This window comes from Microbulbifer sp. MI-G (assembly GCF_030440425.1).
GTDB lineage: Bacteria > Pseudomonadota > Gammaproteobacteria > Pseudomonadales > Cellvibrionaceae > Microbulbifer > Microbulbifer spongiae.
In genome coordinates, this window is sequence record NZ_CP098023.1 from 1,699,150 (window position 1) to 1,756,820 (window position 57,671).

Consider the following 57,671-nt stretch of genomic DNA (forward strand, 5'->3'; position numbering starts at 1 on the left):
GCCATTGTAGCGGATTGCCGCTGGCGGGGCATACCGTGCCGGTCCCGGCTGCACTGGGGCGGGCTTATTGCCTGCCTATCTTCACTCGGGTTGGGGATTGTGGTATAAAGCGCGCCGCTCCCGACTACTTCGAGCTTTCGGGGCGAAAAATGCCGAACACGCATCGGCACATGTATCTGGGTGCCTCGAGAGGGGTTGATGCATGGGATGTGTGGAAGTCTAACCCGTACAGTTAAAGGTTTATTATGCCGCAAGTAAGCATGCGCGACATGTTGCAGGCCGGTGTCCATTTTGGCCACCAGACCCGCTATTGGAACCCGAAGATGGGTCAATTCATCTTTGGCGCCCGTAATAAGATTCACATCATCAACCTTGAGCACACTGTGCCGGCTTTTAATGAAGCCCTGCAGGTGATCAAGGGGATGGCTGCCCAGAAAAAAAAGATACTGTTCGTAGGCACCAAGCGCGCCGCACAGAAGTCTGTTAAAGAGCAGGCTGAGCGCTGTGGCCAGCCTTACGTCAGTAATCGCTGGCTGGGTGGAATGCTCACCAACTACAAAACGATCCGCGCTTCTATCAAGCGTTTTCGCGATCTGGAAACCCAATCCCGGGATGGTACCTTTGAAAAGCTGACCAAGAAGGAAGCTCTGATGCGCACCCGCACCATGGAGAAGCTGGAGCGCTCTATTGGGGGTATCAAGGATATGGGCGGTCTGCCTGACGCGGTCTTTGTTATTGATGTTGAGCACGAGCGCATTGCTATCCAGGAGGCGAACAAGCTGGGCATTCCGGTCATCGGTGTTGTCGATACCAACAGCGATCCCTCTGGCGTCGATTATGTGATTCCCGGCAACGACGACGCGATCCGCGCTATTAAGCTTTACACCACAGCGGTGGCGGACGCAGTACTTGCCGGTGCGACCGAGGCCGGCAGTGCTGTGACCAAAAAAGACGAATACGTTGAAGCTAGTGATGATGAAGCGGCTGCAGAGTAATTTGCTGGATGCCATGGTGTAGCACAGTAGCGTTACACTGCGAACTTAAAAAAGGGGCCCGGGTAACGGCCCCTTTTTTCTAATTTTTAGTAATAGAACCCCGAGGATTTAATCATGGCGATTACCGCGTCTATGGTAAAAGAATTGCGCGAGCGCACCGGTCTCCCAATGATGGAGTGTAAAAAGGCGCTCACTGCAGCGGATGGCGATATCGAGAAAGCGATTGAGGATCTGCGCAAAGCCTCCGGTCTGAAGGCGGCGAAGAAGGCTGGTCGCACTGCTGCAGATGGCGTTGTTGCTGGAAAAGTTGCCGAAGACGGCAGCTTCGGCGTATTGGTTGAAGTGAACTCGGAAACCGACTTCGTCGCCCGCGACGAAAATTTTCAATTGTTTGTTGCAAAGGTGGTCGAAAAGGCATTCTCTGAACGCCAGCGGGATGTTGCTGCGCTGATGGAAGGCGAGCTGGAGAGCGCTCGCGAGGCTCTGGTACAGAAAATTGGTGAGAATATTGGTGTGCGCCGTATCCAGCTAGTGGAAGCCCCGGTTGTCGGTGCTTATGTGCACTCTAACAGTCGTATCGCCGCGCTGGTGGCCCTCAGCGGCAGCAATACCGAATTGGCGAAAGACGTTGCCATGCACGTGACTGCGGTCAACCCGCAGGTGAACAAGCCGGAGGATATGCCTGAGGATGTTCTTGAGAAAGAGAAGGACATCATCAAGGCTCAGCCCGACATGGATGGCAAGCCGGCGGAAATCGTTGAGAAGATGATGGGTGGTCGAATCAAGAAGTTCCTCAAAGAGAACAGCCTGGTTGAACAGCCGTTTGTTAAAAACCCGGATGTGAGTATCGGCAAACTGGTGAAAGAGGCCGGTGCCGATGTGGTTTCCTTTGTGCGTTTTGAAGTGGGTGAAGGGATCGAGAAAGAGGAAGTGGACTTCGCAGCCGAAGTTGCCGCGCAGGTTAAGTCCACTTCCTGATCGTGAAGTGAGGGCGCTATTGATGCCCGTGCACTGCTGGGGTGTCTCAACTGCGCTTACTGAGAATGCAGTGGGACATGCCCCTGTGTAAATAGCAGATAGCATTAGGATGTTCGGCGCCAGTGCTTGGCCACTAAACAGGTATCTAGGAGAGGACCGACGCATGCCCGGAATTAAGGATCGCAAATACAAGAGAATTCTCTTAAAACTCAGCGGTGAAGAACTGATGGGTGATCAGGGCTTTGGTATCAGTCCCAAAGTGCTGGATAAAATGGCCCTGGAGATTGGTCAACTGGTGGGCATTGGGGTACAGGTTGGCTTGGTAGTCGGGGGTGGCAACCTGTTCCGAGGCGCTGCGCTGAACGCCGCTGGCCTCGATCGCGTTACCGGCGACCATATGGGAATGCTGGCAACGGTAATGAATGCTCTGGCTCTGCGCGATGCTCTGGAGAGATCCGATATCTCCTCGCGGGTCATGTCATCCATTCAAATGAGCGGTATTGTTGACCATTACGACCGTCGCGCTGCAATTCGCTATCTGGAACGGGGCGAAGTGCTGATTTTTGCTGCTGGCACTGGCAATCCCTTTTTTACCACAGACTCCGCAGCGTGTTTGCGTGGGATCGAGATTGAAGCGGAACTGGTGCTTAAGGCCACCAAGGTAGATGGTGTCTACTCAGCCGACCCAGTGCTCGACCCCGCAGCGGCTCGTTATGACCAGCTGACCTACGACGAAGTGTTGAATAAAAAGCTGGGTGTGATGGACTTGACTGCAATTTGTCTCTGCCGTGAGCACAACATGCCCGTGCGGGTTTTTCGCATGGATAAAGCTGGTGCGCTACTCAATATCGTGGTGGGCGGTGAGGAAGGCACGCTAATTGAAGAGGAGGTGAAATCGTGATTGAAGATATCAAACAGGATGCCCGGGCTCGAATGAGCAAAGCGCTCGATGCACTGGCCGGCACTTTCAATAAGATCCGTACCGGTCGCGCGCACCCGAGTATTCTCGATGGCATTCATGTCTCTTATTACGGTGCTGATACACCGCTGTCCCAGGTGGCCAATATCACCGTAGAAGATGCGCGCACTCTGTCGGTAACGCCCTGGGAAAAAAGCCTGGTGCCGGATATCGAAAAAGCGATTATGAAGTCTGATCTTGGATTGAATCCCAGCACTGCCGGCGTGGTTATTCGTATCCCCATGCCTGCGCTGACTGAGGAAACCCGCAAGAATTTTATTCGCCAGGCCAAGGGCGAAGCGGAAACCGCACGTGTTTCCATTCGCAATATCCGTCGCGATGCGCTGACCGTAGTGAAGTCTTTGGTCAAGGATAAGGAAATTTCAGAAGATGACGAGCGTCGTGCTGGCGATGAGATCCAGAAAATTACCGATCAGTTTGTTGCGGGTGTCGATCAGGCACTTGTGGCTAAAGAAAAAGATCTGATGGAAATTTAATGGCCTTAGGTGGTACCGAGGTGACTGATCCCGGCCCCAGGCATATCGCCATCATTATGGATGGCAACGGACGCTGGGCCGCGCGTCGGGGACTCTCTCCTTCGGCAGGCCACAAGGCAGGGGCTGAGCGTATCCGCGATTTGTTGTCTGCGTGCAGAAATCGTGGTGTAAAAGTATTGACGCTATTCGCTTTTTCCAGTGAGAACTGGCAGCGTCCACCTAAAGAGGTGGCGCTGTTGATGCGCCTGTTTCACTCTTATTTGCGCAAAGAGGCCCGGCGTATGTGCGACGAAGGTGTGCGCCTGAGGGTGATTGGGCGGCGTGACCGCTTTTCTCTGCGTCTTCAGCGCGCCATTGCCGAGGCGGAGGAGATTACCTGCGGTGGAGAGCAGGGTGACCTGGTGATTGCGGCAGATTACGGTGGGCGCTGGGATATTGCCCAGGCTGCGCGCAGGCTTGCCGAAGAGGTGGCAGATGGCAAGCGCACAGTAGAGTCTATTGATGAGGAGGCAATGGAAGGTCAAATGCAACTCGCCGATTTGCCGCCGGTAGATCTGTTAATAAGATCCAGTGGGGAGCAGCGCATCAGCAATTTTATTTTGTGGCAAGCCGCTTACAGCGAATTCTTTTTTACCGATATATTGTGGCCTGATTTTGGCGAGGCCGCCCTGGATGAGGCAATCGCGTTGTTTAAGCAGCGTGACCGGCGCTTTGGTGGGCGAGCCGGGGCCGATGACAGTGCTGTGCCAGTCTGATTGATACCGGCTGGATGCGGAGTCATTTTTTGCCGGCGCAAAGTTTTTGGGGATACTATAGAGAGTGTTCTTGATCGGCGCGATATATGCAGGCAGAGTACGGGTGCAGATATAAGGGGTTTGCGGTGCTAAAACAAAGAATAATTACTGCTTTGGCCTTACTGGCACTGTTTTCCGGGGTTTTATTTCTGTTGCCGATGCAATGGTATTCGCTGGTGTTTGTCGCCGTGATTTTGCTGGGTGGCTGGGAATGGGCCAACCTTTCCAATCTCAACCGCGCACTGCGCCTAGTTTTTCTCTCCTCGCTGGGTGGCGCCCTGATAGCCACTGCCCAGTATGTGTTTTCAATGGATTTCAGTTCTCCGGATATCGACCGCGGACGCCAAATACTGGCGGTTGCCTGTGGTTGGTGGGCACTGGCTTTTCTATGGGTACAGAGTTATCCGGCCAGTGCCGTGCTATGGGGTAACCGTTGGATTCGCGGACTGGTTGGTCTGGTTGTGTTGGTGCCCAGTTGGCTGTCTTTGGTGATCCTGCGTGGACTCGATCACGGCGCTTGGCTGGTACTCTACGTTGTGGCCATTGTGGTATCCGCGGATGTGGGCGCCTATTTTGTCGGTCGCAAGTTCGGCAGACGCAAACTGGCCAGAGAGGTGAGTCCCGGCAAGTCGTGGGAGGGTTTTTTTGGGGGATTGGGTGCCTGCCTGATCCTCGCCCTTGCAACCTCATTCCTGTTTCAACTGCCCTTGAAGAACACGCTTCTTTTTACCTTCGGAGTGTTGGTAACGGCACTCGCCTCGGTCATTGGCGATTTGCTGGAGAGTATGTTTAAGCGTCACCGTGGCATTAAAGACAGCAGCCGAATATTGCCTGGCCACGGTGGGGTTATGGACAGGATCGACAGCCTTTGTGCGGCTTTGCCGGTGTTTACCATGGCCGCGCTGGCCAGTGAACTGCACAAATATCTCTAGCTGGCGCCGATAAATTTGTAACACGTGTCTCTCCGTGCTCCTGCCAATGGGGCTGAGCCGGAAGTCCTTTTGGCCCGGAGGTACAATGAGAACTCATGCGAAATAGATCTCCGCAAACCGTAACTGTGCTTGGCTCTACAGGTTCAGTTGGGGTCAGTACGCTCGATGTACTCGCACGCCACCCGCAGCAGTACTCCATTTATGCCTTGACAGCCCGCGACCGAGTTGCCGAGCTGGCCCAGCAGTGCAGGCGTTTTAGCCCCCGCTTCGCCGTGGTTGCCGGCGCGCGACGCGCACAGGAGTTGCAGTCTCTGCTGGCCGGTGAGGGCAACACCGAGGTTTTATCAGGCGTGGAAGGGCTGTGCAAGGTGGCATCGGACGCTGAAGTGGACACCGTGATGGCGGCGATCATTGGTGCGGCCGGATTGCGTCCAACGCTTGCTGCGGTGGAGTCTGGCAAAAAAGTGTTGCTTGCAAACAAGGAGGCACTGGTGATGGCCGGACCGGTGTTCCTGCGCGCGCTGCGGGCCAATGGTGCACAATTGCTGCCTATTGATAGCGAGCACAACGCGATCTTTCAGTGTCTGCCATATCCCTGTGAGAGCCTGGAAAACTCGGGTGTTGAAAAGATACTGCTCACCGGCTCCGGTGGTCCTTTTCGAACCCGTGCCAGGGAGGATCTGCACCGGGTCACACCGGATGAGGCCTGTGCGCACCCGAACTGGTCCATGGGGCGGAAGATCTCTGTGGACTCCGCCACCATGATGAATAAGGGGCTGGAGTTCATTGAGGCCTGTTTTCTGTTCGGTGCGCGCCCTGAACAGATTGAGGTAGTGGTGCATCCACAGAGTATTGTGCACTCAATGGTGCAGTACCGGGATGGGTCGTTACTGGCCCAGATGGGCAATCCGGATATGCGTACCCCAATTGCTCATGCGCTGGCTTTTCCGCAGCGCATGGATGCGGGCGTTCCGGCCCTCGATCTGATCGCCCAGGGACGGCTCGACTTTAAGGCGCCGGACTTTCACCGCTTTCCATGTCTGCGTTTGGCCAGAGAGGCAATTGATGCGGCGGGCAGTGCACCCACGGTCTTGAATGCGGCTAATGAAGTGGCAGTTGAGGCCTTTTTACAGGGGCGGCTGGCGTTTACCAGCATTGCAACTGCTATAGAGAAAGTCATGAATCGTGCTCCGGTGGTTGAACTGACCGGGCTCGAAACAGTCGAAGCAACTGATCTCAATGCGCGAGAATTGGCCCGGCAGGTAATAGGGGCTCTCTAGCCATAGGATAGGGCGTATAATGGCGGGGTTTGCGCATGATAAAGAAACTGTAATTGCATATGGACCTGATTCAGACGGTAATCTGGGCCCTGGTGGCTCTCGGTGTGCTGGTATCTTTCCACGAGTTTGGGCACTTCCTTGTAGCACGGCTTTTTGGGGTTAAAGTGCTGCGCTTTTCGGTGGGTTTTGGCCGCCGCCTTATCTCACGCTATGACCGACACGGCACGGAATTTACACTCTCGGCCATCCCCCTTGGCGGTTACGTCAAGATGCTGGATGAGCGGGAGGGGCCTGTTGCCCCCAATCAGGTAGAACAAGCCTTCAACCGCAAGAGTGTTTGGGCGCGCATTGCCATTGCTGCTGCCGGGCCGGTAGCGAATTTTCTCCTGGCGATTGTTTTATTTTGGGTGGTGTTTATGGGCGGGGCAGCCGGCCCTGTGCCTATAGTGCAGGCTGTGAAACCCGGCAGTATTGCTGAGGCTGCCGGGCTTGAGCCCGGCCAGGAAATTATCGCTGTAGATGGTGAGGCAACTCCAACCCGCCAGGCGCTGAACTGGCGTTTGGCCAACCGCCTCGGAGATAGTGGTGTCATAGAATTCTCCGTGCGCTACCCTGATTCAAACCTTGAATACCATGCAGCGGCAGACATCGATCGCTGGCTATCGGGCCAGGAGGTGCCTGACCCACTGGTCGGGGTGGGGCTCGAACTCTGGACGCCGCCGGCCAGTATGACACTTTATCGCGTTGTTGAGGGCAGTGCTGCCAGTACCGCTGGTCTTCGTGCCGGTGATAAGATTGTTGGTACCGATAGCCAGGCATTTTCGGACTGGGAAGACTGGAGTCGGTATGTGCGTGCCCATGCCGGCATCCCCATCCAGGTTGAGGTGGAGCGACAGGGTGAGAGGCTGACTCTGCCGGTGACCCCCGCAGAGGTTGCCCTCGACAGTGGTGAACTTGTTGGTCAGATCGGGGTGCTACCATTTTCAGAACCCTGGCCGGAGGATCGGATTCGGGTTTTTCACTACGGTATTGGTGGGGCTTTCTACAAGGGATTGCAGGAAACCTGGGATAAAACCCTGTTTACCTTGCATAGTTTGAAGAAGTTGATATTTGGTCAGATTTCAACCAAAAACTTGAGTGGCCCCATTACCATTGCTAAAGTGGCGGGTACTTCCGCAGAGGCGGGTTGGCAGTCCTTTCTGTCTCTGCTGGCGCTGCTCAGTATCACGCTCGGTGTACTCAACCTGCTCCCTATTCCGGTACTCGATGGCGGCCATCTCCTCTACTATGGTATTGAGGCGATCAAGGGCTCACCTGTGTCAGAACGGGTTCAGGTGATTGGAATGCAAGTGGGTATGGTATTGGTCCTCTGCATCATGGGATTGGCGCTGTACAATGACATTTTGCGCTTGTGACCTGTTGGATAGTTGCCGTCCAAACAGTGTGAAGGGAAATGGTGCCGGGAAGTGGGTGCTCACAGGGTACTTGCATCCCTGGTGCGCGAATAAAAAGACTCGGAATTAGTAGATGAAAGATTTCCTCAAAGCGGCCTCCCTCGGCCTGGTATTGCCGTTGAGTGCGATAGCGCAGTCGTTCGTGGTCAACGATATCCGCGTGGAAGGGTTGCAGCGCGTTTCGGCCGGTACGGTATTCTCTGCGCTCCCGGTTAGAGTGGGTGATGAAATTGAGGCTCTGGATATTCAGGGTGCGACCCGAGCGCTTTTCCGCACTGGCTACTTTGAAGATATTCAGATCGGCCGTGAAAATGGCGTCCTGGTTGTCACACTGAGAGAGCGCCCGGCGATATCCAAGATTGAGATTACCGGCAACAAGGCTATCTCAACGGAAGACCTGCTAAAGGGCATGCAGGAAAATGGCCTTGCCGAAGGCCAGATCTTTAAGCGTGCGACCCTGGAAGGGCTGGCCCAGGAGCTTCAGCGCCAGTATGTGGCGCAGGGGCGTTACGGTGCCAGTGTAAAAACCGAAGTGAAAGAGTTGCCGCGAAATCAGGTAGAACTCAAGATTATTGTGGATGAGGGCTCGGTCGCTGCCATCAAGCATATTAATATTGTCGGCAATCGCGCCTTTTCCGATGAGGAACTGGCGGAAATTTTTGAACTACAGACTACGGGCTGGTTGTCCTGGCTGCGCAGTGACGACAAATATTCCCGAGAGAAACTGACTGGCGATTTGGAACGTCTGGAGTCTTATTACCTAGACCGCGGTTATCTCGATTTCCAGATTGACTCCACCCAGGTCTCCCTGAGCCCGGACAAACGCAGTGTTTTTATTACTGTGAATGTGATCGAGGGCGATGTTTATACCGTGAGTGAGGTGGATCTGGCTGGTGACCCGGTTGTTCCGGAGGAGGAAATCCAGCGGTTACTGCTTGTGCGCGAGGGCCAGACTTTCTCCCAGGTGCTGATGACCACCACTTCCGATTATATTACCAAGCGCCTGGGCAATGAAGGGTATACCTTTGCGGAGGTCAACGGCATCCCCGAGCCGAATAGAGAAGAAAAGACGGTGAAGGTCACCTTCTTTATTAATCCCGGCAAGCGCGCCTATGTACGACGTATCAATTTTCGCGGCAATACCCGCACCTCAGATGAAGTATTGCGCCGCGAAATGCGCCAGATGGAATCCGCTTCGGCCTCGTCTGCACGTATTGAACAGTCAAAAGTCCGCCTCGAACGGCTCGGCTTCTTTAAGGAGGTTGAGGTTGAAACTACCGAAGTTCCGGGAACCTCAGACCAGATTGATGTGGAGTATACGGTCGAGGAGCAACCCTCTGGTTCTATTGGCGGAACCCTCGGCTATGCCGAGACCAGCGGCCTTGTACTGGGGGCCAATATTCAGGAAAACAACTGGATGGGCACGGGTAAATCGGTTGGCATTGGTTTGAATGCTTCAACATACCAGACCGCTGTTAACTTTTCCTATCTGGACCCTTACTTTACGCCAGATGGCGTCAGTCGTGGCTTCAATATTTATTATCGAAAAAATGACTATTCTGAGGTCAACCTGTCTGAATTTAATACCGAAACTTATGGTGGTGGTGTGAGTTTTGGTTATCCGGTCTCTGAAATCTCCCGTGTGGGTTTGAATATTGGGCTCAGTCACCTCGAGCTCTCTACAAGTTCGACTTCGGTGCAGGAAATTGCTTCGAGCCCGACTCCACTGATTGGGATAGACGGGGTTATTACCAGGGTAGATTCTCAGGAAGTGGTTGCAGCTTCCCAAGAGGAGGATCCTGTAGATTTGGACTTGGCAATGCCACTCACTGAGGGCTTGTTTCCTTCCGATGGTTTTATTGATCGTTACGGGGATTCGTTTGATAACCTGAGTCTGACCGCCTCCTATGCGCGCTCCACGTTGAACCGCGGGATTCTGGCCACGCGCGGGGCCTCTCAAAATTTTTCCGTGGAATTCACCGTACCCGGCAGTGATCTTGAATATTATAAGTTTATCTATACCGGCCAGTATTTCCGCCCACTGACCAGAAGCCTGACTTTGCGCCTGCGTACCCGTTTGGGTTACGGGGATGGTTATGGGAACCTCGACGAGTTGCCGTTTTTTGAAAACTTTTATGCCGGGGGCTTCGGATCGGTACGCGGGTTTGAGCGCAATACTCTTGGGCCCCGGTCTACGCCTGCGGAACGGCTGACTTTGTTACCTTGTGCGACCGTAGATGGAGAAATTACTCAAACTTGCTATGCGGTAGATTCTGATGGTCGCTTAGATACTTTTCCGGTTGATGATGCAGACCCCTTCGGCGGCAATATCTTAATTGAAGGCAGTGCAGAGGTGATATTCCCATTGCCGTTTATCAAGGATCAACGGTCTCTGCAGTCGGCCTTCTTTATCGATGCAGGCAATGTATTCGATACCAGCTGTGGCGATACCCAGATTAACTGTTACGATGTAGATTTTGGTAAAATGAATATTTCCGCGGGTTTGGGTCTGACCTGGATTACCGGTTTTGGCCCGCTTACCTTCAGTTTGGCCAAGCCATTGAAGAAAAACGAGGATGATGAGGAGGAGGTCTTCCAGTTTACCCTGGGTAACAGCTTCTAACCTTACAGTCTCACAGGAAAGGGTATGTATGGTGCAAATCGAGCACCGTAAAAATAACATTGATTGGAGAAACAAAAGTGCTTAAAAGTGTGAAAACTATCGCAGTTCTGCTAGTTGGTATGACTCTGTCCGGCGCTGCACTGGCGCAGACCAAAATTGCGATATTAAATCTGCAGGCTGCCATCATGAGCACGGATGTGGCCAAGTCAAAAGTGAATTCTTTAAAAACCAGCTCCGAATACTCCAAGCTGCAAAGTAGCGCGGAGTCGATTCGTTCCGAGGTGCAGAAAATGCAAGAGGATGCCCAGAAAAACAGTGTGACCTGGTCCGATGAGCAGAAGACCGAGTACCAGCGCAAGGTGAATTTCAAACGCTCCGATTTCGAGACCGCGGTTAAAAAGTTGCGCGCGATGGAGGCCCAGGTAGGTCAGGAAATACAAACTTCCCTGGGACCCAAGGCCAAGGCCGCACTGGAAGCGATTATCAAAGAGCAGAAGCTGGATCTGGTATTGGATGCCAATACAGCGTTTTTTGCCAGCCCCCAGGTCGACCTCACGCTGGCAGTTGTAAAGCGCATGAATGCAGAAAAGTAATCCCTAGCTTCTATGAGTGACAATTTGTCTCTGGCCCATCTTGCACGGGTACTGGGCGCTGAGCTGCGTCTGGCGCCCGGTGTGGACTCCCGATACGAAATTTCCGGTCTCAGTACTTTGCAGGATGCCGGAGCCAGCCACCTGGCTTTCCTGGCCAGTGCCGCCTACCGCCGCTTCCTAAAAAATACTGCTGCCGGTGCGGTGTTGGTCACTGAGGAGTTTGCCGACGATTGCCCGGTTTCCGTGCTCTGTGTCGAAAATCCCTATCTCGCTTTTGCCCGTGCGACAGCCCTGTTTAACTCAGCACCACAAGCGGAGGTCGGTATTCATCCCTCGGCAGCGGTTCACCCCGATGCTGAAATTGCCTCCAGTGCCAGTGTGGCCGCCGGCGCTGTAGTGGAAAGATATGCCAAAATTGGCCCCAATGTCTCTCTGGGGGCCAATTGCTTTGTGGGGGAGGGGGCTATTATAGGTGCGGGCAGTTGTTTGCACGCCGGTGCTGTTGTGCACCACCGTTGCAGCCTGGGCAGAGATTGTATTATCCACAGTCAGGCGGTAATTGGGGCCGATGGTTTCGGCTTTGCACATCACCAGCAGGAGTGGATCAAGATTTATCAACTCGGCGGGGTAAATATTGGCGATGATGTCGAAATAGGAGCCAATACCTGTGTTGATCGCGGGGCCCTGGGCGATACCATTATTGGCAGCGGGGTTAAGATCGACAATCTGGTTCAAATCGCGCACAATGTGAAGATTGGTGACTACACAGCCATTGCTGCTTGTTCAGGGATTGCCGGCAGTGCAGTCATTGGGAAGCATTGTGCCCTGGCTGGGTGCTCGCGTATCGCAGGGCATGTGACGATTGCCGATGGCTGTACTGTGACCGCCGATACTTTTGTGACCAAGTCCATTGACAGTCCGGGCAGTTATTCCGGTGCCCTGCCTTTTTCCGATAGCCCTACCTGGCGCCGCAATGCGGTGCGTTTTGGGCGGCTGGACAAAATGGCGAAGAGGCTGAAGGACTTGGAAAAACAGCTGGAAGCGTTGTCCCGCCATATTGATGGGGAGGGATGAAGCGGCTGGTAGTGAATGGATCAAACTTGGCTTTGTTGTTTTCGGGGCGTTTATCGCCCCGAAGTGGTTTCTGGGGGCATTTGGAATGATGGATGTATGTGAAATTCGCGAGTACCTGCCACACCGCTATCCTTTTTTGCTGGTGGACCGCGTTGTGGAGTTCGAAACGGGAAAGTCTATCAAGGGCTATAAGAACATTTCAGTGAATGAAGAGGTTTTCAACGGGCATTTTCCGCAGATGCCCATCTTCCCTGGGGTTATGATTATTGAAGCTATGGCACAGGTCTCCGGGATTCTTGGGTTCAAAAGCTCTGGTAAGAAGCCTGAAGACGGCTACCTGTACCTCTTTGGCGGTGTCGATAAGGTGCGCTTTAAACGCCAAGTGATTCCCGGAGACCGATTGGATCTCGAATCTGTATCGGTCTCTGTACGTCGCAATATCTGGAAATTTTCCTGTCAGGCCAGTGTCGGCAGTGAACTGGCAGCTTCTGCGGAGATCCTGTGTGCTGTGAAGAAAGTGTAGCCATTTTGCACCGCCGGCATGAGAATGGCCAATCTTTCGGCTTCTCTGTTGCGGCGTTAAGTTTATGGTACCCGCAGTGTCCACTATCTGAGGAGTAGGTTCCAGAATGCAGACAACTATCCACCCCACAGCGATTGTTGACCCAACGGCAATCATTGGTTCTGGGGTGAGTATCGGCGCCTACTCTATTGTCGGACCTGGAGTGGAAATAGGGGATGGTTGTGATATTGCCTCGCATGTGGTTCTGAGTGGGCCGAGCAGTCTGGGAAAGAACAACCGTATTTACCAGTTTGCCACGGTAGGTCAGGATACTCCGGATAAGAAGTACCAGGGGGAGGAGACCACGCTGGTTGTTGGAGATAATAACGTGATCCGGGAAGGGGTAACCATTCACCGTGGCACAGTGCAAGATCGCGGAGAGACTACCATCGGCAATGATAATCTGATCATGGCTTACGCCCATGTCGGCCATGACAGTGTAATTTGCAACAATACCATTCTGGTTAACAATGTGGCCCTTGCCGGCCACGTGGTTGTGCGGGATTGGGCCATCCTCAGTGGGTATAGCTTAGTGCATCAATACTGTACCATCGGTGAGCATGCTTTTCTTGGTATGGGAGCTGCTGTTGGCAAAGATGTACCGGCATATGTGATGGTTGCCGGAAACCCGGCTGAAGCAAAAACCTTTAACGTAGAGGGATTGCGTCGTCGCGGATTCTCCCGCGAGGAAACCGCGCTGATCGGCAAGGCCTATAAAACTGTGTATAGGCGCGGGCTGACGCAACAGGAAGCTCTACAGGCACTGGTGGAGCTGCGCGAACAATCTGCTGTCATTCAGCCCTGGATTGATTCATTGCAATTCTCCACCCGCGGTATTGTCCGTTAGTCTCACGGGATTTAGGCAGAAACCGTCAGCCTCGCTTTCCCGGATGGGTCTTTGAGTGAATGACGCCTGGCTTCATGGGGCCAGCTTTCATGCAGAGGGATTTTAAGGCGTGTCAGAAGAGCATAAGCCGTTTCGCATTGGTGTGGTGGTCGGTGAGGCCTCTGGGGATATTCTGGGTGCGGGTCTAATGGCTGCACTGCAAAAGCGCCTGCCTGGGGTGGTATTCGAAGGTATCGCTGGCCCGTGTATGCTGGCTCTGGGTGCAAAATCCCTGTTTGCCATGGAGCGCCTGTCGGTGATGGGGCTGGTAGAGCCTTTGAGGCGTCTGCCTGAGCTGTTAAGAATCCGCCGTGCTCTTTGTCAGTATTTTATCAAGAATCCACCAGATCTCTTTATTGGCATCGACGCGCCGGATTTCAATTTGTCTCTGGAAGAATCCCTCAAAGTTGAGGGGATCAAAACTGTACATTATGTGAGTCCCTCAGTGTGGGCCTGGCGGCGGGGAAGGGTTAAAAAGATTGCCCGCGCAGTGAACCATATGCTGACATTGCTGCCCTTTGAGGCCAAATTTTACCGGGAAAACCAAATACCGGTAACCTTTGTCGGGCACCCTCTTGCCGATGAAATTCCATTGCAGGTCCATGGCTCAGCAAAGCGCCGGGAACTGGGTTTTGCGGATAGCGATAGAGTCATCGCCCTGCTTCCAGGCAGTCGTGCTGGAGAAGTGCGCTTACTTGGACCACTGTTCTTGCAGGCTGCCCGCTGGTGCCACCAGCGCAATCCGGATATCAGGTTTGTCCTGCCCGCCGCCAACAGACTGCGTTTTTCAGAGATCAATCAGCAGTTACAGCGTTTTAATGGGCTGCCGGTAACTGTATTGGAAGGCCACGCTCAAACGGCGCTTACCGTTGCAGACTGTGTATTGATCGCCTCGGGCACTGCCACTCTGGAAACGATGCTGTTGAAGAAACCGATGGTGGTGGCTTACAAGTTGGGCAGAGTTTCCTACGCTATTATATCCCGAATGTTACATACTCCCTGGGTGTCGCTGCCCAATCTGCTGGCGCAGAGGGAGTTGGTGCCGGAAATATTGCAAAGCGATGCCACTCCGGAAAACCTCGGGGCTGCCTTGATGCGTTACTTTGAGGATCCGCTGCTGGGGGATCAACTGCAGCGGGAATTTGATGAACTTCACCAACAGTTGCGTTGCAATGCCTCCGAACGTGCAGCGGATGCTGTCTGCAACCTGTTGAAGCAAAGTGGATAGAAATGGATGTGTCCCCAAAAAGTGCTCCCCCCTTACATTTGTACTTATCAGGGCGTGTTGCTTGCCGGTGTCGATGAGGTGGGTCGCGGCCCCCTGGCTGGGGATGTCGTTGCGGCGGCGGTCATTCTCGATCCGGCCTACCCTATTGAAGGTCTTGCCGACTCAAAAAAACTGAGCGAAAAAAAGCGTAAACTACTCTTTGATCAGATTTGTACACGTGCGCTGGATTACTCTATCGCCCGTGCCACGGTGCAGGAGATTGACCGGATCAATATTCTACAAGCCAGTTTACTGGCCATGCGCCGCGCTGTGGAACAGCTATCTGTGCAACCGGAGTATGTCTTGGTGGACGGCAATAAAAAGCCGGACTGGACTTATCCGTGTGATACGGTGGTGAAAGGAGATGACCGGGTTGCAGCCATTGCAGCGGCTTCTATTCTGGCAAAAGTGACGCGAGACCGGGAGCTGGTGGAGCTTGATAAACAATATCCGGGATATGGATTGGCCCGGCACAAAGGGTATCCGACCAAAATGCATCTACAGGCTTTGCAGCAGCTAGGCCCCAGTCCTGTGCACAGGGCGAGCTTTGCCCCGGTAAAACAATTGCTGATGGATTTGGTTTAGTTTTCGGCAGCAGGGATTCGCTCTAGCTGCTGATTTTCTTTACGCGTGCGCGAGTGATCATTGTATTGGAAACTTCCTCAATCTCCACCAGGTAGTTCTGGATAAAGAAACTGATATTGCCGTCGGGGATGCTTTCCAGATATTCCATGGCCAGGCCGTTAAAGGTTTTGGGGCCATCGGTTGGCAGGTGCCAACCCAGAGTACGATTGATATCGCGCATGGATGTGCCGCCCGCTATCCTATACCAGCCGTCTTCAGTGGCGATTATCTCTTGGTCATCGCTGGGCACCGGACTTGCGGTAAAATCACCGACGATTTCCTCCAGCAGGTCCTCCAGGGTAACAATCCCCATGACTTCGCCGTATTCGTCCACTACCAGTCCCATACGGCGTTTGGTTTTCTGGAAATTCATCAACAGTGTGGGCAGTGGTGTTGCCTCGGGTACAAAGTAGGGGTCATCGGTGAAAGATTTTAGGCGTGCTACGGAAAAATTCTGCGGGCCGTCACGCAGGATCTGCGCGGCGCGGCGCAGGTGTAGGATGCCAACCACTTGGTTGATATCGCCTGTAAAGACCGGCAGGCGGGTATAGCTGCTCTCGGCCAGTTGCTGGAGTATCTGCTCGGCAGTATGTTCCAAATCCACACCCATGACTTCGTTGCGGGGAATCATGATGTCTTCCACAGTGGCCTGGTCCAGGTCCAGTACGTTGAGCAGCATTCCCTTGTGTTTGCTGGGAAGCAAAGCGCCGGACTCAAAAACCACAGTTCTGAGTTCCTCCGGGGCCAGGTGTTCTGATTCTCCTCCCACAGTGGTCTCGACACCCACCAAACGCGCCAGCCCATTTGAAATGCTGCTGACTAACAACACCAGTGGAGTGAGTAGCCAAAGCAGCGGTTGCAAAATCAGTGACGCAGGAAAGGCGACTTTCTCCGGGTATAAGGCGGCAATGGTTTTTGGGGTTACTTCGGCAAAAATCAGGATCACGATAGTGAGTGCCGCGGTGGCATAAAATACTCCAGCATCGCCGTAGAGTTTGGTAAACACTGCGCCGGCGATGACAGAGGCAAGGATATTGACCAGGTTATTACCGATCAAAATTACCCCGATCAGCTTATCGGGTCGCACGAGCAGCTCCATGGCGCGTTTAGCGCCGCGGTGCCCGCTTTTGGCCTGGTGCCGAAGGCGATAGCGGTTCAGCGCCATCATGCTGGTTTCGGAGCTGGAAAAAAAAGCTGATATGACGACCAGCAGGGCTAGCAGGCTGAACAGCAGGCCCGGGTGGATCTCGTTCAAGGGAGAACTCTTTTTGATTCGAAGCGGAAATATTGGAGCAGAATGCCGACCTCTGCAAGTATTCCAGTCCTTTTTCTTGCCTCCCGCTACCCGCGCTGGAGAATCACCTCCAAAACCAGCTTGCTGCCAAAGTAGGCCAGCATCAGGGCGGCGAAGGCACTCAGAGTCCAGCGTACAGCGGTATTGCCGCGCCAGCCCCGCTGCCAGTGTCCCCAGAGCAGAATACTATAGAGTATCCAGGCGACAATGGAGAGGACAGTTTTGTGCATGGGTCCCTGTTCGAACAGGTTGCCTACAAAGACAAAGCCCGTCACCAGAGAGGCGGTCAAGAGTAACTGGCCAAAAGTAATCAGGCCGAAGAGCAGTGACTCCATGCTCTGCAAAGGGGGTAGTAGGCGGGCAGCTCCCACCGGCCGGTGTTTGTGCAGCTGTTGGTTCATATAGTAGAGAGAGATTGCCTGCAGTGTCGCCAGGGTTAGCAGGGAGTAAGCGGAAATGGAGAGCAGTGCATGGACGGCGATACCCGCGGATAGCTGACCGTGAAGCGTGGCTGTGCCCCAGGTATGTGAGGCGGCGAACTCCGTGATTGCCCCTATCGGGGCAAAAATCAAAATTAGCAAGGTCAGGGGGCGCCTCGCAGCAAGCACTAACAGCAGCAGGTTAACCACCCAGGTAACCAGTGACAGCATCGCCAGCAGGTCGAAGCGGTAGCCCAGGGGGGAAAACAGGGTATGCACCAGGGAGATCCCATGGGCAGTCAGCGCTGCGGCAAGTAGTGTCAGAAGCAGCCTGTTGTCTGGTTGACGCTTGCGGGCAAGGGCTGTCGCCGCAACAGCGGTAGTGGCAAGGTAGAGGGCGATGGCTGTCCAGTGGGCGTAAGCCGCCATTGATTTGATCCGTATCATTAGTGCAACTGACAGGGAGTGTGTCACAGCCCGCTTGAACAGGAAAGGTCTGGTGTTATTTCGGCTGCGCAGGTACCTAGGCTATACTGCCGCGCCTCAGCCAGGGTGTTGTGAATGGTTCCGCGGCCCTGCGCACCGGGGTTCAGTCCGCAGCCGGAGAAATCGAGGCGAATTTATGTTCGATAACCTGAGTGACCGCTTATCAGCGGCTCTAAAGAAAGTCACCGGCAAGGCCCGCCTGACCGATGACAATATCCGCGATACCCTGCGAGAAGTGCGAAAAGCACTACTCGAAGCAGATGTCGCCCTGCCAGTCGTCAAGGCCTTTGTGCAGCAGGTGCGCACCGCAGCGGTGGGACAGAAAGTGAGCAAGGCCCTGAACCCGGGTCAACAGTTCGTCAAGATTGTTCAGGATGAGTTGGTAAAGGTCATGGGTGCGGCTGCAGAACCTCTCAACCTGGCTGTCCAGCCCCCAGCAATTATTCTTATGGCCGGCCTGCAAGGGGCCGGTAAGACCACCAGTGTTGCCAAGCTGGCCAGGTTCCTGCAGGAGCGCGAGAAGAAGAAAGTGATGGTGGTCAGCGCCGATGTTTATCGCCCGGCGGCCATCAAACAATTGGAAACCCTCGCGAGTGAGGTGGGAGCTCAGTACCATCCGTCTACCCCGGAGCAAAAACCTCTGAATATTGCCAAAGGGGCGGTTGAAGCCGCGCGTAAACAGTTTGCCGATGTATTGATTGTGGATACGGCGGGACGCCTGCATATTGATGCCCAGCTGATGGATGAAATCCGCGAATTGCACGACACGCTGAGCCCAGCTGAAACGCTGTTTGTGATCGATGCCATGATCGGTCAGGATGCTGTGAATACCGCCAGTGCCTTTGATAAGGCCCTATCGCTCACCGGTGTCATCCTGACCAAGGCCGATGGTGATGCCCGTGGCGGCGCCGCGCTGTCTGTACGCCAGGTGACCGGTAAGCCCATTAAATTTATCGGTGTCGGGGAAAAGACCGATGCGCTGGAGACCTTCCACCCGGATCGCATTGCCTCCCGCATTCTCGGCATGGGGGATATCCTGTCTCTAATCGAAGAGGCGGAACAGAAGATTGATAAGGGCAAGGCTGAAAAGCTGGTCAAGAAGGTGCAGAAGGGTAAAGGCTTCGACTTAGAAGACCTGCGCGACCAGCTGCAGCAGATGCAAAATATGGGTGGCTTTGGCTCCCTGCTGGAAAAGATGCCAGGTATGGGCGGCTTGGCCCAGGCCGCTCAACAGGCGGATATGGGTAAAGAGTTCAGGCGTATGGATGCGCTCATCTCCTCCATGACCCCGGCTGAACGCCGCAATCCAGAACTCCTCAATGGTTCCCGCAAGCGCCGAATCGTTGCCGGATCCGGAACCCATCTGCAGGACCTGAACCGCCTGCTCAAGCAGCACAAGCAGATGGGCAAGATGATGAAGAAGCTCAAGGGTGGTGGCATGGGTAAAATGATGCGCGGCATGAGCGGCTTGCCCGGTATGGGTGGGGGCCTGCCTGGCGGTATGGGCGGTATGCCCGGTGGCTTGCCGCCTGGATTCAAGAAAAAGTAGCGCCTCGGGACGCTGGGCGCGATTAGATACAGCGCTATACAAATCCCCGGGGCTGCATTAGAATACGCCGCCTTTCAGCCGGGTGTGCTGCCGGCAAAGTTATTTCGGTGGCCGAAGCGTGCGGCCATCCAGTATTGAACCTACAGGAAAGTTACATGGTAACCATTCGCTTGGCTCGTGGCGGTGCTAAAAAGCGCCCGTTTTATCACCTGACTGTTACCGATAGCCGCAACGCTCGCGACGGCCGCTTTATAGAGCGTGTTGGCTTCTTCAACCCGGTTGCCCGTGGCCAGGAAGAGCGTCTGCGTATTGACCGTGAGCGCGTGGACTTCTGGCTGGGCCGAGGTGCCCAGGTTTCTGACCGTGTCAGCAAGCTGCTGAAAGAAGCCGCCTGATTTGCCCCTGTTGGTGCGCTTGTGACAGAGAAGGGGAATAATTTCACTGACCTGGTCACTGTTGGGCGCATAACCACCGCTTATGGCGTGCGCGGTTGGGTAAAGGTACACTCCTATACAGAACCGATGGACAATATCCTGCAGTTCCCCAATTGGAGGTTGCGGGGGCCAAAAGGCTGGGAGACCTGTCAAATAGATGCTGGCAGGCACCACGGTAAGGGCCTGGTCGTACATATCAAAGGGATAGACAGTCGCGATGAGGCGACACAGTTTTGCCAGTGCGACATAGCGGTTGTGCGTGATTTAATGCCCGTACTTGAACCGGGTGAGTACTACTGGCACCAGCTTGAAGGGTTGCGGGTAGTCAGCCACTTTCAGGGTGAGGTGTATGATTTTGGTAATGTCGCGCATATGATGCAAACAGGTGCCAATGATGTCTTGGTGGTGCGTGGTGGTGCGGACAGGCGCGAGCGTTTGATCCCCTATCTGCCGGGCCAGTTTGTTCTCGAGATAGATCTGCAGGCCGGTGTGATTACTGTCGATTGGGACCCCGCTTTCTAAGGGTTGGAGCGATGTTGAAGAAAATCGCTCTTGTAAGCATTTTTCCGGAAATGTTTGCCGCACTGACTGATTATGGTGTCAGCGGGCGGGCTGTGAAATCGGGCCTGCTGGAGGTGCGTTGCTGGAATCCCCGCGAGTTCACCAGTGACAGGCACTGTAGCGTGGATGACCGGCCCTATGGCGGTGGTCCGGGAATGGTGATGTTGGCGGAACCCCTTTACCAGGCCCTGGAGGCTGCACGTGCCTGGGCCGGAGCGGAGGGTGAGCCTGTAAGGAGTATCTATCTGTCTCCGCAGGGGCAGCAACTGGGCCAGCGTAACATCGAAGCGTTTTCGGTTGCCGGAAATCTGGTATTGCTGGCAGGGCGCTATGAAGGGGTGGATGAGCGTATCATAGAGTCCTCGATCGACGAGGAATGGTCTATTGGTGACTATGTCCTCAGTGGTGGTGAGTTGGCTGCTATGGTCATGATGGATGCAATCATCCGTCTGATACCTGGAGCTCTCGGGCACAATCAATCGGTGACTGAAGATTCTTTTTCCGCAGGCTTGCTGGATTGTCCCCACTATACCCGGCCTGAGGAGTACCGTGGGAAAATGGTCCCCGAAGTGTTACTTTCGGGCAACCATGAAAAAATTCGCCGCTGGCGTCTCAAGCAGGCTCTGGCGCGCACGCAACAACGCCGACCCGATCTTCTGGAGGGATTGGAGCTGAGTGAAGAACAGGAGCAATTGCTGGCAGAAATCCGGCGGGAGCGAAATTCCTGAAAACTTGATGCCGGATTCGCCGGGAGGCGCAAGTAATTCGGTAAACTAGCTGAGAAGCTACACAAACTCTGTTTGGGAGCAATCCAAATGACCAACAAACTTATCCAGCAATTGGAGCAAGAACAGCTAAAGAGCGAGGTACCTTCCTTCGCACCCGGCGATACTGTAATTGTTCAGGTAAAAGTAAAAGAAGGTAATCGCGAGCGCCTGCAGGCGTTTGAAGGAGTGGTAATCGGTAAGCGTAATCGCGGCCTCAACTCCTCCTTCACTGTGCGTAAAATTTCCCATGGTGTTGGAGTAGAGCGTACTTTCCAGACCCACAGTCCACTGGTCGACAGTATCAAGGTAAAGCGCCGTGGTGATGTGCGCCAAGCCAAACTGTATTACCTGCGTAGTCTGACTGGTAAGGCAGCGCGGATTAAAGAAAAGCTCAATTAAGCACTTTTGACAACACAATAGTGAGCCGGGGTGTCTCGCTCCGGCTGTATTCCCGTCATGTGAAGCCGTCTGGTTAAGCCCTTTCCAGTGACATACTCTGTCTATCCTGTTGCGGTAATGCGCAGAATGACACCCTCTCGAATTCCAATAGCCCGATATGTGCAGAGAGCAACTGATGGGGGCCACTGGCATGCACACTCTTGCGTTTTGCTGCGCCAGTATTTCCCGGGCGGGCAATCAGAAGCCCCTGGATTTCTGTTCGATTGCCAAGCGTATTCCATTGAGAAAACCTACCAAAGCACTGGTTTAATGATTGCCAGGTAGAAGATGAATGCTATTTGCACGAGTGCCAGTAGAGCGGCCGCAATACGGGTACGCCATGACAGCGTTTGGTGCAGAGCCAGGAAGCCCGCAGCGATATAGCCTAAAACCAATACCAATTTCACTGCAAGCCAGTGGTACAGAGCCGGATTCCAATTACCGAGAATTGCCAGGGCAATGGCTGCCGACAGTAATAAAGTATCGTTGACATGGGGCACCAAGCGTAATGGTGTATGTCGCCAGTGGGTTTTTTTGCTGAAATCCAACCCTGCTCGCAGAAGAAATAGAAAGAGACTAATCACTGCAGTAGTGACATGAACCTGTTTTACCAGTGTATAGTTGAGCATTGAGGGGTTATCTTTCATTTGCAAAAATAGGATTGCTGGATTGCCAGGCAGGAGGCTTTGGGCAGGAAAGCCAATGTACAGCCGACGCTCTATCTTACGGACTCCCCTCTGGTCAAGGCAACAGTGTTCGTGGCAGTTTTCTTTTCTGAACCCCTGTAAAGGGATATTGTGTAAATATGCTGAGAAAATATTGCTGGAGAAAACCTGGGAGAGAAAAGCGAATTGGTGCATATCTGCTTGGTTTTCACACAAAAATGCCGAGCGGGGCTTCAGGGCCTGTCGGGGCTGCTCTTGAAAGTGCAGTCCCATTTGTAGGGGACTTTTTGGCTTGGGACTAAGGTAACAAGTGTCAGTGCTCAATCGGCCCGGCAATCTGTCTGTTTGCCGGGTATTGGGTGTCTATGATGAAAATCCCCCCCGCGTGCAGGGGCTTAGGGCATGTGTGTATTCACATGGGTAAACCGCTTGTGCTTCCAGGCAGACATCTTTGTGGCCGTCCAGGTAGCCCAGTTACTGATTGAGGGTATCCATACCCCTTTCGTGGCCAGAGCCGTGCCGAAGCCCATTTTGTGTACAATCATATGGCTGGAACTTATGCAATTCTCGTATCGTGTTCTGCCGGGGATATTGGGCCAGACTTCGTGGTACTGGGTGTTGTCGGCACTTTCCAGCTCATCTTGTATTTGTTTGTATTTTATCACATCCTCTGCAGTGCATTTTGTATAATAGACGTCCGTATTTGCATTCAAAGTGTTTCTGGCCCAGTTGGTTCTGCCAAGTGGTCCCCCATAAAAGACCCAGCCTTCATCACTCATTCCTGTCATGGTAATGTTGCCATTTTCAATCATAAAAGTGGTTGCGTGACCATCTTCCGCCAGTTTTCCTAAAAGTTTGGTAATGCCCGATGGAGAAATAGAGATGCCTTTGGCAAGGCCCGACCAATTAATGATTGAATAGGCAACGCCAAAAACGGGTGCATCTACTTCCAGTTGATTGAGCAGTTGTCTTCCAGTTGGCATAAGCTGAACCCTCCATGTTAAATCCGATAAACAGTTTTCCACTTCAATCACATATACCCTGCTGAGAAATCTGCCAGCCCGGTTTGGCAAAGGACGAGTAAGTGCGAAGTCTTGCCGTAAAAGACCGCAAAACACGGCTAGCACTCTTCAGGGTACACTTCTTGTTTGCATGCCTGGGATCGAAGCATTTCTGCACAGGAAATAAAAAACCGTGCTGGCTCACCGTTTGCCGCTCTATCCTGCTCTGCTGGGTTGCGCGGGCCCGTATGGATCCTTGAAGAGGTTACCCGGGGTCTTTCAGCAGTATCTGTGGCGGCCACACCCGTGGCCGAGGGCAATATAATGGCATCTGCCTTCTATTTGATCACCTTTATATCCCTTTGTAGAACTGATTACAATCGAACGGGGTGGGTAATGCCAGATTCCCGATGTAATAGCCAAACTGTACCCGATAAGAAAGAAAAAGCACCATTTAAATATACCGAATTGTGCTTCTTCAAGCCTGTACCAGGTGTTGAATGGATGGGCCCTGATCCTGGTGGCAACACTCGCTATGGTCATCAGTGGGGGGGAGAGGGACGATGGGCGCAGGGGGGAACGAATGCAAGAGAGGTGAAGGCAGCCAGGCAGAGCCTGAATGGTCTCAAATAGCCTCGTTATCGCCATTTGTATTGTCTGTTCGGCGCCTGCACGATTTACATTATCCCAATGGTCTCTTAAAATCTGCAGATAGTGAAATTTAATCTGTTATAAGGCTGTTTTCCACCGGTAGTTCAGAGTGTAATCAGGGTAGTATTAGAGGGTATGGCGCTATCTCTTTCTGAATGCTCGTGCCAGAGGTATCAGGCTAGTTAGGAGATTGGCTGAAACTGGCCGGCACTATAGTGTTGCTAGTGGATGCAGAGGCAAAGCTTGATAACACAAGTGTGCGATCCATAAAAGTTTTGAATCTAGTCCAAAACTCTATATGGATTGCTATTGATTGATCTGCCTGGATATGGCAAAAAGGATTTTGGTAGCAAAACCCTTGCTTTTCTGCATCGGGCATGCGTGGGCAGGTTCGCCAGAGGAATTGGTTTTTATAGTGCTTGGAAATCCTTCGAGAGGGATAAGCCGATAGTGATTCAGCGCATTGAAACCATTAAGGGAAAATACACCAGCCATGGTTAACGAGTCAAAGTGATTGTAAGCTACGTTAGGGCCAAGTATTGACTGTAAAAAAACGCTTAGTCTCCCTGTTTGCCCGCTGGTATACCAGTGACAAAAGAAGAGTAAGGAGTAATCGGCGGGCAGAAAAAAAATTACTAAGGCGTCGCAGGCAGGGCCACGGTTATTGTTATCTGCGTGCCGATGACCCGTATTCCTATTTGTTGAGCCAGGTACTTCACGAGTTTTGTGAGAAATACGCTCTTACTTTACATCCGATCATTGTTACTCAGCTCGAGGACAACTGTTATCCAGAGCGTCAATTGCTGGCTGAATATGCCATAGAAGACTGCCAGCGCCTGGCACTCGCCTATAATATAGAGCCGCCGGTAAAGCGTAGCAGCTTCTCCGAGAAGGCGAGTCTGGTATTGTGTGAGGCGGCACAAGGCTCTCAACCATGGAAAGCCATTGCCGCTATTTTTCAATCCCTGTGGGTAACACATACCGCTATTCCCACTATACAAAGTACAAACATCTCGGTATTGCAACAACAGCTTGCTAGCAATAACATTGTTATGCCAAAGCGTGGCCACTACCTGACAGCTATGATTGAGTATGCCGGTGAAAAATACTGGGGGCTCGATAGACTTCATTACCTCGAACGACGATTAACCGATGGGGAACTGTTATTTCCGAGCCCTGATCAGAATAAATGTACGGGAGCAGCTGATTCTGGAAAAGGCAAAGTCCTAAGCTGTTATTTTTCCTTTCGCAGTCCTTATTCATATATCTTGTTAACAAGGTTGTTTGCCCTTGCAGATCACTACCAATGTGAACTGGATCTTAAACCCGTATTGCCTATGGTGATGAGAGGATTATCAGTTCCTGCCTCCAAACGTTTATATATTTTGTTAGATGCCAAGCGTGAGGCTAACCGCCATAACATTCCCTTCGGCTATATTTCCGACCCCCTGGGTAAAGGTGTAGAAAACGCCCTGGCGCTTTTTTACGTTGCCAAAAATATGGGTAAGGAGCGCGAATATGTGCTCGCCATGACGAGTGCAAGCTGGTCAAAAGCAATTGATATCTCCAACCTGAAAAACCTGCGGTCACTGTGTCGGGAATTAGCTCTCGACTGGCCAAGCTGTGAAAATGCATTAATGAGTGAAAAATGGCGTGAGTTTGCAGAGATGAATCGTCAGGAGATCTACGAGTATGGGCTCTGGGGTGTGCCAGCTATGATGATAGACTCTCTGGTTGTTTGGGGTCAGGACAGGTTATGGATGATTGATCAACATCTAAGCCGGGAACAGTAATTGCCCATGCTTAAGTTGTGGATATTTTACTAGCGCTAAAAGTCGAAATCTTTCCCTTGATTAGACCCAGGTGCAGATAGCTCACGGTGGTTTTCGAACAAAACTCATCTGCGGGGCTATACAGAATCCGAGTGCACAGAGCCCGGATTATGACTATTGCAAATTCCAAACTGCTATTGCCTGGTAGTGCTATCCGATTCTAGTCCGAGTACCTGATCCACGTGTTCGCGAAAATAGAGGTCAAAACCATGGCGAGATGCCAGCCACCAATACAGGTACCCAGGCTTGCTCTTTACTAGTCTTGAATACCAGGTGTTGAAGCTTATCCAATAACGATCGGCCACAACCCCGGTATCATAATTCAAAAATGCTGTCTCCCACGCCGTCATCCGCCAAGTCGTGAAGATAAGGAACCTTTCCAGTTCCAGCGGAGAGAGGGAAGTTGGGTCCTGCTCCCCGCGAAAGACGATATCGGCCAGCTCATCATTAGAGGCCAGCAGTTCAGCATTTTCACGCCCGTAAGTGACCAGATTAAGATTCAGTATTGCTTGTGTCGCAAGGGTGCTCTGGCGGATTTCAAGTATCAAAAAACCCAGCCCGAGAATAACGCCGATGTTGGCAGCAATCGTAAAAAACCAGTTAAGACGATCTGATGTCATTTGGATTCCATTGATGGAGACGCTGCAACCTGTCGAAAAGGAGGACAAATTGCGACAGCAGATTGGCTGTCAGCTCCAGCATACATCAATGCCTGCATGTCCCTTACCCGAAATTATCGCTCTCTGGGTTAAGCTTTGTCGAATGTACTATGTCATTTAAAATTTGGATATTGATCTGGTGGTCAAGGTTAAGTGGCCGAGTATAGTGTAACTGAAGGCGGAGGGAATGTGCGTTTTAGTGGATGGAAGTAAGCGTAAATCCAGACACTGCCGGTCTATCTATGAAAAATGAGAAGCCCGCCCAGCAGGGCGGGGGGTCCTGTTACACAGTTTCCTGATTGTCTTTATCGGATGGTTGATGCCGCTTGGCTCGATGCTCAATGTAACTGGCTCCGGAGCCAATCCCCTCTATAATATCCGGGATACTTGCAAGTACGTTTAATGTGCCAAAGAGCATCAATCCGTGGTGGGCGCCGAAGTTCATGGTTTTAAGGTCACTATGCAAGCTCTCATAGGCCTCAACAAAGCCGCTGCCAAAGAGCAGGAGGCCAACGAATAAATTGGTTAGGGGGTGTTCTACGAAATTGCGGATTGCACTCGAAGCTTTCAAAATGGGTCCTCACTACTGCGCGGGATCTGCATTGTTGTTCCCGGGTATAGGGTGCCCTCAATGGCGCTACTTGACATACTTCCCTGCTTTCAGGGCAGAGGGTCTGTACAAGAGAGACCATCCTGGCGACTATTCTCCTGTTTGATGTTCCATGAGTGACAAGAGACCGCCATTTACCCGGCCAGTTCCTCTTATATCTTGGATTTCTATTATATTAATTATTTCATGCCAATTGTTAATTTTAATTACCCTGGTCTTTGCCAAATGCACAATTGCCAATAGCGCTGGCTAACGGGGTTTGCTAATTGACGCATTGGTCAAAACCTTTGCTCGCTGTGTGTGGCATTTAAAGGGGGGCTTGTTATCATTCCAGAAAATGGTTCCCTGGATATTGACTCAAGAAGCATTGAGTGCTTTATGCCTGTTGATAGCATTATTGCCATTAGGGAAAGCCGTGGGCACATCCTTGTTACTCTCCTGGATAAATGGGTTGGGGAGAGGGATACCCGGTGTCGGGTACGACTAGTTTTGACTTATGGGTTCTGGAAAGCAGAGCCGTTTTGCATTCCGGGTGTGGATCACTCCATGGGGAGGTGGAAATGGCAAGGCAGGCAGGCTGGTTCGCCTGCCTCACTCTGGGTGCTGTGTGGTGGGTTAAAGCTGAATCCAGGCATCCTGCCAGTAGGCGCCGGTACCGGGTGCATAGTGGTATTGAGAATATAGCGACTATCAGTGCTCAGGGGCACATTGCCCAAACGGCAAAATTCAAACAGGTCGCTCCATTCTAAAGGCGCTGAAGGCACATAACCTTGCCGGGTGACATAGAAAACCCAGTCCCGCGTGGCATGTGGCGCAGTGCCTTTAAACTCGAAATCAAAAGTTCCATCAGCCTTGGGTACGATCGGGGTTGCTTCCCAGTCATTGCGGGGCAGATCCAGACCCGCAAACTTTGTCTGACCGCCGGCGCATAAGGTACCGTCGGGGACAACGGCGCGATGGTTCCCGTTAGCAGCTGGATGATTGATACCGTTCCAATCGTAAAATGGCTGTGAACCTCTCACCGCTTTGGCGGCGACGCAGGCAGGATCCCTGGGGTTTTCCGGATTATTCGGGTAGCAGTTGTATACCCGGCTCTCCGGGATGATTATGGACTCATGGGCCATGGTCTTGGCAGGTACTAAAGCCATAAGCACTGGCAGCGATGCTGTGAACAAAAACGATAGTGTATATTTTTTCATAAACCCCTCTCCGTTGAATGCTTGGATATCTCTGTGAGTCGGAAGCCCTTGAATGACAGCTTTCGATCTGCCTTGACGGTTGACTCAAATGCGCATCGTTTTCATTTGCCGATCCACGAACGTCAGCAACACAGCTACGACTGCGCACCATTGTCTTGTACGGCAACGACATGGGCTGAAAAGACAGGTTGTTTTGTTAAAAAAATAGTGAAAGAAAGCGCTGATATTCTCGAAAGAGCTTATTCTGAGACGAAGGTGTTGACTGTGATCTGCATTGCGCAACCTGTGCTGGCACGGTTTTTTCTTCAGAATTGCTATTGATGCACAGTTCAGGAAGGTCCACGTTAGCTTACGCAGCTATTGTATGCATCATCACGTTGCCATTGGTGAAACGGAAAATCACCCAGCTACCGAACAATCATTGCGCAGCTACGCAGCTACGCAGCTACGCAGCTACGCAGCTACGCAGCTACGCAGCTACGCAGCAGGCTGAACATAGCTATCAATAAAATCTGTGTAACTAAGGTGCTGCCTGACAGGCAGTTGGAATGCTCCCGGTAATCAAGTGGGGAGTCTGTACTTTGAAAGGCCGCTATCGACAGGTAGCGCTGATAAGGAAAAGATATACAGTTTGACACCCACCCTGCAATGGATATGTGGTTAACAGTGGGTTGAAGAAGTTCCCTGGTGTGTTTTTTGGCGGTTCCACAGCCAGTGATCGACGGACCAGCGTCCGGCACCGGCAATCAAGAGAAATATGAGACTTAGCAGCATCACCATATCTGCCCTCGCTTCGTGCTGAGCACTCCAAAAACCATAGCGACCCAGTTCGGACACACGAAAGATCCACCAATCGTGTCCCAGTAAAATAGGCAACTTGGTGGAAAGCAGTGCAACGCACATGGTGATAATCAGCGGGATTGTCGCCAAACGCGTGGCAACGCCGAATATGATCATCAAGCCGCACAGGCATTCAACCACACCCACAAAAGGGCCGAAAAAGCCTGGCAGGGGGATACCGATTCCGGCAAAGCGCCCAGCCCCGAGAATATCGGCGAACAGCAGTTTTTGCAGCCCCTCCGGAAAGAACACCGCCAGGCCCACTGCCAGTCGAATAAAGATGGTCGCACTGGCGCAAGCCTTTGCCTCATGCCCACCGAAAAAAACAGATTTCACTGTGTCTCCTTCCGCACTGGTGTGTGCAGCTTGAAAGCTGGCTGGTTGTTCATGAAAAAGGCAGATTTCGCATATGGCAAGCCATACAGGCGACTTTCTTCCTGTTAATCACCGCCCAGGCTGGCCCCTTTGGCTGAAAGTCTCGCGCCACGGTTTACCAAGTGTTGTCGAGTAATATAGCATCCGCATAGGCTGTGCGTGGCGGACGTTTCAGATAACCATTTTGTTTGGTGGTGCGCATTTTGCTCCATTGCTAACTGGCGAGGGCTAAGCTATTGCCCACAATACTTCGCAGATGGATTCAAAGCGCTCTCCCAACGCCCACCTTGGCTGGTTCCCCGCAGATAGCGTTGCCGCCTGGTGAAACGGGGCGAATTACTAGGGTCTGTATTTGGGCTTGATATCATGGGAGGGTTACAGCGGTATGGCTACGATATTAGGGCCGACACCCTCTAGCCGATGCTGCACAGGCTGGAAAAGGCTACCTGATTTCCAGTCGTGAAAGTGGCGAATGCAGCCCGGGGCGCGTATACACCATTACCGGCAAGGGCTGCAGCGCACTTAACGGTGCCAAAGTCAAGGTCAGGAAATTATTGGGTGAGCTTATTCAGTGGTGTTGAGGGCACACTGTGCTTATCCGCCTGCCAGACCAACAGAGAGCAGGGCCTAGCTGGTTGTGGCGGCTAACAGGGCTATGCAGCGCACCCCCTTGGCCAGGAAAGTATTGCGATCCTCCTGCCTTGCCGCCAGGATAGCCGCATCTTCGGCAACTGCGTTGAAAAATGCCCAGTCACATTCCATTTGTCGGTAAGCCAAACGGTTTTCCTGCGTCTGGTTAAGCCATTGGGTAAACCAGCACCGCGCCTGTTCGTGCATATCGCCTGCCTGTTGTTCATTAAACCAATAGATGGCAGCCGCACGCAGTGTTTTGTAATTAGAATGGGTTTTCAGTTTCATGTTTCGTCCTCCATAACCTGTCTTATCCGCACAAGTGCGCGGTGAATAAGCTCCTTTACCGATTCCTTGGAAATATTCATCTGTTCGGCAATATCCTGATATGTCATATCCTCAAATCGGTGAAACTGGAAAGCGGCACGTGCCCGTGGCGGCAGACCGATAATCGCCTTTACGACGCGACGGTACTCCTGCATGCCGATAACGGTGCGCTCGGGAGAAATAACGTCGGGAATCTCTAACTCGTATTCAAGAGCATCTTGAAATGTACGGGATCTCGATTTCTGGTGCCGGCTACGGCTGATCAACAGATTTCTGGCAACGGTGAAGATATAGCTTTGTGGGTTGTGGATCTCTGTGTCCTGTTGCCTCACCTGCAGGTGGAGCTGGAAGAAAACCTCCTGTACCAGATCGTCAATATCGGCATTGTTGACCCGTGGTGCGAAATAGCGCCGCAGGCCTGAGCCGTACTCATCCATCCATGTGGAAATAACTCTTTCGCAGTATGTTATCATATAAAAACCGGCTTAGTGAATCGAGTTAACATGAGCGTGTCAGACATAGTGAAAGTCTGGTCTCTGAACATGGAGATAACCTGGTGGCTTTTTCTTTCTGGAAATCGGTTGCAGATGTTGGACAAGGTAATTCCTTTTTTACTGAGGGTTAAGGTTAACCGGTGCTTGAATATAGCTCCTAAGATCTGCTTGCCAGGCAATAAATAAATGTGTTGCCTTGCGATTTTGATTGATTTTCAATAATCTTTTTCCGGGTCACGGTTGCGGGCCGCTCTTGTATACAGTTTATTGGCGAGCAGTATTTCAAAAATTGAATGCAATATAATTGGGTGGCGACAATGTAAAATTATCGGTTTTCAAGTCAGTCAATATATTTTTCGAAGCACCGTCTTTGAAGTCTTTTCCGGATTTTTATCTTGTATGCTAGATTTCCCGCAGCCAATCGCACAATCTGATTGGGTGCAGATAAAAATGGGAGAAAAATGCTTCCTTTTTCCATTTTGATGATAAATCCAAATTATTATAACTTCCTTGCGTGGCTGCTATTTACGGCCTAGCCTATGCAGCATTCAAAAGTCAAGAGAGGGGTGCGGGTAACTCAGCAATTGCTATGTGCTCTGCATCTCAATTGTGATTTTATCAGTGACTCCTCTCAAGATGTCGGTGCCAGAATAACCTCAATTGAGAATTTAATAAACGATTGTCACTACCACTATGATGAAATAAGTGCCAAAATTATTTCTTCTGCATGAAAAATACTTGCAGTTTTTTCCGTTAAGAAAGGTATTCTTGCGGATGCTTTTAACCAGTTATGCAGATAAATTTGTAATGACCAGTAGGTCTTTATCCTGTTTGTCAATGACTGTTTGGTTTTACTGTTTTTCTTTGCATTTGACAGCGGCGCTAGCTGCAGAAAAATGATACCGCCGCTGTGTCGCATTCACCCGATCACTGGCCCGAGTATTGGCTTTTTAATCCGGTAACCCAGACTTGCCAGCGAGTGAGACAGGCGTGCTTGGATGATGAGACTGGCAACAAAAAAAATACTGGAATGCAAGGAGTTATGGATGTTGGTTTCACATCATGAAAACAATTGACTGCTCGGGCGATTGGACAAGCTGAGCAATGCATTCATGCTGTAGCACGGCGGTGGCTTGACTGGCAATTTGTGCCATGCCCTACTGCCATTGTGCATAAGAGAGTGCCTGGCATTCTTAAAACGCCCTGAGCTGTAAACTGCCTTGTATGACAATAGCACGGGAGGTAAAAGGCCAGGGGGAGGAACTGTTGTACATGGTACCCAATATAATTTTCTCAGCAGTAATAGAGAGCACATTGATACCGTTATTGACAATTTGATCCGGCAACACGTTAAGAGAGGTAAGCAGCCGATAGGGGGTGCCGCCTTTGCTTCGCTTAAATCCTATGGCCTGCTATGAGCTTGGTCCTGCCAGGAGTTGCTGTTTGATAAAATGAACCCGGCACTTTTCCTCTAGTACCCGGACAGTGCCTGGAAGCTTGTAGTCATCAATATTACACTTGCCTGAATTTCCAGCTTTTCAGCAAATGACAGTGTCTGATATTAACACGGTTAAATGAATCACACTGTCAAGTCCACTCAGCATCCTCTGCCAGTGGGAAGTCATTGTCATTCAGCCGAAGTCACAGTGTGTTTGAAGTGCAGCTAGTTTCTGATGATAAGCCATGAATGTGCTACCTTGAATCCCCCTTTTGTTTGCCGAAGGCAATATGATTTGAGTCATGCCGCTTGGGCAGACTCGACTTATTGTTAATACCGGTTTTCATATTTGGCTGGAGGTCTATCATCAATTGGTATGAGAGTGCGGCGATAGTTAAACCGGTCGTTTCAGGTCAAGATTGCGGGTGCAACCGTATCCTACCCTTTCCAGGAGCCTGTCCCGTGGATGATCTCCGCCTTGAATACACCGTTGATGGTTTCTGCCAGTTGTGCCTTGGGAGTCCCGACGCTGTGGCTAAGGTCTGTAAACCCGTCTCAATAGGCCGCTCAGGGCATCGTATCGACAGGTACAGGCTGCCGCATTCGCTATGATAGGTAACGCCGCGGGGCTTGCCTCGTGCCCACACTGCCCGCTCCAGAGCATCAGGCAGAAGGCTCTATGACACGCACCAGCCAACAGCGTAGGGGGATACGTCGACAACGAATGCGGTATAAACCAAGCCAGACTTAGCTGCGATATCTGGAATAATCGTAATGCAGCATTTGCCTCTTCGAACGCCTTCCGGCTGCAACTAATCAGCGTTCAACGGTACGGCAGGCAATCTTTACGTCCTCACGGCTGAATCGCTTCCGGACCTTGCGAGCACCATAGTCTCGATGGCTTTCTTCGTAGGCTCGAGGATTACGGATTTAGGCTTATCGTCATGTTGAGCGCGCAGCGCGGCTCTTGGCTGGTCTGCAGAGGGTGGTGCCGGGCCTGGTGCCGTGTCGACTTCCATCTTGTTGATCCATGTTCGTCGAGTTTCAGGTGCACAACCGACCCTGGAGACGATAGATGTGATCGCTGCACGTGCTCGCTGGCCAACTCCTCGCGAACTGCGCATTGCCATACTTCTGGGTGAGTATCCAGGTCGTTTGCTCATTGGCTCATTCTTTCAAGAAAGTGCGCTTCCAAGGAACCCTAGGTGATTCAATGGCTGCTGTGCTTTTTTGTGCGTAGATAGTCACGATACACTCTGCCTTTGCGCATTCTCTGCTGTTCCACCTGAGCAGCTATGCTTTCCCAGAAGAAAAGCGGGCTGGCGGGTTGCAGCAATTCGAGCCGGTTCAGAGAGAGGGCAGGGTGCTTTCCAAAAGCGCACAAGAAATCACCCCCCTATAGTGGAAAACCCCTCCCCAATCGTCTGGACATTCAATGGAGGAGGTTCGACGACTATCGAGGCTGGGGGTAGCGATATCAGTACAGAGTTTAAGAGCTCAAATAATAAACGATTTGATTAACTTTCAGCTAAAAATTGCAAAGGTTAGATACCGAAAATCGCATTTTTCGAGCAAAAGTTGAGCAACTTGCTAAGGTGCTGAATAGTTACGGTGGGGGAGAGATGTCAGAAAAAGATACGATAAGCGGCATATATATCGCGCTCCGGGCGACCCTGGCTCGGGCGGTATCGCGCATTGTACCACCGAAAGAGATCGAGGATATCGTTCAGGAGACTTATGTCAGGGTCTGCCAGGTTAAGCAGAAGAGCGAGATATTGTACCCGCGCTCCTTCTTGCTAAAAACGGCCCAAAACCTAGCCCTGGACTACCTTAAGCGGTCAGAAACACGGATGACGGTGAGCGCCGATGAAGACCTGGAACCTGCGTATAGCCAAGCGGAATATTTTTCCGATGAAACCTATGACCGGGTCGCGGTGGATGAAGAATTCGCGCATTTTTGCGAAGCCGTTCGCCAATTGCCCGTACGGTGCCGCAGGGTATTTGTTCTCAAGAAAGTCTATGGTTACTCCCAGCGCGAAATAGCCAAGGCGCTAAATGTAAGTGAAAGCACCGTGGAAAAGCACGTTGCCACCGGTATTAAGCGGTGTACCTATTTTATGATGCAGCGAAGCAGCCTTGAGACTGCAAATGTTAGCCTTGAACCAAATAACAATGGCCGCACTAAACAACCGCCACAAGCCTCAACCTCGCCCTCTGTATCCGGGCAAGGGGGGCGCACATGAGTAATATCTACAAACTGAAAACACAGCAACAGTGCTACGACCAGGCCAGCCAATGGATTGCCAAGCTGGACAAGGGCTTGAACGCGAAGGAAATACAAGCCCTGCATCAATGGCTGGCGAGCAGTGGCCAAAATCGCCAGATACTTTTTAAGATGGCTGAAATCTGGGATAAAATGGACGCCCTGTCACGGCTTTCCGAACTGTTTCCCAGCTCTCCAAAGCCCGAACGTAGTGCTCCCCGGCCCTACATGGCTGTGGCGGCGTCCATACTGATGGTGTTTGCAGGCCTGTGTACCTGGGTGGGCACTACACTTTCCGAAAGGTTGGGTGAGCGGCAGCAGACGTTGGACGCTGTCGTCGATCGGATGTACGAAACGGCAATCGGAGAACACTCCTCGGTTAATTTACCCGACGGCAGCCAACTGGTGCTCAATACCAACAGCCAGGTAAAAGTTAACTACACTGACTACTATCGATTGCTAGTGCTTGAACGCGGCGAGATTCACGTTAAAGTGGCCCACGATAAATCTCGCCCGCTCAGTGTTATTGCCGGAGATAAAGTGATACAGGCCGTGGGAACGGCGTTCAATGTGGAAATTAACAGCGATCAGCAGATCGAGCTGGTGGTCACCGATGGCAAGGTTCTGGTTGCTGTGCACAAGGCACCGGAAAAAAATACGGCCGAGTTGGTGCCAGAAATTTTGCCACCTTCCTCAGTGGCAGTTTCAAAAGGTGAGCAACTGGTTCTTGGGGGAGAGGAAGAAGCGATTGAAAAAATAAACCCGAAAGAAATACAAGTTAAATTGTCGTGGCGGGAAGGTAATCTGGTTTTCCGGGGGGAGCCCCTGGAGAACGCAGTTGCCGAAATCAGCCGCTATACGCAAGTTGAATTTGTAATTCTCGATGAAAACCTGAAAAAAGTGCGCATTGCTGGATTGTTTAAAGCCGGCGATGTCAAAGGATTATTACTGACCCTGAGAAAAAACTTCGATATTTCCTACCAACGGATTGGGGAAAGCAAGGTCTTGCTAAGCGCCCAATAGCCTCAACCTGATAATCCTAAGCCGTGCGGGATGCACAGAAAAAATACTAATTCTGAAAACACTTCTGAAAGCATGGTGGAAAAAAATTTCTAGGTCGTCTACTCAGTGCGCGGGTTTGAAGCTCGCGAATGAGAATAATAAGTTGGTAAGATTTTGGTGTGTTGTCCTCTTTCTGCTGATGCCAGTGTCTTCTGTATTGCCTGTAAAAGCGGCACAGCCACATGAAAAAATTCCTTTCGTTATTCTTCAACAAAGAGCGGACCTGTCGCTCATTGCCTTTGCAGAGCAGGCTGATCTAACACTTATTTTTCCTTTCGATATCGTTCAGGAAAAAACCACGAACTGTTTGGTTGGCACCTACTCGATTGAGGAAGCTGTTCAAGCTTTATTGTCGGGAACGGGTTTAAGCGCAAAGGTGGAGGGAGACGGGCAGCTCAGTATCAGTACTGATAGCGCCCGAGGAGGGGTGAATTTCATGACATTAGATTTTTGTACACCGCAGAGAAAGGTGATCGCACAAGCAATTCGTCAGGCGCAGGCAATCAATCATACCGCTCCGCTGTGGTGCAGCGCAGCACTGGCCTGCCTGGCGATAAGTGCCACCTCCGCCACTGCTCAGAGCGATGATGAGGTAAACAGTAAGGGCATTGAGGAAGTGACTGTTACCGCACAGAAAATAGAAGAGAGTATTCAGGATGTGCCCATTGCTGTTACCGCTCTGTCTGGCGACAGCATGGCAGACTTGAAGATTGAGCGCGGCGAAGAGTTGTTACGCGCAGTGCCCAATGTAAATTTTTCCAAAAATAATTTTAGCACCTACAATTTTTCTATTCGGGGTGTGGGTACAAAAGCGGTTTCCGCCAATTCAGATCCGGCAGTGGCAGTCAGCTTTAACAATGCCCCTCTGATTCGTAACAGACTATTTGAACAGGAATTCTTTGATGTGCAGCGCGTGGAGGTGCTGCGAGGACCACAGGGCACATTGTACGGCCGCAATGCTACAGCAGGTGTTGTCAATATGCTGCCTGTCATGCCACAGAATGAGTTTTCAGCAGATATAAAGGCAGAGGTGGGAAATTTTAATTCAAGGCGCACCAGCGGAATGATTAATATTCCACTAGGTGAAACTTTTGCTATTCGCGCTTCAGGGGTCATGACAAAGCGTAATGGATTCGACAAAAATACATTTACTGGTAATGATGTAAATGATCGGGATTTATTGTCAACACGGCTGATATTGGATTGGCAACCTAGTGATAATTTCAACGCTAATTTTATCTGGCAGCACTTTGAAGAAGATGATATGCGCTCGCGCACAGGTAAGCAGCTTTGTACGCGCGATAACGGACCCAATATGGTTGGGGAAACTGCTGTACCCGAAGAAGGGAACGATATAATCGGGTATAGATCTTCTTTTAGCCAAGGGTGTAAAGCTGAATCTCTTTATAGTGATAACGCTTACGGCACGCCGAACGCTAAAAGTTTTGGTTTTGTATCAGCTCTATTGGGCTTAGGAGGTAGACTTGGAGATGACGCAGACAACAATTCTATTAATAAATTAACAACAGGTGATATATTCGCCGACGTAAAACAATCTAAAAATTTACGAGAAATTGCCACAAGTTATGACCCTAAGTTTCAAGCTGAAAACGATCTTTTTCAATTTAATTTTGAATGGGGTTTAAACGACAGCCTTACATTCTATTCCCAAACTACCTACGCTAAAGACGATTATTACAGCACTCAGGATTATAACCGGTACGTATCACAACCGTTATTTAATGATTCAGAAGGCCTGTTTTATACTGATCTTGGAGACGGCAGTATAGTTAAGCCTATCCCTCATTCCGGGCCAACTCCAGGGGGTGTTTTTACGGACCCCCAGCTAGGGCCCTCTGATCGAATGTTAGCTGTAGATATTAGCAAATCAGACAATGAGCAATTTAGCCAAGAAATCAGGCTGCAATCTAGCTTTGATGGCAGATTCAACTTTTCTATAGGCGCTAATTACCTAGATTTTGAAACGCAAGATGATTATTATGTTTTTAATAATTTATTTACATATATGGCGCAATACCTGTATAACGATTTAGAAGGCTCAAGAGATCCTGGCTTAACAACCGTAAATTGCACTGACCTAGAAAAAAATGGGGCTAGGGAATGCGTTTACGTAGATCCAAATTCACTAGAAAATATAAATGACGAAGGCCATAATTATTTTTTAAGCCGCAATGTGGTAAATATAGAATCAAAGGCAATATTTGGTGAAGCCTATTGGAATTTTACAGACGACGTGAAACTAACAACCGGTTTACGTTATACCATTGATACAAAAACGTCCACTCCAATACCCACGCAGCTATTATTAGGTGCTTGGCATAATGAAGAAGGAGAAATAGAAGATTCTGGACAATCTACAGGCGGAAAAATTAGTAGAGGCTTTGAACCTTTACCGGATGTGAAGCAAGAATGGAAAGCCTTCACAGGTCGCGCCGTGCTTGATTGGAAAGGCGAAACTCCATTTACTGATGAAACGCTTTTTTATATTTCTTTAGCACATGGTTACAAAGGCGGTGGCACAAACCCACCGCGCATGGATATTGATCCGGTAAAAGTACAATTTCAGTCACTAGAAAGTAAATTTAAGCCTGAATATGTTAACGCTATAGAATTTGGAACAAAAAATAGTTTGCTTGGTAGCACTATGCAATTAAACACTACAGCCTTTTATTACGATTACAAAGACTATCAAGTATCGCAAATTGTTGACCGTATTTCATTAAATGAAAATTTCGACGCGGAAACATGGGGCTTTGAAGTTGAAGGTCTTTGGCAATTTACCGAGAATACGCGGTTTGATGTAAATTTAGGTTATCTAAAAACGCGTATTGGTGAAGGTGCGAAATCTATCGATGTAATGAACCGTACACAAGGTAATGAAGATTGGATGGTAATAAGACCCTGGATTCAAGTCCCCTCCAACTGTATTGCACCTGTTGAACATGTAGAAAAGATTTTACAATTTGGCGCTTCTCTTCCACCAGAATTTGATTCTGGCTCGCTTGCAGTGCGTATGCTTTGCGGCGGATCAAAACAATTCGGCAGTTTTGACGGTAGCGGCGGTATCCCCTGGGGTCAAATTTATGGAATAGAATATAATCCTTTAACAGACGCGCCAAACGGCGGCAGGGGTTTTTATGCTGATCTTGAAGGTAATGAATTACCCAATGCACCAAGTTTTACAGCGAACTTTGGAGTTGAACATATTATTCCAGTTCATGACTGGGATTTAAAACTAAGAGCTGATTATTATTATCAATCTGAAAGCTATGGCCGTGTTTACAATACCGAGTTTGACCGCCTTAAGGCTTGGAGCAATGTAAACATATCTGCTACAGCTACCAATCTTCATTCAGACCTACAAGTACAACTGTATGTGAAAAATCTGTTTGATGATGCCCCAATTACAGACTTTTTTGTCAATAGTGATGATACAGGGTTGACTGCAAATGTATTTACATTGGAGCCGCGTATTGTTGGCCTGAGCCTTTATAAGGGGTTTTAAATGGCGGAAGCTTCTGGGGTATATTGCCCCAGAAGTGTCAGCGGTACATGAATCCTGGTATTCAACCTGCCCAGGCGCAGCGCTTCAGTAATAATCGCAGAACTACGGCTCACAAAGCAATCAAAGTGACCGATGAGGTGAGAAGCTGGATAGAAAAGCTGCTTCACCAGGAACTGAGTCCTCAACAAGTAGCAGACTACCTGTTGAGGCACAAGCAGGTGTCGTTGCACCATGAGACGATTTATCAAATTGTTTACTCCGATAAGGCTGAAGACGGCGATCTTTACAAGCATTTGCGAGTGCTCTCCAAACCCTACCGCAAACGGTATGGCCATTATGACCGACGTGGACAGATCAAAAACCGGGTGGATATCGATGATCGTTCAGAGATGGTTAGTAGTTGTTGCCGAATCGATGATTGGGAAGGCGATACCGTGATGGGTAAGGGTTGCAAAAGTGCTTTCTTGACGAGGGATCAACGAAAACAGTAACGGTTTTATTCTACAGTATTTTCTCAAAAGCACCGACTTCAGTGAAGTCACGAATGAAGAGGTGCAAGCGGTGATTGTCCGACTTAACAGCCGTCCGAGAAAGACGAGGGACTGTCGATCACCAAACGAACTATTTATAGGTCAGAGAGCAGATTAGCTTGTCGCGTAATAAAATTGCAGTTATTGCTTGAAACTGTGGAGTTTTATATCTTGTGGATATTGTTTTTTATTTTTTAAATAACAACAGGTTAAACCATGTTTAAAAGATTTTTAATATTTGTATTATTTTTCAGCAGTTTTATAGCTGCAACAACAAGCGCACGCCCTAAAGATCCTTGTGATGTTATAGAGCCGCTATTGAAAGATAATAAAGACAATATTTTGGCCCAATCTACAAAATCAGCGGCCCCTATTATTGATACAGACGGCAACTACAATGTGGATTTCTCCGCTTTAGTTGTTAGTGACTGCGAAATGGCTTTTATCCAAGAATGGGGCCCCGCCGGTAGCTGGTTTACAGTTCCAAAAAAAGAGTTAGGAAATAATAAGTACAGGCATGAAGCTAGAAATCAAGAGTTAGGCCATTATAAGTACCGCTATGGCATAGCACGTAAAAATAACTGGCCGTCGCCTACTCCGCCTGTAAGGACATGGTACTATGTGGATGAAGTAATTGTTATAAAATCACCAAATACGCCAGGAATCACAGAGTTTCAAAACACCGAAAACGGTGAAGACAGAAATGGGATTTTCAATTTAAAATGGAATGCCGCAAGCACACCGCCGCCAATAAGCGGCTACCAAGTTGAACAATGTAAAGGCAATTGCGGATCAGATGGAAATTGGAATAATATATATTCTTCAACAAATCTAAATGCCAGATCAATTAGAGTTCCCGCTTCTGGTGCTTTACCAAGTGGTAAATATCGCTATCGTGTGCGTTCTTTCTTAACAATAAGCAGCGCTACTAAGTATAGCCCTTGGGAGTATTCCGCGTATTTAACGGTTAACCGCAGGCCTGACGCAGTAACTAATTTCACACAACCCAGCGGGGGGACTCAGTCGGCCAGCTTCCAATTAGCCTGGAGTGCTCCCACGGGCGCTTTTGATGCAATTAATAATTATCAAGTGCAATGCAATAAAAATAGTACTGGGTTTAGTTTCAATAATTGTGGTAATGATAATTTAGGCAATAAAACTACATTTTCAGTTAATCTATCCCCAGGTTCTAGTGGTACTTATCGTTTCCGAGTCCGAGCTAAAAACGCCGCTGGTTGGGGGCTTTGGACTCCTTCAGGCAGCTATAAAATAGTCACTGTCAATGCGCCGCTACCTACACCGGGCGGTATTTCTATAAATACCCCAGAATCTAGTGACTTTGGCGACTATGATATAAGTTGGAACGCTTCGGGTGTTGTTACTTCCTATCAGTTAGAGCGCTACTGTAAAACCGGCATTGAAACTTGCGGGGCTGATGGCTGGCAAAATGTGCAGCTGAACAACTCCACCACAAAAATTTATCAGGCGCGTGGCCATATTGCCGACAAATACCGCTATCGGGTGAAAGCTTGTAACGGTAATTCTTGCACAGGCTGGAAAACTAGCGCTTGGGTTAAAGTGCATAACCTGGACGGCATAGAACCGGCGGTAGTGCTATCTACTGGGGCCGTACCCGGCAAAATGGATTATACAACGGATGTAACCAGAACTGGTGACGTACTTATAAAAATTCCAGTTGAAGTTGCGCCGGGGGTTAATGGCTTAGAGCCAACTGTAAATATAAATTATTCTGGTGCCCGCTTTAGGCAAAGGAATAATGAATCTTTGCCAGAAGATTATTTAGGCTATGGTTGGCGTATTGGCGGTTTTGGGGAAATTCGCCGTTGTAAAATTGGCCGCCCTAATACCGATAAAATAAAATTGAATGAAACAGACTCAATTTGTTTTAACGGGGAACCGTTGGTAACCGTGTCTGGTAACCGCTGGCAAGTTGGTAGTACTTACCGGACCAAAAAGGAAACTTTTTACCTTATAGAGCTAAAAGAAAATAACGGTAAACTATGGTTTGAAGTGCGCACGCCTGACGGTAGAATTCAGGAGTACGGTAAAACCACTAACAGCCGTTTAAAAGTTGGTAAGTCTACCCATTTTGGTTGGTCACTTAACAAGGTAACAGACAATTTTGGTAATGTGTTGAATTATCGCTATCATCGCGACACGGTAGAGGGCATTAATTACCCGTTAGAAATTATCTACGGTAACGATTCAGATGCGCGTATACAGTTTGAATACGGCACCCGCAGTGACGCCCCACCGCAACCGCTGGACTCTGAAGAAATCCAGCAGGAGCAATTAGTATTACTGCACCACATAAAAGTACTGTATAACAATAAGCTTATTAGGCAGTACAAAATGATTTCTGAAGACGAAGGCGAAATAGAAGACTACCGCCGATTAAAGTATGTACAGAAATGCGCTTTTGATGTAAACGGTAGTAATGAGCAATGCTTAAACCCTATGTCGCTTGACTGGGTAGAAACTGAAACCGCTAATGATATTGAATTTAACACGGGGGTTTCCCAGGTTACCGACACATTAGGCCAATCAATACAGTTTTATTATTCTATGATTACTGATAATTCTAATGATGGCTTATTTATAGAAAGGCCTTTTGGACAGGATTCTACACCGGAGCAGGCAAACCTCCTTACCGCTGTTGGTGGCAATTACCGGTCTGTAGTAACTGAGGTTTGGCGCTCTAACGGCAACGTCAACGGCTGGCATAAAACAAAATATGCCTACCAAGGCAAAGGCTACATGAGTACGCTAAGGCGCGGCTTTCTGGGCTATCCAGCGCAAAGAATCCATGATTTGAGTTCTAATATTGTCACCTACAAACAGTTCCGTTTAGATTATCCCTATATCGGACGCGTTGCCCGCGAAACACAATACAAAGGCGTGCTTCCGGGTAGTAATGAGTTGTTGTCAAAAACCCAATACCGTTACGGTAGTTTAACCCTGTCAACCGGCCAAAATACGACTAAAAACCCTTATGTTAAGCAACGCTTAGAATGGGTTTTAGAAAATGGCCAAACGCTGGGCTATAAATTTTACACTACAGATTTACAGAAAACGGCTTATCCACAAAATGGGGAGTTGTTAGATAGCACTATTAAAACTGCTCGATTCTGTCTTAATGCCAACGTACCAACCGCGCAAGATTTCTGGGGGGAAGTAAAAACTGTTTCTGTTAGCGGTATCAAACGTAGTACAGAAAACATAATTACTTATAACAACAGGCCCGTTAATTGGTTGGTATTGTTTAAAGAAGCTGAGGAAAGTAGTTATTTTAACGGCCCATTAACCGGCGCCGCAGATAAAGTGGAAAGTGTTATTTATACGCCCTTCGGTAATACTTACCAGATAGGCACAATGGCGGTATTTCCAGGCGACGATAAATACGAACTAACAACAGAATACACCTACGACAGCGACGGGAATTTAAGGTCAGAAACTGTTTCTGGAGTGGGTATTGATGAGCGCACAACAACCAAAGATAACTATTTAGATAAGCGTTACCCGTCTTCTGTAGCAAACGCTTTAGGCCAAATTGCTACGATAGACTATGAAAAGCGCTTTGGTTTGCCTACTTCCATTAAATTTAATAATCAAACTACTACGTTTGCTTATGATAATTTCGGAAGAGAAAGAAAGCGTGTCAATAGTGACGGTGTAGGCGTAACAATAACCCGTGATTATTGTCTCGCGGGAACCTGCCCAGTCTATGGCAACCAGTTAGCAGCTTATCAAGTTACTCAAAGTTCACCAGTAACACCAAATATCACACGGTACTACGATATTTTAGACCGTATCATACAACAGGATACACAGGCATTTAACGGCGTCGATACAGTAAGACAAGAATTTAATTACGATTTACTGGGCCGCATGTACTTAGAAACAGCGCCCTATTTTGTTGGCGATCAAAAGCCTTTAACTACTTATCAATTTGATATACGCAACCGCGTAACGCAAGTAGACCGCCCTGACGGTTCACAGATTCGTACCATATACGCTCCCGGAACTAATGCGGGCCAATACAAAGTTACTATAGAAGAGGACGTTTTAAACAGCGCTGGCGTTTTAGAAGAAACGCAAGTAAGAGAAACTACCTATAACTTTATCAATGATAAATTATGGACTATTGAGGCCATAGGCACGCCGCAAAAAGTATCGACTAAATATACTTATAACGGCGCGGGGGCTATGCTTTCAGCCAAAGTAAACAACGACGTTTTAACAGAGTCTATTTATGACTATGATAAAGCCGGCTACTTGGTTGCTATGGCTGGGCCTGATATTGGCATAGTATCGAGTGATTACAATGCATTAGGCCAACTGGTTAGTCAAACTGACAATAGCGGGGAGACTATCACTAATAGTTATGACAATTTGGGCCGTTTACGTTTCAGGGAAGACAGTCAAGGCCTTGCGGAGTGGACTTATGATCCGACAAACGGTATAGGGCACTTAGGTAGCAAAATCTACACTACTGGCGGTAGCCAAGTGTATAAAGCGGAAAATAGCTACGATTCGAACGCAAAGCTGATTAAAACTAAAACTTTATTGCAAGCTGGCGGATTAGTACGCAACTATCAGCAAAGCTATAGCTATGATAGCCGGGGTCGTGTGGCGGCTGTAACCGATCCGGGAGGCGCTGTTATTGGCTATCAATACAACGGGCGTGGATATCTTCACAAGCTAACAGACGGCATTAATACCTTAAAGACTATTAAGGACGTAAACGCGCGTGGTATGCCTCAGGAAGAAGCCTATGGTAACGGTATAACGACTACAAGGACGTACAACCCAGACACGGGCAAACTAGAAACTATTGTTTCTATGGGCGCCCAAGTAGTTCAAAACAATGTTTACAGCTGGCGCAGTAATGGAAGTTTAGAAAGTCGCGGGCCTGCTGGCTCTAACGATAATAAGCGCGAGGAGTTTAGCTATGATGGGTTAAACCGGCTGAAAATCGCACAAACTTTCTTTAACGGCACTAGCCAGCGTACGCTAACAAATGTTTTTGATAAGCTGGGCAATATACAAAGTAAATCTAGCAGCATTACAGGAGATAACACGGTAGACGGCTACCAGTACGGCCAAAATGCCAATGCAGGCGCACATGCGGTCAGCTCTGCAACTGTGGGCGGTACTAGCTATGATTTTTGGTATAACCCTAACGGCGCTATTGTGCGCTATGACGCGGCTAGCGGGGACGATAAGTGGATTACCTGGAATGCCAGGCAGTTACCTACAGAAATTGTTGTAGGCGATAGTCAAAGCGACCAAACACCCACCGCCCGTGACCGCTTCCGCTATGGTCCTGATAATAAGCGCTTTTACCGTGAATCAAGCTATTGGGATAATGATTCTCAACAGTTAGTAACTGATAAAACTTTTATTATTGGCGGTTTTGAAGACTTCTTACCCGGAAATGACCCGGATTTTAACCGGATACAAAAGACACGGATTGATAAGAGTGTTATTTTATACACTCTCACTGATCAAGCTGGCCTTACGATCAATACGGTTGAATACCTGCACAGGGATCACTTGGATTCGGTGGAGAAAATAACAGACGCTGAAGGTAACATGCTATTAGGCTCTCTAAACGCTTTAGCTTATGACCCCTACGGAAGCCGCAGAAGTGGCGACTGGACAGGAGATATTAGCGCAAGTGACCTAGAAGACCTTTTAGCGGCGCAGGGCCTTAGCACAAATCGCGGCTTTACCAACCATGAACAGCTAGATAGAACCGGCTTAATACACATGAACGGGCGTATCTATGACCCTGCTATGGGTCGTTTCCTGAGCCCTGACCCCATTGTACAAGCTCCGGGCAATAGTCAAAGCTGGAACCGTTACAGCTATGTTATGAATAACCCTCTAAGCTTTACTGACCCTAGCGGTTTTTTGATGGAAGAAGTAGAGGTAATTTGTGACGATGCGTGCCAAGGCGGCGGCGGATTAACAGGTTTTGAAAAAATGCTTTACCGTTCTCTTTTTAGTAGTGGTGACTGGGTAGACTTCGGCGGCGGTATTCCGGGCGGTACTATTACCCCACCCTTGACCCAGGAAGAAAAAGACGAAAAGGACGCGCAAGACGAAGCAGACGAGAAAGATTGTTCGAATACTCCTTCTTCTTCTTCAGGTACTGCGGGTCAATCTAGTTCTAATAGTGGGCGCTATAGTGAAGAGTATATGAAAGCTAACGAATTGGGGAAAAATATAGCGGCGATTGCCAGTTCAAACGTGATAGATAATATTGCCTTTAAAAATTCGCCAGCCGCTAGCGCCTTACCGGTAGGACCAATTTATGAGGTCACAAGTCAAGCCGGAACAGGTGAATATAATTCCGCTAATACCTTTGGGGCATTTGTAGGTTCTTCTTTAGGGTTTCTAGGTAGTGCTTTAGGCGGTACAGGTACAGGAATAACTGTAGGTACTGTGGCTTCAAAATTTGCTTCTAATATGTATAAACATATCACGCCACAAAGGGCAGAAGACTTTTGGCGGGATTATAATCAATCACAGAGTTCTTGTGAGAAATAGGATATGAAAATATTAGATAAATTTAATTGCAAAAAATGTAATAACAAACCTAGTTTTTTACAACTTATTGTATTGAGTTTTATCTCTAGAATTAAATGCAAAAAATGTGGCTTGAAAAACGTAATTCCACAATACTTTTCAGTATCAACGGCTGCGTTTGGTATAGGGCTATACCATATATTAAGAATTGAAACTAATTTAAATTTTATTTCTTTGCTATCAATTGCCATGACAGCGGCTTTTTGTATGGTTTTGTTGTTTGGTAAATTGGTTGATCCAATCCAATAAAAAGTTAACTTTAATTAAATGCGCGGGCCTTTGTGGCCCGCTTTTGCTTGTGTGAAATAGAATATGAAGATATTAGATAAATTTAAATATAAAATGTGGCGCTAAACCTGGTTTTAAGCAGGTAATTATTCCCATTTTTCCTGGTAGGAATAATTGTGGAAATTGTGGAAATTGTGGAAATTGTGGGGGAGATAATTTTATCTATTGAATATGTCCCTTCATTTATTTTTTTGGATTGGTTATATTTAAATTTATAGATCCATCTGCCTGGTTTGGAATAATAACTGTAGCGTGATTAGTGTTCTTTATTATTGGGTTGTTTGAAATTTCAATTGGAAATAACAATGGTTTAAGGAGCACACACCAAAGAGCTAGGTATGGTGCTATGCGCAGCCAGATATTATTTTACTTCCAGCTGATAGGTGGTGAAGTTGTCGCCATGCATATTGGTTTTATGCACACTTTTTGCAATTTTATCCAAGAATCTGTAGCCAGGGCGGGTATGCAGAAAATGTATGAAAACCTCTTTATGTCCCAGTTCTTTGGCCCACTTCATCATATCCTGAAACACTGCCTTGCCTAGTCCCCAGAATTGATCATCAATTACTATCGCAAGTTCATACTTTTCATATTCCAATTGAATACCACACCAGCCAGCCAGGGTGCCTTCAAATACTATAGCTCTAATCCTGCAGCCTGGAATACTATCTACCGCAATTTTTGCATCCATCCAGGTATTCAGGGTATCCACTGTAAACAGTGGATGGTCAATCAAGTGTTTTCTTACCTTTGTTCTATTGAGCATTGATAAAAGATCACTTGGGTTGATTTCACTAAATTTCTGATATTTTACTGCTTTCATGACATTACTGAATTATGAATAATATTACCGATACGGAGCCTTTCTGACAACAATAAGAAGAATTGACTGCCTGAAAGTTCTATTTATAAGAAATTGAAGATTGCTATAACTACAACCATCTACGTACACTGTTTTTGTACTTTATGAATTCTTGAGCAAAGATTTTCAGCAAAATTTTCTCTTCCGGTATAATTTGAAAAAGCGTTATATAGATTATAAATATTGGAACTAGTATTAAACTGTAAGCAGAATTTAAAAAAATTGAAAATCCTGTGAGAAAAAATACAAATCCCAAGTACATAGGGTTTCTTGTGTATCTGTATATTCCATTTGTAACAAGCATTGCAGATTTTTCAGGATTCCTTGGGTCTACGGTAGTTTTTGCTGTTCTAAAGTGCATGACACCTGAAAGGGACATAAGTGCTGATAATACACTTATTAAAATAAATAAAATTAACCTTGTATTGTATTCAAATCCAATTTCAGGTGAATATTGTCTCAATGCCAACATGCTCAAAATAAAGACTAGCACTAAGATAACGGGAGGAATTTTCAACTCAAGAAATTTCATCTTATTTCTATCTATATAGGTATAGAGAAAATTTAGTTGATCATAACTACTATTGGAGCATCCTGTGGCCAGATGACAACAGTTAGTATATGTACTATGAACAGACTAATCAGCCCTGTTTTCATTGATCCTGATCATTTTAGAAGAAAATAGAGTTCCAATTGAGTGCCGCAAAAATTCGCAAGCGAGAACCAGGGTGGAAATTATATACCAATCAAACAGTTTCTTAGCTCACCAATTGTTAGAGTTTCTTTTATCCCAAACTACTGGAAAATACAGAATATAAGTCACTAATAATAAATAGAGAAAAATAAAAGTAGTGGAAATATTCCCATAAGTATATAGGTTCTTTACGGACCAAGGAGCATGTTAGTGCGCTACAGTTTTCACTCCCTCGCCACCTAGCCGTGTTGCAAAATACCCCATAATCAATCCAATAATGGCGCCTTCAAGTGTAAACCAAAAAGGGGAATGGAAGGTGTTGTTATCGCCGAAGGCAGAAATTAGTACAGCCTGCATAGTATCAAATGCAAAAAAAGTAAGTACAAAATTCATCCAGGCGCCCAATAAAGGCGCCCTAAACCACCAAGGGAAAGGTAATTTTAATATGGGATGGTAGGTAAAGACTCCAAAAACCCCGATAATGGCTCCAAGAGTGGTATACCACAGTAAAATTCCCCACCTGAGCAGCCAGTCACTCTCTGGATAAAAGTAAGGTAAAAAGATAAATCCGACAAGCCCGAATACAAAGCCTATAATTTTGCCAACTGCCAAGCGTGTAATTAATGATGGATTCTCGAACATAGATTGTTCTCCTGTAATGACACTTGGTACTTAGCAATATCAGCAAACATTGTACCCATAAAATCCGGGTGGTAATTAATACGCAGTGCCAGACAAGAATACCACATTTTCACACTTTGCTGGATACCTGGACTTGTCCTTATGTAGGTTCAGGTTGTTCAAGGGTATAGGCTTATACGGCTCTTCAACATATACTACAAGCCTGATCCCAGTAGTTCTTTCTCTTCGGTACCATTACCTCTCCGTTACTATTAACTTCTGCAGTGCAATCATTAGCTAAAAAGTTGGCCTTTGGTCCCGCTTCAGATAGCCTGAAAAGTTCATTCGTATCCATTTTTGACTCACTTGCCATAGCCTGGATAAGTGCATCAAGTGTATTTTCATGGCTGCCCTTGGGCATGCTTGTATCAGAATAGGGAACGTTTTTTATGTGAGTGTCAGGTGCTGTCTGTAGCGCACAGGGTTCGATTTTTAGGTTGCTGGGATCACCGAGTTCAGAAAGCGTATTTCTAAAATTTTTCCTGAATAAATCTTCGGTTTCAATTCCCCGATGGGTCATTCCGACGCCGATTACTTCATTGTGCTGGTCGAGTACTTTAAAAACAAGTGCGCTGCAATATGTGAGATGTCCTGAATACAATTTACCGGCTTGACCTTTTTTAAGAATTTGTGTCATTCCCATTCCTACCATAATCCGTGGCATAAACATTGTATACTCCTTCAGTATGTGTTTTGGATAGATTTCTAAAATGAGTGGTTAAAGAACATAGCTGGACTTGAATATTCAGTTTTTTGGCTCCCATAATTCAATTGGATTGCCTTCCGGATCATAAAGTCTGGCAAATTTACCGTTGGGGTACGCCTGTGTATCTATGGTTACTTCGACACCTGCTCCGCGAAGCTGATCTACCATTTTACACAAATCATTTACGCGGAAATTAACCATCCAACTTTGTGCAGGATCGCCAAAGTAGGTTGTCGTATTTTCAAATGGTGCAAATGCTGTCGGGCCTTCCTCCTGTATCCAGGGGGGATGGCTGTCTTCTGTTGGAACAGGGTTTACGCCTAAGTGTTGCTCGTACCACTGCGCAAGTTTTTCTGGCTTTCTGGCACGGAAAAAAATACCACCAATCCCATTGACTTTCTCCATTTTGTTTCCTGCCTGATGAATAGGTAAAATTTTTATTTGCCAGTAAAACCAGCATTATGCCGGTTGTAAATTCAAAAGCAAACTGTTGTCAGTATCTGGAAATACTTGTATATTCAATAAATAATCTCTATTTGGTACTAACGTTTCATTTATAGAGTATGGCAATCCTATCTGATATCTCAGTTCTGGAAGAAAATAGGCAGTTTTTGAGAGGTTGTTACCATAGCATTTTCTACCTTAGGAAAATGCCACCAGCGCCTACGGCGCGCTGTAAGATGGTATACCGTTCAATTGCTATTGATCCTGACTACCATGTCGATAGTAGAGAACTTAGGGACTTTGCTATCCTGAGCTTGTTCCATTATATAAGGATCTGCTCAGGATATTCGATCTTACTATAAATGACGCCATATTCAACATGAGGGGTGTTGATCAGCTGATCTCAAGTGCAGAGCTGCTGGCGGTAAATGGTAGGGGGGGCCAACGGTTGCCCTAATGATTGCCGGATTGATGGTTTGACAGGCTGTGCCCCAGATTTACCAACCTGGGGCTAAGCTGATATCCGCTCACACCAACCGGATTCCCATGAGGATCAAGGGTCAAAGACCCCGGAAAAAGCTGCTCTGCAATTGAGCGCGATTACTCTGGCCAGGGGTAAAGCGGAACATGCAAAAATCGTCGGAGAAATTCATATAGTTATTAATCGGATCTAACCCTTCAAATCCAGGTCCTTGGCAGGAATCCAGCCCCACCGGGCAACCAAAGGCCGGTGAAGCTTCTGCCGGTGTGTCATCAACGAAATCCCCAGGACTGCTGCAGCCACCTTCAAAGGTATGGTAAAGACCAACCCAGTGACCCACCTCATGAATCATGACATCGCCTTCATTATAAGGCGCCGCGCTACCACCCGGGAGGGCTTCGGTTAATACTACAACACCGTCGTTGACCGGGTTGGAGTCATATTCGCTGGGAAAGGTTGCCCAGCCTAAAAAATCCTCTCCAAGATTGGCTACGTAAATGTTTAGGTCAGCAGCTCCACCTGCACGCAGTGTCGATTTCATTTCAAACTCGGCAAAGGTATCCGGCGTCACTGTATACCAACTGTCGTTTGCTGTGGTAGTGACCGATGCCAGATTAAAAACAAATGGTGTTCCAGAAAAACCCGTGTTTAGCACGTTGATTTGATCGTTGATTTCAAAAATGGATACACCGCCGTTGCCACTGCTATCGGTGATAACATGAAAATGGACGTTAACATTCGCTTCCGTTTTCTGGGAATTCAGAACAGTATTCAATACGCCATTCATACTTTGGAAATAGCTTTCCTGTAAAGCAGCTTGCTGTACACTGGGTTGTTTGGTGCCACAACGTAGTAACTTCTGCTTATCCATTGAAGGTTCAATGGCAAAAATATCCGGAGAGCTGATAGAAAAATGAGCGAACAGTAAAATATAAAATACCGTGGATTTACTCAATGGCATATTCATTGCAAAAGTCCTCTATCTTCAATTTGTATGTATTATTTCCTAAGGTATTTAGATGACCGCTAGCGAACCCCCATTAAATTTGTGTTTATGGCACATGGTAATAATCGGAGGAGCATGGATAAAAGAAGCCACCAGGGGCGCCTGGACTATAGCCGCTCTCCCGGTGGGCTCAAATTAAATTTGACAATAATGTATGATATATATCACAAAAAAATATCTCACGGTTATTTTCTATGCCAGGTGATATAAATGGAGATGGATTTGACTTAGGGCGTTGCTTTTACTCTGATCGGTAGAAATATTTATGATATTTAATTTAAATCTTCAGAACATTAATTTCTTTACAATTATGGATTATCATATACAGGCATTCAGTATATTTAATTTAAAAAGGAATTATATTTGATTCGTATAATATCCGATAAAGATTGATTCTTATTGGAATGGTAAAAAAGTAGAATGCCATTTTCCTTCAGATCGCATGAGACTTGAATAGCGATATGAGCGTACAGGGATGTGTTGATCGCGCAATTTGAAATAAGGGGAAACTTTCCTTCCCATCCTGTTTGGTATTTAAAACACACAAAGTTAGCAGATGTGGTAGGCAGAATATTTTGTGGAAATTTCCCCAATGGCATTGTGCGGTATATAAAACTGCACCATCCGATATTGAGGTGTGCTATTCATAAATTTGAAGGCTGCTGTTTGGAGGTTAGTAGAAGTAATTCTAATATTTTATCAATATAGAGGTGCGGGAATCTGTGCTTTAGCTTTACTTGCATTAAACGTTATAGATAGGCGATAGATTTTGATTTGTATTTACAAAGTGTTTTCCTTATAGTGACTTTGCTACCTTTTTTGTATATTTTACAGTGTCAAAAAAACGGCCAGTAGTGTTTAACACGTGAGTCTCTTTGGGGCAGGTTTTGTTGGGGTACTACCCGCAAGTTATGGATCTCTAATTGTCAATTGTCGCTTAATATGGCGTCTCTATTATTCTCAGCCTTTCTGGGGTTGCAGGATCACAATGAACCCCAAAGTTAAATAGTATGGCACTCATTGGTAAAAAAGCATTAATAAATTGCAAATAGTATTTTCCTGGCAATAGGGATTTTTGTGCCCCAATAATTGAAATAATTTATTTTTCAGTGTTTATAGCTTTTCACTTATTACGATCGTACCAGGTCTATCGTTTTCTTTTCCGGGATAGGTGTATTTTTCTGCCTACTTAATAAGGAAAATAGGTTTGTGGTAATCGCGCTATCAGCGGTGTAAGTAAATGCATACTCACTTATGCTGCTGTCATTTGCTGTTTGACCTACATAGTTTTTCTTTAAGAAAATATCCTGCTGTAAAAGTACCAGTCGTTTTCTCTGTTGTTGAAAATATCAGACTGCAAAGTCAATCCTTCCTGGCGTCTGTGAATACATAAAATCGCGAAAAATCAGCAGGTTCAATCCCCCCGATACTATTACTTTTGCGTCTTTCCTTGGGAAGAATCTCCCGCTCCCAGGCGCGTAACCGTACCGGGTTTTTACTGACGAGTGTACTGGAGCTGTGCGCAGCCTGTCTCGGGTGCCGGGTCTTCTTCCCGCCCGTGCCGGCAATACCCGGTGATACCAGCAGTGCCGGGTAAATGTGGCACAGGGAAGTGCTGCCGCCGGCTGCGGGTTGGTTGTCGCCGAAAAGCCGGCGAACCTGCGCAGTTGCGTCGGTATCGAAAGCGGTGGCAATCCAGCGGGTGAGGGAGCGCGGTTCGATTGTCGGGGTTGATAACCAAAAATAATCGATAACAGAGCAAGTACAGAGAGAAAGAGGAATCAAGATGTTGGATTTTCGCAAGCCGCAAAAAAAGCGGATCGCACAGGCGATTCGCCAGGCGCAGCCAATCAATCATACCGCCCCCCTGTGGTGCAGCGCTGCGGTGGCCTGCCTGGCAATGACCGCCACGCCCGCCATCGCCCAGAGCGACGGAGAGGCCGATAGTAAAGCTATTGAAGAAATCACCGTTACCGCGCAGAAGATAGAAGAGAGCATCCAGGATGTGCCCATCGCTGTATCTGCCATTTCCGGCGACACCATGGGCGACCTGAAAGTAGAGCGCGGTGACGAACTGGTGCGCGCGGTGCCCAATGTGAATTTCTCCAAGGCCAACTTCAGTACCTACAATTTTGCCATTCGCGGAGTGGGTACCAAGGCTATCTCTGCCAGTACCGACCCGGCAGTGGCGGTGAGCTTCAACAATGCGCCCATGATCCGTAACCGTCTCTATGAGCAGGAATTTTTCGACGTACAGCGGGTGGAGGTGCTGCGCGGCCCGCAAGGTACCCTGTATGGCCGCAACGCCACCGCCGGGGTAGTGAATATGCTGCCGCAGATGCCGACGCCGGAGTTTGAATCGAATATCAAGGGAGAAGTGGGTAGTTATAATACGCGCCGTACCAGCGCTATGCTGAATGTGCCCCTGGGGGACACCCTGGCCATGCGTTTTTCCGGTGCCATGACAAAACGGGACGGCTATGACTACAACGCCTTTACCGATAATGACGTCAATGACCGGGATCTTTACTCCACCCGCGTTATCTTACAGTGGGAGCCCAGTGAAGCCTTTAGTGCAAACCTGATCTGGCAACACTTCGAGGAGGACGATAATCGCTCCCGCACCGGCAAGCAGCTCTGCAGCCGCGATCCGGGTCTGGATATGGTTGGCGATACCGAGGTCTCAGAACGCCTACGTCCGCAGTTCAGCCAGGGCTGTTTGCCTGGCTCCCTATATGATGAAGATGCCTATGGCGCTCCAAACGCCCGAAGCTTTGCTTTTACCCGGATTTTTGCCTTGGGTATAGGCGGAGATTTGGGTTGGACAGCAGCTCCGTCGGATGGTGGCGAGCCAGTTCCACTGTTCAAAACTGATATTGACCCCTATGGCAATGTTCAGCAATCCCGTGATTTACGGGAGATCAACACCAGCTACGATCCAGTGTTTCGCGCTGAAAATGATGTGGCGCAGTTGAATCTGGAGCTGGCCCTGGGGGATTCATTGCGGCTCTTTGCCCAATCAACCTATGCCAAGGATGACTACTATAGCTCCCAGGATTATAACCGTTATGTATCTGATGCGGTCTTTAATGATTCCGAGGGACTTTGGCGCTTAGCGGGAGAATGGGTTCAGAGCACAACTCCCGGAATCACGCCAGGAGGCATCTTTACCGACCCCCAGCTCGGCCCCTCAGACCGGATGCTGGCGGTGGATATCAGCCAGTCGGATAACAGCCAGTGGAGTCATGAACTGCGGTTGCAGTCCAGCTTTGATGGCCCGTTCAACTTCTCCCTGGGTGCCAACTACCTGGATTTTGAATCCCAGGACGACTACTACGTCTTTAACAATGTCTTTTCCTATATCGCTTATGTAATTTATAGCCCTGAGCGAGATGAGGATGGTTTTATTATCAAAGGCACCTGCGATGATGAGGAAACCGGTGAATGCATCTATGTTGACCCCAATCCTCTCGGGCAATTAAATGAAGAGGGGCACAACTATTTCCTTAGCCGCAACCTGGTCAAAACCCGTTCCAGTGCGCTTTTTGGTGAAACCTACTGGCAGATGACAGACGATGTCAAACTGACTGCCGGCCTGCGTTATACCGAGGACAAGAAAACCGCCACTCCCATCCCCAGCCAATTACTGCTGGGTACGCAGATAAATACCGTGACCGGTCCAAGGTCCGGAGCGTCTTCCGGCGGCAAGACGAGGCGTGGCTATCCCCAAGGGGAAGATATCGAACAGGAGTGGCAGGAGTATACCGGCCGGCTGGTACTGGACTGGCGTTCAGAGACCCCCTTTACGGACGAGACGCTCTTCTATGTTTCCTTTGCCCATGGCTATAAAGGTGGCGGCAGCAACCCGCCACGGGTGGATATCGACACGGAGGTAGTCCAGTACCAGCCGCTGGCCAATACCTTTGACCCCGAATTTGTCAATGCCTTTGAGTTTGGGGCCAAAAATACCCTCTTGGATGGCAGCTTGAACCTGAACGTTACCGCCTTCTACTACGACTACAAAGATTACCAGGTCTCGCAAATTGTGGACCGGATTTCCTTTAACGAGAATTTCGATACCGAAACCTGGGGCCTGGAGCTGGAGAGCGCCTGGCAAATCACCCCCAACACCCGTATGGATATGAACCTGGGCTATTTAAAAACCCGTATCGCTGACGGTGAGGAATCCATTGATGTGATGAACCGCACCCAGGGCAATGAGGACTGGGTAGTGGTACGCCCCGGTCTGCAGGTGCCCAGTAACTGTATTGCGCCGCGCTATCTGGTTGAGGATATCCTTAACTCCTTCTACCCAGATAAGGAATTGCCATTGGCACAAGTATGTGCTGGTTCAGAGAGATGGGGTACCTATACCTCTCCGGATTTTCAGAACCAAGACTCAAGATTCCCATGGAATCTGCTTTTGGGCTTGGGATATACTTATAATCCGCTCGAAGATGCTCCCAACGGCGGGCGTGGTTTTTCTGCCGACCTGAGCGGAAACGAGTTGCCCAATGCGCCGCGTTTTACCGCCAACCTGGGTCTGGAGCATGTAATCCAGGTAATGGATTGGGACCTGAAACTGCGTGCAGACTACTACCGCCAGGGAGAGAGTTATGCGCGGGTGTACAATACCGAGTATGACCGCCTGGAAGCCTGGAGCAACCTGAATGTATCGGCCACCTTTACCCAGCCGGAATGGGACCTGCAGATGCAGCTCTATGTAAAGAATGTATTTGACGATGCACCCATTACGGATTTCTTTACCAATAGCGATGATACCGGGCTTAGCGCCAATGTATTTACCCTGGACCCGCGCATTGTGGGTTTTAGCATCTATAAAGGCTTCTAAACAAGGTGGTTAAAATCGACTAACCGCCATTGGCCACGGTTACCCTGCCGTGGCCTTTTTCATTCATTTCCCGCCTCTCATCCGGGGGCCTCCGGTTCAGCCTGTTGCTTGACATCAAAAAATAAACCCAACAAGTGATTGGATTGCAGGATTAATTTTAGGTTTTGCCCAACTAGGGAAAATTAAAGGATATCTGAGGGGAGGGGTAAAGTATGCCGTCAAATTGGCATGGAGGATTGCCTGGAGTATCGACGGTAAGTATAGCCATATCAAAGGAAATTTCACCAGTAGCCTGTTCAAATACACTGCTTAGATCTCCAATACATTCGTATCCACCTGTCCAAACGCCCCATAATCTTACATTTTTTATTGTTACCGACTCTGGATCGCTAGCCGTTAATTCATATGGTAGATCCTCAACAACGGTGTAACAAAATCCTCCGATTATAGGCTCAATTGATAAAGAGGTGATAATTGCAGTAGAGCCATCCAGCCGTCCGCTACCGGATACTTCAGAAGAACAAAAAAATTGCCATTGTAATTCCAAATAACCCGAAAAGGTAAATTCCCCGGTTGGAGACCAAATTACGGCACAAGTCTGCCCTGAGAAGAAACCTAATAATGCCACTAAAGATAATTGTTTTATCATGATGTTATCTTTAAAAAAATAGAACATCTTTCAAAAGATAATAGAATTGCCGGAGAGCGAAAAATAAGACTGTTTAAGAATATCTACCTCACCCCGGAGGTTAATTACTAACTAGGGTGCATAGTAAAAAACGCCATCAACAGAAACTGCTGATGGCGCTCTTTAGCCGGGCTATCGATTGGCTACCCGGCACAGATAGCACAAACGACCATTAAAATGGGTCGTAACGAATGCCTCTAAGGGGTATAGGATACTGCCGGTGTGGTATCTACTTTGCCGTTAACCTTACAGGGGTTACCACCAGCTGGATTGGAGGGGATCTCTGCATTAGTAAACTCGATCACTCCGGTAGCCTGATCCAGAGTGCCAACCAGATCGCCCAAACAGTCACCGGTAATCCCCTGTACATCCACATTCTTGATGGTGACAACATCGTTGAGACCACCTTCCAGCTCATAGGGGAAATTAAAAAAGCCGACCAAGCCGCAAAGAGTACCGGTCAGTGACAGGGCATTGATTTCGGCATCCCCTGCAGCGTTGATAGTAGCCATACCATTCAGGGTACAAGATAGTTGAATACCCTTTTCTACTGTAAAGCCAGGTTGACTCAATAAGGTTGGTGTAGAGCTAGCGGGCGCCCAGGTCTCCGCATTGGCCAGCCCAGCAAAACCGGTGGCGGCGAGGGTAAGAGATACAGCAGTAAGAAATTTTTTCATGGTAATCATTCTCTCCAAGTTAGTAAGTGCACTACGCGGCACAAAGGATCATTGCCTGCGAGTACTGCCCGGCATTGGCCGGGTATCCTGCAGCCTAATTGCCCCAGGTG

47 protein-coding genes and 1 pseudogene are annotated in these 57,671 nt (G+C 48.8%); 29 read left to right on the forward strand and 19 right to left on the reverse strand.

What is annotated here, in order from left to right; translation table 11 throughout:
* Window positions 1-245 precede the first annotated feature (245 nt).
* From rpsB to rnhB, 15 genes are all read left to right on the forward strand, one after another.
* Window positions 246-995, forward strand: a complete 750-nt coding sequence (gene rpsB / locus M8T91_RS07305; protein WP_301418263.1) for a 30S ribosomal protein S2 — start codon at window positions 246-248, stop codon at window positions 993-995.
* A 114-nt stretch (window positions 996-1,109) separates the two neighbouring features.
* A complete protein-coding gene (tsf, locus tag M8T91_RS07310) occupies window positions 1,110-1,973 on the forward strand; it encodes a translation elongation factor Ts (protein WP_301418265.1) in 864 nt (287 codons plus the stop codon).
* Between the two features lie 163 nt (window positions 1,974-2,136).
* The gene (pyrH, locus tag M8T91_RS07315; protein WP_301418267.1) at window positions 2,137-2,874 is read left to right on the forward strand and encodes a UMP kinase; all 738 of its coding nucleotides are present in this window, start codon (window positions 2,137-2,139) and stop codon (window positions 2,872-2,874) included.
* On the forward strand, window positions 2,871-3,428 hold the full coding sequence (frr, locus tag M8T91_RS07320; protein ID WP_301418269.1) for a ribosome recycling factor: 558 nt from the start codon (window positions 2,871-2,873) through the stop codon (window positions 3,426-3,428). Before pyrH ends, frr begins: the two co-directional genes overlap by 4 nt.
* The gene (uppS, locus tag M8T91_RS07325; RefSeq protein WP_301418271.1) at window positions 3,428-4,183 is read left to right on the forward strand and encodes a polyprenyl diphosphate synthase; all 756 of its coding nucleotides are present in this window, start codon (window positions 3,428-3,430) and stop codon (window positions 4,181-4,183) included. Before frr ends, uppS begins: the two co-directional genes overlap by 1 nt.
* A gap of 125 nt (window positions 4,184-4,308) precedes the next feature.
* Complete coding sequence (locus M8T91_RS07330) at window positions 4,309-5,154, forward strand: phosphatidate cytidylyltransferase (RefSeq protein ID WP_301418274.1); 846 nt, start codon at window positions 4,309-4,311, stop codon at window positions 5,152-5,154.
* Window positions 5,155-5,249: 95 nt separating this feature from the next.
* The gene (gene ispC, locus M8T91_RS07335; protein ID WP_301418276.1) at window positions 5,250-6,434 is read left to right on the forward strand and encodes a 1-deoxy-D-xylulose-5-phosphate reductoisomerase; all 1,185 of its coding nucleotides are present in this window, start codon (window positions 5,250-5,252) and stop codon (window positions 6,432-6,434) included.
* Between the two features lie 59 nt (window positions 6,435-6,493).
* Window positions 6,494-7,849 (forward strand): RIP metalloprotease RseP, encoded by a 1,356-nt coding sequence (gene rseP, locus M8T91_RS07340; RefSeq protein WP_301418278.1) that lies wholly within the window; start codon window positions 6,494-6,496, stop codon window positions 7,847-7,849.
* 112 nt (window positions 7,850-7,961) lie between these two features.
* Complete coding sequence (gene bamA, locus M8T91_RS07345) at window positions 7,962-10,511, forward strand: outer membrane protein assembly factor BamA (protein WP_301418281.1); 2,550 nt, start codon at window positions 7,962-7,964, stop codon at window positions 10,509-10,511.
* 89 nt (window positions 10,512-10,600) lie between these two features.
* Complete coding sequence (locus tag M8T91_RS07350) at window positions 10,601-11,104, forward strand: OmpH/Skp family outer membrane protein (protein ID WP_301418283.1); 504 nt, start codon at window positions 10,601-10,603, stop codon at window positions 11,102-11,104.
* 12 nt (window positions 11,105-11,116) lie between these two features.
* Window positions 11,117-12,178 carry a UDP-3-O-(3-hydroxymyristoyl)glucosamine N-acyltransferase gene (gene lpxD / locus M8T91_RS07355; RefSeq protein ID WP_301418285.1) on the forward strand — a complete coding sequence of 354 codons (1,062 nt, stop codon included), beginning with the start codon at window positions 11,117-11,119 and terminating at the stop codon, window positions 12,176-12,178.
* 85 nt (window positions 12,179-12,263) lie between these two features.
* Window positions 12,264-12,701: a 3-hydroxyacyl-ACP dehydratase FabZ gene (fabZ, locus tag M8T91_RS07360; RefSeq protein WP_301418287.1), complete on the forward strand. Its 438-nt coding sequence runs from the start codon at window positions 12,264-12,266 to the stop codon at window positions 12,699-12,701.
* A 106-nt stretch (window positions 12,702-12,807) separates the two neighbouring features.
* Entirely contained in the window at window positions 12,808-13,587 is a 780-nt protein-coding gene (lpxA, locus tag M8T91_RS07365; RefSeq protein ID WP_301418289.1) for an acyl-ACP--UDP-N-acetylglucosamine O-acyltransferase, read from the forward strand.
* Window positions 13,588-13,696: 109 nt separating this feature from the next.
* The gene (gene lpxB, locus M8T91_RS07370; protein WP_301418292.1) at window positions 13,697-14,854 is read left to right on the forward strand and encodes a lipid-A-disaccharide synthase; all 1,158 of its coding nucleotides are present in this window, start codon (window positions 13,697-13,699) and stop codon (window positions 14,852-14,854) included.
* A gap of 6 nt (window positions 14,855-14,860) precedes the next feature.
* Window positions 14,861-15,478, forward strand: coding sequence for a ribonuclease HII (gene rnhB / locus M8T91_RS07375; protein WP_301418294.1), 618 nt, complete (start codon window positions 14,861-14,863; stop codon window positions 15,476-15,478).
* A 22-nt stretch (window positions 15,479-15,500) separates the two neighbouring features.
* Here the strand turns inward: rnhB and M8T91_RS07380 are convergent, their stop codons facing one another.
* Both M8T91_RS07380 and M8T91_RS07385 read right to left on the reverse strand, forming a co-directional pair.
* Window positions 15,501-16,772, reverse strand: coding sequence for an HlyC/CorC family transporter (locus tag M8T91_RS07380; RefSeq protein WP_301418296.1), 1,272 nt, complete (start codon window positions 16,770-16,772; stop codon window positions 15,501-15,503).
* Window positions 16,773-16,858: 86 nt separating this feature from the next.
* The gene (locus M8T91_RS07385) at window positions 16,859-17,659 is read right to left on the reverse strand and encodes a cytochrome C assembly family protein (protein ID WP_301418298.1); all 801 of its coding nucleotides are present in this window, start codon (window positions 17,657-17,659) and stop codon (window positions 16,859-16,861) included.
* Between the two features lie 193 nt (window positions 17,660-17,852).
* On the opposite strand from M8T91_RS07385, the gene ffh reads away from it, so the two are divergent.
* From ffh to rplS, 5 genes are all read left to right on the forward strand, one after another.
* Complete coding sequence (gene ffh / locus M8T91_RS07390) at window positions 17,853-19,265, forward strand: signal recognition particle protein (RefSeq protein WP_301418300.1); 1,413 nt, start codon at window positions 17,853-17,855, stop codon at window positions 19,263-19,265.
* A gap of 155 nt (window positions 19,266-19,420) precedes the next feature.
* Window positions 19,421-19,660: a 30S ribosomal protein S16 gene (gene rpsP / locus M8T91_RS07395; RefSeq protein WP_301418302.1), complete on the forward strand. Its 240-nt coding sequence runs from the start codon at window positions 19,421-19,423 to the stop codon at window positions 19,658-19,660.
* A 21-nt stretch (window positions 19,661-19,681) separates the two neighbouring features.
* Window positions 19,682-20,221: a ribosome maturation factor RimM gene (gene rimM / locus M8T91_RS07400; protein ID WP_301418304.1), complete on the forward strand. Its 540-nt coding sequence runs from the start codon at window positions 19,682-19,684 to the stop codon at window positions 20,219-20,221.
* An 11-nt stretch (window positions 20,222-20,232) separates the two neighbouring features.
* Entirely contained in the window at window positions 20,233-20,988 is a 756-nt protein-coding gene (trmD, locus tag M8T91_RS07405) for a tRNA (guanosine(37)-N1)-methyltransferase TrmD (RefSeq protein WP_301418306.1), read from the forward strand.
* Window positions 20,989-21,075: 87 nt separating this feature from the next.
* A complete protein-coding gene (gene rplS, locus M8T91_RS07410) occupies window positions 21,076-21,426 on the forward strand; it encodes a 50S ribosomal protein L19 (protein WP_301418308.1) in 351 nt (116 codons plus the stop codon).
* Window positions 21,427-21,716: 290 nt separating this feature from the next.
* On the opposite strand, the gene M8T91_RS07415 is transcribed toward rplS, so the two are convergent.
* Window positions 21,717-22,094: a SirB2 family protein gene (locus M8T91_RS07415; RefSeq protein ID WP_301418310.1), complete on the reverse strand. Its 378-nt coding sequence runs from the start codon at window positions 22,092-22,094 to the stop codon at window positions 21,717-21,719.
* 431 nt (window positions 22,095-22,525) lie between these two features.
* Window positions 22,526-23,164, reverse strand: a complete 639-nt coding sequence (locus M8T91_RS07420) for a hypothetical protein (RefSeq protein WP_301418312.1) — start codon at window positions 23,162-23,164, stop codon at window positions 22,526-22,528.
* A gap of 927 nt (window positions 23,165-24,091) precedes the next feature.
* On the opposite strand from M8T91_RS07420, the gene M8T91_RS07425 reads away from it, so the two are divergent.
* Complete coding sequence (locus M8T91_RS07425; RefSeq protein WP_301418314.1) at window positions 24,092-24,283, forward strand: hypothetical protein; 192 nt, start codon at window positions 24,092-24,094, stop codon at window positions 24,281-24,283.
* A 38-nt stretch (window positions 24,284-24,321) separates the two neighbouring features.
* Window positions 24,322-25,575 (forward strand): DsbA family protein, encoded by a 1,254-nt coding sequence (locus M8T91_RS07430; RefSeq protein WP_301418317.1) that lies wholly within the window; start codon window positions 24,322-24,324, stop codon window positions 25,573-25,575.
* 173 nt (window positions 25,576-25,748) lie between these two features.
* Here M8T91_RS07430 and M8T91_RS07435 read toward each other — a convergent pair whose 3' ends face one another.
* From M8T91_RS07435 to M8T91_RS07460, 6 genes are all read right to left on the reverse strand, one after another.
* Complete coding sequence (locus tag M8T91_RS07435) at window positions 25,749-26,234, reverse strand: hypothetical protein (protein WP_301418318.1); 486 nt, start codon at window positions 26,232-26,234, stop codon at window positions 25,749-25,751.
* A 322-nt stretch (window positions 26,235-26,556) separates the two neighbouring features.
* The gene (locus tag M8T91_RS07440; protein ID WP_301418320.1) at window positions 26,557-26,844 is read right to left on the reverse strand and encodes a hypothetical protein; all 288 of its coding nucleotides are present in this window, start codon (window positions 26,842-26,844) and stop codon (window positions 26,557-26,559) included.
* Window positions 26,845-27,422: 578 nt separating this feature from the next.
* Window positions 27,423-28,082 (reverse strand): lytic polysaccharide monooxygenase auxiliary activity family 9 protein, encoded by a 660-nt coding sequence (locus tag M8T91_RS07445; protein ID WP_301418322.1) that lies wholly within the window; start codon window positions 28,080-28,082, stop codon window positions 27,423-27,425.
* 660 nt (window positions 28,083-28,742) lie between these two features.
* On the reverse strand, window positions 28,743-29,258 hold the full coding sequence (locus M8T91_RS07450) for a DoxX family protein (RefSeq protein ID WP_301418324.1): 516 nt from the start codon (window positions 29,256-29,258) through the stop codon (window positions 28,743-28,745).
* Window positions 29,259-29,924: 666 nt separating this feature from the next.
* A complete protein-coding gene (locus M8T91_RS07455; protein ID WP_301418326.1) occupies window positions 29,925-30,215 on the reverse strand; it encodes a DUF4880 domain-containing protein in 291 nt (96 codons plus the stop codon).
* Window positions 30,212-30,691 (reverse strand): RNA polymerase sigma factor, encoded by a 480-nt coding sequence (locus M8T91_RS07460; RefSeq protein WP_301418328.1) that lies wholly within the window; start codon window positions 30,689-30,691, stop codon window positions 30,212-30,214. Before M8T91_RS07460 ends, M8T91_RS07455 begins: the two co-directional genes overlap by 4 nt.
* Window positions 30,692-33,808: 3,117 nt before the next feature.
* Between M8T91_RS07460 and M8T91_RS07465 the strand changes: the two genes are divergently transcribed.
* The 6 genes and pseudogenes from M8T91_RS07465 to M8T91_RS07490 all read left to right on the forward strand — a co-directional run bounded on the left by M8T91_RS07465 (window position 33,809) and on the right by M8T91_RS07490 (window position 46,431).
* Window positions 33,809-34,429 (forward strand): RNA polymerase sigma factor, encoded by a 621-nt coding sequence (locus M8T91_RS07465; RefSeq protein ID WP_301418330.1) that lies wholly within the window; start codon window positions 33,809-33,811, stop codon window positions 34,427-34,429.
* Window positions 34,426-35,472, forward strand: a complete 1,047-nt coding sequence (locus tag M8T91_RS07470; protein ID WP_301418332.1) for a FecR family protein — start codon at window positions 34,426-34,428, stop codon at window positions 35,470-35,472. Before M8T91_RS07465 ends, M8T91_RS07470 begins: the two co-directional genes overlap by 4 nt.
* A gap of 184 nt (window positions 35,473-35,656) precedes the next feature.
* Window positions 35,657-39,037, forward strand: a complete 3,381-nt coding sequence (locus M8T91_RS07475; RefSeq protein ID WP_301418334.1) for a TonB-dependent receptor — start codon at window positions 35,657-35,659, stop codon at window positions 39,035-39,037.
* Between the two features lie 56 nt (window positions 39,038-39,093).
* Window positions 39,094-39,685, forward strand: a pseudogene (locus M8T91_RS07480) (IS30 family transposase); the annotation flags it as partial.
* A gap of 98 nt (window positions 39,686-39,783) precedes the next feature.
* A complete protein-coding gene (locus M8T91_RS07485; protein ID WP_301418336.1) occupies window positions 39,784-46,143 on the forward strand; it encodes an RHS repeat-associated core domain-containing protein in 6,360 nt (2,119 codons plus the stop codon).
* A 3-nt stretch (window positions 46,144-46,146) separates the two neighbouring features.
* Entirely contained in the window at window positions 46,147-46,431 is a 285-nt protein-coding gene (locus tag M8T91_RS07490) for a hypothetical protein (RefSeq protein ID WP_301418338.1), read from the forward strand.
* Between the two features lie 400 nt (window positions 46,432-46,831).
* On the opposite strand, the gene M8T91_RS07495 is transcribed toward M8T91_RS07490, so the two are convergent.
* The 7 genes from M8T91_RS07495 to M8T91_RS07525 form a co-directional block, all read right to left on the reverse strand.
* Complete coding sequence (locus M8T91_RS07495; RefSeq protein WP_301418340.1) at window positions 46,832-47,293, reverse strand: GNAT family N-acetyltransferase; 462 nt, start codon at window positions 47,291-47,293, stop codon at window positions 46,832-46,834.
* Window positions 47,294-47,402: 109 nt separating this feature from the next.
* Complete coding sequence (locus M8T91_RS07500) at window positions 47,403-47,864, reverse strand: methyltransferase family protein (protein ID WP_301418342.1); 462 nt, start codon at window positions 47,862-47,864, stop codon at window positions 47,403-47,405.
* A gap of 369 nt (window positions 47,865-48,233) precedes the next feature.
* The gene (locus tag M8T91_RS07505; RefSeq protein ID WP_301418344.1) at window positions 48,234-48,668 is read right to left on the reverse strand and encodes a hypothetical protein; all 435 of its coding nucleotides are present in this window, start codon (window positions 48,666-48,668) and stop codon (window positions 48,234-48,236) included.
* Window positions 48,669-48,852: 184 nt separating this feature from the next.
* Window positions 48,853-49,377 (reverse strand): hypothetical protein, encoded by a 525-nt coding sequence (locus M8T91_RS07510; RefSeq protein ID WP_301418346.1) that lies wholly within the window; start codon window positions 49,375-49,377, stop codon window positions 48,853-48,855.
* A 75-nt stretch (window positions 49,378-49,452) separates the two neighbouring features.
* Window positions 49,453-49,818 (reverse strand): VOC family protein, encoded by a 366-nt coding sequence (locus tag M8T91_RS07515; protein ID WP_301418348.1) that lies wholly within the window; start codon window positions 49,816-49,818, stop codon window positions 49,453-49,455.
* Between the two features lie 599 nt (window positions 49,819-50,417).
* On the reverse strand, window positions 50,418-51,305 hold the full coding sequence (locus M8T91_RS07520) for a zinc metalloprotease (protein ID WP_301418350.1): 888 nt from the start codon (window positions 51,303-51,305) through the stop codon (window positions 50,418-50,420).
* 1,401 nt (window positions 51,306-52,706) lie between these two features.
* Entirely contained in the window at window positions 52,707-53,129 is a 423-nt protein-coding gene (locus M8T91_RS07525) for a hypothetical protein (protein ID WP_301418352.1), read from the reverse strand.
* A 1-nt stretch (window position 53,130) separates the two neighbouring features.
* Between M8T91_RS07525 and M8T91_RS07530 the strand changes: the two genes are divergently transcribed.
* On the forward strand, window positions 53,131-56,196 hold the full coding sequence (locus tag M8T91_RS07530) for a TonB-dependent receptor (RefSeq protein ID WP_301418354.1): 3,066 nt from the start codon (window positions 53,131-53,133) through the stop codon (window positions 56,194-56,196).
* A 172-nt stretch (window positions 56,197-56,368) separates the two neighbouring features.
* Here M8T91_RS07530 and M8T91_RS07535 read toward each other — a convergent pair whose 3' ends face one another.
* A complete protein-coding gene (locus tag M8T91_RS07535) occupies window positions 56,369-56,845 on the reverse strand; it encodes a PraA/PraB family alkane oxidation protein activator (protein WP_301418356.1) in 477 nt (158 codons plus the stop codon).
* Window positions 56,846-57,081: 236 nt separating this feature from the next.
* On the reverse strand, window positions 57,082-57,561 hold the full coding sequence (locus M8T91_RS07540; RefSeq protein ID WP_301418358.1) for a PraA/PraB family alkane oxidation protein activator: 480 nt from the start codon (window positions 57,559-57,561) through the stop codon (window positions 57,082-57,084).
* Between the last annotated feature and the right edge of the window lie 110 nt (window positions 57,562-57,671).

Coding starts and splice junctions, on each gene's coding strand:
- M8T91_RS07415 (WP_301418310.1), bottom strand. CDS start 22,094: ATGCTCAACTATACACTGGTAAAACAGGTTCATGTCACTACTGCAGTG.
- M8T91_RS07435 (WP_301418318.1), bottom strand. CDS start 26,234: ATGACATCAGATCGTCTTAACTGGTTTTTTACGATTGCTGCCAACATC.
- rseP (WP_301418278.1), top strand. CDS start 6,494: ATGGACCTGATTCAGACGGTAATCTGGGCCCTGGTGGCTCTCGGTGTG.
- M8T91_RS07470 (WP_301418332.1), top strand. CDS start 34,426: ATGAGTAATATCTACAAACTGAAAACACAGCAACAGTGCTACGACCAG.
- rnhB (WP_301418294.1), top strand. CDS start 14,861: ATGTGTCCCCAAAAAGTGCTCCCCCCTTACATTTGTACTTATCAGGGC.
- trmD (WP_301418306.1), top strand. CDS start 20,233: ATGTTGAAGAAAATCGCTCTTGTAAGCATTTTTCCGGAAATGTTTGCC.
- M8T91_RS07495 (WP_301418340.1), bottom strand. CDS start 47,293: ATGAAAGCAGTAAAATATCAGAAATTTAGTGAAATCAACCCAAGTGAT.
- ffh (WP_301418300.1), top strand. CDS start 17,853: ATGTTCGATAACCTGAGTGACCGCTTATCAGCGGCTCTAAAGAAAGTC.
- tsf (WP_301418265.1), top strand. CDS start 1,110: ATGGCGATTACCGCGTCTATGGTAAAAGAATTGCGCGAGCGCACCGGT.
- rpsB (WP_301418263.1), top strand. CDS start 246: ATGCCGCAAGTAAGCATGCGCGACATGTTGCAGGCCGGTGTCCATTTT.
- M8T91_RS07535 (WP_301418356.1), bottom strand. CDS start 56,845: ATGATAAAACAATTATCTTTAGTGGCATTATTAGGTTTCTTCTCAGGG.
- M8T91_RS07465 (WP_301418330.1), top strand. CDS start 33,809: ATGTCAGAAAAAGATACGATAAGCGGCATATATATCGCGCTCCGGGCG.
- bamA (WP_301418281.1), top strand. CDS start 7,962: ATGAAAGATTTCCTCAAAGCGGCCTCCCTCGGCCTGGTATTGCCGTTG.
- rplS (WP_301418308.1), top strand. CDS start 21,076: ATGACCAACAAACTTATCCAGCAATTGGAGCAAGAACAGCTAAAGAGC.
- M8T91_RS07500 (WP_301418342.1), bottom strand. CDS start 47,864: ATGAAATTTCTTGAGTTGAAAATTCCTCCCGTTATCTTAGTGCTAGTC.
- M8T91_RS07530 (WP_301418354.1), top strand. CDS start 53,131: ATGTTGGATTTTCGCAAGCCGCAAAAAAAGCGGATCGCACAGGCGATT.
- uppS (WP_301418271.1), top strand. CDS start 3,428: ATGGCCTTAGGTGGTACCGAGGTGACTGATCCCGGCCCCAGGCATATC.
- M8T91_RS07515 (WP_301418348.1), bottom strand. CDS start 49,818: ATGGAGAAAGTCAATGGGATTGGTGGTATTTTTTTCCGTGCCAGAAAG.
- rpsP (WP_301418302.1), top strand. CDS start 19,421: ATGGTAACCATTCGCTTGGCTCGTGGCGGTGCTAAAAAGCGCCCGTTT.
- lpxD (WP_301418285.1), top strand. CDS start 11,117: ATGAGTGACAATTTGTCTCTGGCCCATCTTGCACGGGTACTGGGCGCT.
- M8T91_RS07460 (WP_301418328.1), bottom strand. CDS start 30,691: ATGGATGAGTACGGCTCAGGCCTGCGGCGCTATTTCGCACCACGGGTC.
- ispC (WP_301418276.1), top strand. CDS start 5,250: ATGCGAAATAGATCTCCGCAAACCGTAACTGTGCTTGGCTCTACAGGT.
- lpxA (WP_301418289.1), top strand. CDS start 12,808: ATGCAGACAACTATCCACCCCACAGCGATTGTTGACCCAACGGCAATC.
- M8T91_RS07540 (WP_301418358.1), bottom strand. CDS start 57,561: ATGAAAAAATTTCTTACTGCTGTATCTCTTACCCTCGCCGCCACCGGT.
- M8T91_RS07485 (WP_301418336.1), top strand. CDS start 39,784: ATGTTTAAAAGATTTTTAATATTTGTATTATTTTTCAGCAGTTTTATA.
- M8T91_RS07520 (WP_301418350.1), bottom strand. CDS start 51,305: ATGAATATGCCATTGAGTAAATCCACGGTATTTTATATTTTACTGTTC.
- M8T91_RS07455 (WP_301418326.1), bottom strand. CDS start 30,215: ATGAAACTGAAAACCCATTCTAATTACAAAACACTGCGTGCGGCTGCC.
- M8T91_RS07385 (WP_301418298.1), bottom strand. CDS start 17,659: ATGGCGGCTTACGCCCACTGGACAGCCATCGCCCTCTACCTTGCCACT.
- fabZ (WP_301418287.1), top strand. CDS start 12,264: ATGATGGATGTATGTGAAATTCGCGAGTACCTGCCACACCGCTATCCT.
- M8T91_RS07445 (WP_301418322.1), bottom strand. CDS start 28,082: ATGAAAAAATATACACTATCGTTTTTGTTCACAGCATCGCTGCCAGTG.
- pyrH (WP_301418267.1), top strand. CDS start 2,137: ATGCCCGGAATTAAGGATCGCAAATACAAGAGAATTCTCTTAAAACTC.
- M8T91_RS07490 (WP_301418338.1), top strand. CDS start 46,147: ATGAAAATATTAGATAAATTTAATTGCAAAAAATGTAATAACAAACCT.
- M8T91_RS07510 (WP_301418346.1), bottom strand. CDS start 49,377: ATGTTTATGCCACGGATTATGGTAGGAATGGGAATGACACAAATTCTT.
- M8T91_RS07505 (WP_301418344.1), bottom strand. CDS start 48,668: ATGTTCGAGAATCCATCATTAATTACACGCTTGGCAGTTGGCAAAATT.